The organism is Mucilaginibacter sp. (genome assembly GCF_039921305.1).
Classification (GTDB): domain Bacteria; phylum Bacteroidota; class Bacteroidia; order Sphingobacteriales; family Sphingobacteriaceae; genus Mucilaginibacter.
This window is the reverse complement of record NZ_JBDSCA010000055.1, coordinates 1-57,671: the sequence shown is the minus strand read 5'-3', so window position 1 is coordinate 57,671 and position 57,671 is coordinate 1. Positions and strand designations below refer to the sequence as shown.

The following is a 57,671-nucleotide window of genomic DNA, read 5'->3' as shown; positions in this document are numbered from 1 at the left end:
CCTCGGTTTCATCCTTTTCGGGAAGTTTAACTGATACCTTACCTGTTACAACAGAAACCTCGGTCTGAATGTTTTGAGAAGATTTAATACGGAAACTTGTGCCCCAAACACGGGTAATAACACCGCCCCCATCAATAATAAAAGGATGGGCATGATCTTTCGTAACTTCAAAAAAGGCTTCGCCCGTCATTTTAACCTGACGATAAGCCCCTATAAATTTTTTAGGATATTGAAGTTTGCTCTTAGGACTCAACCAAACCACACTCCCATCAGATAGCGTTTGCTTGTAAATACTGCTGGTTTGGTTTTCAACCATCATTTGCTCCGAAGCGGTGGTGATGATACTATTTGCCGCACTTTGTGATTGCCTTTTACTGTTCAGGTTAATTCCCCAAACTATCAAAAGCAAGGCAGCTATCCCCGAAAGGGCATAAATTAATTTAACAGGGAAGCTTCTGCGGGGTTCAAATACAGCTTCTTCTGCTCCGATGGGTTTTACAGATGCCCTGAATTTTTCGAGCATCAGCATTTTCATTACTTCCTGCTCCTGCTCGGTTAAAGCATCAAAAGGATCTTCCTGATCTTCGAACGAATCATACCACTGGTGAAGCATAAATGTCTCCTCATCGGTACATTTTCCGTCAATATATTTATACAACAGTTGTGGTGTGATAAAAAATTTCATTCAATAAAACAGGTTTATATAAAGGCTTATATAAACAATGACAAGCGAAAGCGCTACAACCCTTACTCTGAATAAAATTTTTATTTTTTTTACGAGACTCTTTTCACTTAGATAAGACCATGAACGTAATACGCAATTTTGGTTACTGTACCTTTACCAGCGATACATCATCCACATAACAAAAAGCGTTTGCTGCACCTTCTGTCATAAAGCCGATCTCAACCTTTCCATCCTTAACAGGGATATTAGGTAGTGTAATGGTTTGCCATAATATGTTTTCTTGTTTGATACTGTACTTGAGCGTTTTGCCATTGCTCGCAGCGTACATTTCAAGCCTGCCAAAATCAGTGCTATTTTTCACCTTAGCGGTTAGGGTATAAAATCCATCTGTTATGGTTACATAAGACGATGAAGCAATTATCTGTGATACTTTGCGCTTAAAGCTGATCTTATCGCTGATATTGAGGCTCTTTTCGCCTATCACAACCTTCCTGTCGCTTTCGGTGTTAACATGGTTCAATACAATCGAATCGGCGCTGCCAATCTGGATTTGGTTACCCTCAATAACTGTAGTTAACCATCCTGTTAATTGTTTTTGAACCGGTTTAACAGGGCTGGGGATATTTTTACGATCAGCCTCAAAGCTGCCGTTCTTTACATAATTATTATCACCGGCTGCTTTCCACTTACCCGTTTGGGCATCCAGATCCCAGGAACTGAGCGAATTAAAATACGGCGTTTTACCATCAAACGAAAGCGGGCACCATTGGTTATATCCCAATCCGTTGCCGGCGAAATCGGCCCACCGGTCGCCACAGAAAACTACAGTTTCTTGTTCGCTGCCTTTCGCCGTAACAAAAAAGCCAGTTTGGGTTACATGTGCATAATCGTCAGAACAACCGTTAATAACCTGCATATTATCGGTTGGTTTGTAAGGCCCCCTGATGTTATCGGCTACCAGGTAATAGGCAAAAGAAGCATCCCACCCATAAATGTTTGACGCGCACATGTAATACCTGCCCTTGTACTTGAACATGCAATTCCCTTCTCGGCTTTCGCCATGAAAAACCTGCGTACAGTCTAACAGATCAACTTTACCATCCTTAATACCAATTTCGGATACATAGATCTTGTTCCGGCCTTTTCCGTAAGAGTAAATAAGATAAGATTTACCGGTATCTTCATCAGTAAATACAGTTTGATCGCCGGTATTGGTAGTGCCTATCATGCTCTGCATACTTATTTCCTGATGAAAAGTAAACTGCCCTGTGGGCGAATCGGAAATGTTGATGAGCACTCTACCGCCATGCTGAACAAACATGGCATACTTATTTAATTCTTTGATATAGGCTACCCCTAAGCGGCCCACCCAGGTTTTCCTCCCATTCTGATTGACACTATTTTTGGTTAAAACATCGGCCTCAAATTTCCAATTTACCAAATCGGCAGAACTGTAACAGGTTACAGATTCAAAGGTATCGCCGTGTTGAGTTATGTATGGTGCATTGCGATAATTTTCCGCCTCTTTATAATGAACGCCATACCAGTAATACTTTTTTACTTCGCTACCCGGATCGGTAAATTTAAATATACCACCTCCCTGACTGTAAATTGGCTGCCCGTCTGTCGTATTCCAAAATACATCGTTTTTAATATTGTGGGTTTGTGCCTTTACAATATTGGCACTGCATATCAAAAAGCATATTAATAAGCTAAAATAAACAGCTTTCTTAATTATCGTGGACTGCATCATTCTTTTGGATCAAGCTACTAAAGTAACACAGGTTAATTGGCTTATAAAAATGCGCTATTATTGGGATTAAGGCATCCTGTACTGTTCTGATGAATTGTACAGAAAATTCTTTCCGGGTAAGGTTTTAGAAGAATAACAGAGCGTTCAGGTTAACCCGCAAACGCCTGATGGCTTTGGTTAAATGACTCTCCACAGTTTTTTCGGATATGCCTAATTGGGCGGCAATCTCTTTGTTTGATTTATTTTCCTGGCGGCTCATTTCAAACACCGAGCGGCATTTTGTTGGCAGGTAACTTAGTTCTTTTTGCAGGTTAAAATAAACATCCCTAACGTTTAGGGTTTCTTCGGTAGTATTATCTACATCGGTTTTAAACAGGCGTATAAACTGGCTATAGGCCTGTTTACGGGTTTCTTTGGCCATGTAATTAAGCACCAGGTTACGTACCGATGTATAAATATAACCCTCGAAAGATGTTTTAATGTGCATTGTTTTACGCCCGGCCCACAGGTTAGTTAAAAAATCCTGCACAATTTCTTCGGCAACTTCTTTTGACCGGATGCGCTTGTAAGCAAACGCATAGAGCTTTTTCCAGTGACGGTAGTATAATTCTTCAAAGGCATCCATCCGGTCATCCCTCACCATAACCAGCAGATCGGAATCTGTAAGGTTTTTGAGCGTAGATTGGTCGGATCTTGAAGCCATTCTGTATAAATACTTAAATAAAATAGCCTACCAAAATGGTAGCATTTTCCACAACCCGTTAACGGTTAATAACCACAAACGGTATATATGTTTTCAAAAAAATGTAGCCTTAGGCTATAATCAATTGGTTTGTAACAAATATAATACCCAGTAAAGTTACAACTGTCCTGAACAATCCTGCTCTAAAACAGTGGTCCCCCCGCTTTTTAGAGCGGAGGCATATACTTTTGTTGTAGCGCTTTATATTATTTTTTAGTTATTTCAACAGCGTAAATCTGTTCTGTGCCTTCAAAATTGGCGCGAAAGATGATCCATTTTTCATCGGGCGAAAAATGCACGTTAGGCTCCAACTGATAATGGTGATGGCTCATGTTCACCATTTTATCCGATTTTAAACGATCGCCATTAGGCTTAAACAGATAAATCCATTCGCCATTAGGTGCTTTGGCTACCTGGCCGGGGTCGCCGCCATCGCCAATAAAAGTTTGCTCGTCGGCAGATACGTTGAAGTGGATTGACCACTCATTGCGGTCCATTTGGTAAATGCGGTCCTCTTTGCCGGTCTTCATATCAAAAGCGGCCAAAAAGAATGTATCGCCTTTAGGCTTTTGCAGATCAAACCACTCGCGGTTACCGCTCACACCAAAAAACTCGTGCCCGGCAATTTCGTTCTTCCTGGTGCGCACGTGCATTAGCGTATTCTTTCCGGTTTTGATGTTGATATTCCAGATGCGGTCATTCTTTTCCCATGGACCCTCGTGGCAATAAGAAAGTATATCCGGGTCTGTTGGCGAAAACAGCAGGTGATTGGTCCACTCCTTTTCACGGTGAATTTCTTTAATTTCTTTGGTTTTGATGTTAACGGTGTACAAAACACGCTCGATATGTGCTTCCCACATGCGGTTAAAATACTCGTGCTTAGTTGGATACTTTTTGTATATCTCGCGTTCCTCGTCGGTAGTCGCTTTAACACAGGCTAAGTAAGTACCATCGGCGTTTATGGTACCTGCCCGGCCTTTAAAGGCCGGGTCGAACACATAAATAACGCTGTTTACTTTAGTATCAACATTAACGGCAAAAACTGTATCGCCACTTTGGTAATAGGCCGAGCGTGTTTTGGGGCAAACCATTTCGCCGGCTATTTTACCTGCATAGTGAGTTAACTGCGCTATGGCTTTAGTTTTTAAGTTGATGGTAAATAGCTGTTTGCCTATCGCTGTACCTCCATAAAACACCATCAAATCGCCCTCATTCATTTTTTGCGGAACAAAGCAATTGTTATTGAAATAGAAACTGGCGTTAGTATCCGGGCGATTAACCAAACGGATAACTTTATGGCCGGTATCCTTATCTATCCACTCGCCGGGCATAGGCCTTACCGAGCCTGTTTCCATCACCTTTTGAGCCTTTACGGCGATTGATGAAAAAACGAGACAAATACAGGCGAGAATTATTTTTTTAGTATTTTCCATTGGGGTTAGTTTTAAAAAACCGGTTTTAATTGGAGCGCTTTATCAATGTTGATATAGGCTTTCAGATCGCGCATTGCAATTACTTCGTAATGGTTATCGTGCAGATATTTCAAATACTCCTCAAATAATTCGGGTGGGGTATTTACCCAGGCGTGGGCTATATCAGGTACGCCATGAATAGTGAGTATCACAACTTTACCATCTTTAGCCAAAGCAAAGGCATCATAAATAGCCTGCCTGTTGTTGGCCAGCATGGTAAAGCTCGGCATTAAATACGGATGATCAACGGCAGGATCATAAGTACGATCCAACCCTGCGCGGGCAAACTCATAACCTTTAGCCTTTAACACATTAATTGCTTTAGGGCTGGTATCATAACCCGGATAAGCAAAGTTTATAGGTTTGGGGATATGATATTCCTTGCATTTATCTTCGATGTATTGCAATTCGGCGGTAAAGCGCGTACTATCCATTTTAGTTACATGGGTATGGTTTTGGGTATGATTGCCAATTTCGAAGCCCATTTTATTCAACTCTTCAATTTGTTCCCAGCTTAGGTATTTGCTTTTATCGCTAAATGGTGGGTCTTTAAATTCGCAAACAAAAAATGTTGCGCCGAAGCCATACTTTTTAAGCAATGGAGCAACAACGGTAAACTGGGTTACAACGGCATCATCAAAGGATAGTACAACTAACTTATCAGGTATAGGTTTCTTCAACACTTGCGCAGTTGCCGTTTTAAACAGTAATGGCAGCAACAATATGATAATTAATCTTTTCACCTTAAGCTCTTGATTCCTGATTCTTATCTCCTGATTCTATCTTCTAATTGCCATCTGGCTTTACAAACGTGGCGCTTTTTAATACCGGGCTTGGCGGTGCCAGTGGTAAGCTAAACGTATTTACATCATCCGGGTGCGATGGATCAAAATGTGGCGAATCGATCAGGAATTTCTCAAGGTTTAAGTGGTTTAACTTAATGCCCTCTATAATGCATTTGGCAATTTCGTAAGCGCCGTATCCGTTAAAATGCGTATCGTCGGCCAGTGGTTTATCCTGACCAGGATAAGTGTTGGCCGGGTAGTGCACAAAGGCTTTTGTTGAATTGTCTTTCCCCAAGGCATTATAAAAATCGGCCGTCATCGCGTTTAAATCTATCATGGCTATACCCTCATCGGCAGCAACTTTACGTGCCGCGGCAGGGAAATCGCCCAGGGTGTTTTTCACCTTGCCGCTATCGCTAAATGCACGGCGACTGGTTGAAGTTACGACTACCGGGATCATTCCCTTCTCTTTGGCTTTGCCGATGAAGTATTTAAAACTTTCGGTGTACGATTTCCAGGCACCATCGTTAGGGCCTTTTTCTTTTTGATCGTTATGGCCAAATTCAACAAAAAGATAGTCGCCGGGTTTGGCAACGCTTAATATCTTATCCAAACGATGTGAGCCTTTAAAGCTTGATAAGGTTAAACCCGATTCGGCATGATCGGCGATGGCTATGCCGGGTTTAAAAAAGCGGGGAATCATTTGGCCCCATGATGCCCATGGTTCATCATCCTGATCAACCACGGTTGAATTTCCCGCAAGGAAAACCGTGATCTGGTCGTCTGCTTTAGCGATATCAATCTCTTCAACACATGGCTTTGCGTTGTTAAATTCAAGCGTTAGCTTATTATCCCAATCCAGTTTGTTTAATTCGCGGCCTTTTAAGCCAACCTTTCCACCTGTACTAATTTCCGGCTTGCGGATGTTAACAATGAATGTTTTAGTGATAGATTCGCCGGGTTTAGTTTCCACTTTCTCCAGCATCAACCTGCGCGATTCCGCACGAACCGTAGTTACCGTAGCATCTTTAGCACCACCCAGTTTTACAGTTACTTTATAATTCCCCTCAGGCACATCAACCGAAAAAAAGAACGGCTTATCCCCTCCTATCAAACTTGCATCTTTTTTAGTGGCCTCAACTATCTGCGGTTTGCTATCATTATCAAAGCCATACGCACCCGGGCTATAAATTGTATTTGGAGTTATGGTAACAAAGCCTTTATCGGCCTTGCCAAACTTAAATTTATAAGTGGTTTTTTGTGCTGATACGGTTAGAGCCGTTAAAGCAAAAAGAGCTGTAGTTAGTGTAGTTTTCATCATGGTTTTACTGGCTTATTTTCGCCATTTGAATTAGTTTTTAGCGGCTCAAGCATGGAGTAGGCCAGTGAGATAACGTTCACCGATCTGGCTTTTAAAACAACCGGAACCGTGGTTTTATGAAATGTATTAATGTCTTTAGTTACCGGATATATTTTTTTAGGCTCATCCAGGGTATTAATATCAAGGCTATTGGCAGATGTAAGTTCAGTCCAGCTACCGTTTGATGTGACTAAGACCAGATCGCCAAGGTTTAATTTAACAGGCATTTCCTTTGCCGATGTATTTACCAGCTTAACAAGCAACTGGCCCGATTTTTTATCGATTACTGCACTCGAATACAAGCTATCCTTTCCGGCTAATATTTTGCCGTCCATCAGCGCGGGCACAACATCGGTGCCTTTGTTATTGGCAAAAAGCTTTTGCACATAATAATTAGGCGTTGCTACCGATCTTAAGTTATCAAACCATATTAGGTCTGGTCGCCATTGCCAGGCTTCTACGTGGGCTAATAATGGGGCATAGCTTGCCATTTGTACAACATCGGCATTACGTTCTAAGCCTGTCATAAAAGCGGCTTCGGCTAAGGCGCTTACCCAGGCGTTCATCGCTTCCGATTCCTTAGCGCCTTTAGGTTCTTTAATATGAGCGGCATATTCACCAGCGAATATTTTGCTGCTTTTACGATCATAGTTATCATAGCGCGATGCGTTCTGCATAAACCAATCTGGCGATTGGTAATAATGTTCATCTAAAAAGTTAGCTTTTTGCTCGCGCAGCTCTTTTTGTAAATAGTCAAATTTATCCCCGGAAGGTGACGGACCAGAGCTGGTTACTAATTTTAATTCAGGATATTTAGCATTCAACGCCTTAGCGAATAGTTTGTAACGATCCAGATATTGCACATCCCACTGCTCGTTACCTACACCCATCATTTTTAGATTGAAAGGTTTTGGGTGGCCCATTGCCGCGCGCAGCTTACCCCACTTTGTGGTAACAGGTCCGTTGGCAAACTCAACCAGGTCAAGCGCGTCCTGAATAAAAGGGTTCAATTGATCTAAAGGCGCTACCTCGCTGGTATTGTATTGGCAGGCCATGCCGCAATTTAAAATTGGGAGCGGCTCGGCGCCAATATCTTCGGCTAACTGGAAGTACTCAAAAAAGCCTAATCCGTATGATTGAAAATAATCAGGCGCGGAGCGGTAAGCAAATTCGGTGTTCCAACGGTTGATAATGAGTTCCCTATCCTCTACCTTACCTACGGTTTTTTTCCATTGGTAACGGTTAGCCAGATCGCGGCCCTCAACTATACAACCACCGGGGAAACGTACAAAACCGGGTTTTAAATCGGCAAGTAATTGTGCCAGATCTGAGCGTAAACCGTTGGTCCGGCCTTTCCAGGTATCTTTAGGGAAGAGAGATAGCATATCAACATCCAACACTCCCGCGCCTTCAAACAACACAGCGAAGTGTGCTTTGGCTTCGGTAGCTGTGGCTGTTAGCGATACTGAGTATTTTGCCCATTGAGCAGTAAAGCCCTGTAGAGTGGCTTCATCAGAAATTACTTTGCCATCCGCGCTAAGCAAATGAATTTTGATTTTAGTGGCTCCCTCGCCTTTGCGGGCAAGTACCGAGAAATTATAAGTTTTACCTTTTTCAATCCCCATCCCACGGAAACCTTCGTTCTCTAATCCATAGTAACCAGAAGCCGATTTAACTTTAACCCGGCCAAAACGTGGGTTATTTTCATTTTCTTTTCCGCGATTGATGATGAGGATATTACCGCTGCCACCTTCGCCCTTAACCTCTTTCCACCCCATTAAAGGTTTTAAAAATTCGAACGAGCGGTTTTTAACCAGTTCGGCATAAAGGCCGCCATCGGCGCTAAAATTGATATCCTCAAAAAATATCCCCCACATATTAGGCGATACCTTTACGGTTGGTTTATCAACTAAAATGGAGATCTGCTTAACATCCTGTGCAAACACAGCATGCGATAAAAAAGCACAAAACACTACACTGAAAGTAATTTTTTTCACGAAAGGCATAATAATCGGTTTAACAATTTAACAATTGTTAAATATACATTTATTAATATAATATAGCTGGTTAGTCTATAATTGTTTAACAACAGCTGGCTGCTGCTAATAATAATTAAAAGTAGAGCAACCTTAGGGGATATGCATCCTGTGCTATCCTGAATAAGGGATTTGTAATGGGAATATTACTTGGGAGAATAGACTCAAGAGGCGAGACTCAAGAATCAAGACAAGGACCTTTTATTATTCAGAATTAGTAGAACTCAAGAACCAATAGGAAGCACCAATTTATCTTGATTCTTGCATCTTGATTCTTGAGTCTACTAACCTCTACTCTCCTCCGCCCAAAGGCCTTCCTAATTTTTCGAAAGAGATAACGCCGGCACGGGTGGCCCATTGGTTATATAGGGCTTCCAATTGCTTTACCTTATCGGGATTTTGCGCGCTTAAATCGTTTTGCTCGGCACGGTCGGTTGCTATATTATACAACTCCCATTTGTTTTCGTTTTTTTGCGAAACCAGTTTCCAATCGCCAACACGTACCGCGCGATTACCCTCGTGCTCAAAAAATAGTGGGATACTGTTCCATTTATGGCCCGTAAACAAAGGCTTTAAACTGATGCCTTCCGTTGGGGTAATGGTGTTACCGTGGTAAGTTTTAGGATAGGCAACACCAGCATAATCTAAACAAGTCGCCATCAGATCGGTAATGTGAGCGGGTTTGCTGTTTAACACTCCTGCTTTAATTTTGCCCGGATAATAAGCGATGAATGGCGTTGCCGTACCACCCTCGTACTCCCAATGTTTGTATAATTTGAAAGGCGTGTTACTCACGTTTGCTCCCCAGGTTTCGTAGGCGGTGAAGGATGTTGGATCGGACGCGGGTTTGTTATTGGCAGCCAATACTTCGGGCGTAAAACCAGGGCCTTTGATACTTTCGGAACTGGCGCCATTATCCGACAAGAACATGATGATGGTGTTTTTATCCTGATGCAATTGCTTTAGCCTGGCGCGGATCTTGCCAATGTTTTGATCCATCCTATCAACCATAGCAGCGTACACGGCCATTTTGGTATCAAAGCGTTCTTTCTCTTCGGGGGTTAGGCTATTCCACTCGGGGATGCTTTTATCGCGGGGTGATAGCTGGGTATTTTGCGGCAAAATGCCTAAGGCTTTTTGTCGGGCGAGGCGCTCTTCGCGCAGCTTATCCCAGCCTTTCATGTATTTGCCTTTGTACTTGGCAATATCCTGGGGCAAAGCCTGAACCGGCCAGTGCGGACTGGTAAAGGCCATATACAAAAAGAAGGGTTTGGTGGTTTTCTGGTTTTGCTCAATAAACTTAACGGCGTATTTGCCATACTCGTCGGTTGAGTACCAGTTTGGGCCGGGGGTAAATTCTTTATCATCTAAAGCGATAGTTAGTTTTTGCTTGGGGCGATAAGGCATAGTTGGTGTAAAATAACTACTGGCCCCATCAATCAAACCAAAGTAATGATCAAAACCACGCTTAACGGGCCAATGCTCCGGTGCCTGACCAACATGCCATTTACCGGCCATTAAGGTATTGTAACCACCCAATTTTAACGCTTCGGCAATGGTGACGCAGTTTTGATTGAGGTAGCCCTGGTAAGCGGCTTCAGCACGGGTGTTCATCATATCGCCTACGCCAACCTGGTGCTGATATAAGCCTGTTAACAATGAGGCGCGGGTTGGGCAACAGCGCGATGCATTGTAAAACTGCGTCATCCGTAAACCACCTTTGGCCATGGCATCAATGTTAGGTGTTTGGGTATCTGAGCCAAAACACCCAATATCGGAATAACCCATATCATCGGCAAGTATGATGATGATGTTAGGGCGTTTTGCTGTAATGCTCGTTTTTTTACTTTGCGCGGATGTAAGGCCCGTTATCCCCATGAGGGCAATGGCAATTGTTGTTGAAATGTTTTTCATAGCAGTTTGTTATTACATGGCGTAAAGGACACACCCCTCCACCCCTCTCAAGAGGGGAATCGCACTTAGCCAGCCCTCTTTAAACGTTTAATATTTACTCTCTTACCAAAGTTACGCCCATTAACCCGATCACCACATCGTTGGCAATGGTTTTTAATTGCAAGCTTTTTAGCTCTTTGGCAGGATTTAATGGCAGATCTAATATTGTACCTGCACCGCCGTCAATACCCCGGTTAGCGAAACCTTTTATCGCTTTAAATTGATTCCATTCCGTTGCAGCCACGCCGCTTTTTAGGTAAACCCTGATGGGCCTTGCCGCGTTCAACTGGAAAGCGTAACCATCATCCTCATAGTCCTGCTCAATGGGCCACCAGGTTTGCGGATTTTTTAGTTGGAGCACATGGGTTGTGTTATCTTTATACGTAATAGTTACCTCTCCATTTACTAAACGGCTTTGCATAGGGTTTGTTGAGCCAGCCATTAAAAAATACGCATGCGATGATCTTCCCGATAAGGGCACTTCAATCTGCTTAGGATAATTATCCCATTGCGAAGTGAACAGGATATTCTTCTCTCCCATTTTACCCGGCGTAGCGAATTTGAGGTTTTGTGGTGTGATAAACTCGTTTTTATCCCCAGCCGCTTTACGCAAGCCGCTATCATCAATATTAGCTTCAACCAACGGATAGCACCAGTTGCCTATCCCTTGCCACGGCAATTGTAATGTTGGCGCAGTTGGGCGTGGCGACAGGTATTTATTTTTGAATATATTGGTTACCTGATCGTTAAAGTATAGGGTTAGATTGATGGTTTCTTGGTTGGATGGGGCTTTTTGGATGTTCCAGTTGGTGAGGGTGGTTTGGAAAGCTTCGCCATTATTGTATTCTATACGGATAATGTTACTGCCTTCGATTAATGCAGACAGAGGTACACTAATCTCGTCTGAAGTGGAACCCGCCTTAATATCAACCAATGTTTGGTATTTATTTTTTCCGGGATTAACAGTTATGCGCCCTTTCACGTCCAAAATATTAGCTGTAACTTTAAAATTCAACCTATTATCTTCCTGTACATTCCCCGCAGTAATTTCTATCAAACGTTTATTTTCACAATTAAGTGGTTGCCACCAAGTAAAAACACCCTGCTTTTGTTTAATAAATGCGATATGGATACCGTAATTGTATGGTTCCTCACTTTTGCTCCTATTCAAGGCATACTGTGGATCGTAATATCCATTTTTTTTATCAAGGGCCATCGCTGGATAGACCGCGAGTGTTTGCGTTGGTAATAACTTTACATCGTTCCACACGATTTGAATTTCGTAGCCACTGGTGGTACCACAATCTAATTTAACTTCCGGTACTTCAATGGCACCATCAACATTACTCCATTTAGCAGGTTTGCCATTTACGGTTACTGATTTTATGGAAGCGGTTTTGGCTTTAAGCTGTAAAACCAGATCCATAGCTTTCGGAAAACTTGATACAATGGTATAAGTATCCGTATTACCCGTCCGCTTAAAATCAAACTGAATATCTGGTGTATGTATAGAAGCATGATCCCAAGCCATTGGGAAACCCGGTTTGATTAGCAACTTCCCATTCAATGCATCGGGATGAATCCCAAACAAACCCTCGACTAATGATCGGCCTGCCATGCCTACCGGGTCACCAAAATCGCGGTATAATTCGCCACGGGTGGAATCGTAGAAAGATAGCTGGTCAAAGTTGCCGGGGCTGCTTTCGAGGAACATGCTTTCAAGTAAGGAGCCTTTCCAAAGTTTAAAGGCATCTTCGGAGCGGCCAGCTTGCCAGTAAGCTAAGGAGGTGTGCAGCTCTTCGGCCAGAACCACGTTATTGAGTGACCAATCATAAGGCATCCAATTGGTGGTTGGCAGGGTATAAAAACCATCGGGAACACCTTTGGCTATGATGGGGATATGCGGTATCTGGGTATCTACATACCGTAAAGCCTGATACGCCTGAAATTTATCAGGCACATCCGAATCAATGGCGTGGTAAACTGTCCACAAAGCGGCGGCTGGGTGTAATAGTTTGTTGCCTAATAAATCCTGATACTCGGCGTATTGCCCTGTTTGCGGCATCCATAAGGTTTTGTTGATGGCTGCCAGAATATGGTCGGCTTCCTTTTGGTATGGTGTGCCGTTTTCGCCAGCTATTTTGGCTAACTGGGCGGCCATTTTATTGGCGCGGTAATTATAGGCTGATGAATGGGTTACGCCGCCGCCGCTGTATTGCAGGGCATCACTGGCCCAAATGGCACAATAGGCATCATAAAGTCCGTCGCCATCGGCATCAAAATTGCGTTTCTCCCATGCTAAGTGGCGTTTAATTACCGGCCACATTTGTTTAACAAATTCTTTATCGCCCGTCCAGTTAAAGTGGTTGAGCATGGCATCAATATAAACCAGGTTCATATCGTAATGATGCGGCTGGATCTTGCCTCCCGGGTTACGGCTCACATAACCGCTGCTGAACATGGCATTACCCAGTTTTTCTTGCTGGCGTGCAAAATGCATGGCGGTATCGGGCCTATTGGGGCCACTCTCCGGGCTAGTGATCTGCGAAAGCGCGTAACTGCTAAAATGCGAACGGGCTCTATCGTGCCAGCCTAAAACATCAGCTACGTATGGGCCTCGCCAGGCATTCAGCCTCATGCGCCAGGCCACCGCCCCATGCATGTACGATGGGGATTCCCAAATGGCATCGGCTGCTACGGCGAGCGCGCCGCCAAGGGTGTTGATGTATGGATCGGGCGTGTTAACTTTTATGCGATCCGCTATTTTTTTGCGGGCTACTTCGGCGGCGTTGAATAAGCCGGGAAGTTCTGCATAGTTGGTTACAACTTTTTCAGCCGGGCTTTGTATCAAAAAGTACAGCGGCTGAACTCCAGATTTAATTAAACCTGTAATGGCTGGAGCATCGGTAGGTTTTGAATCCCATAATTCGGTTGGTGAAGCTTGCTTGTTCGCATCCGCGATATGCAGTTCTGCTCCTACTGGGAATAAGCCCGTTAGCTGGCTTTTTTGCGAGATGATCTCGGCGGGTTTATAGCCGGGTTGTTTGATCTCGTAGCGGTCTGCCTCGCTGATAGTTTTGCTGGCAAAGTTTAGTGAGAAAGATGTATTGCTAATTTTATAAACATTGCCTTTGCAATACTCCGGCTTTAAATAGAATGAGGATTCGGGATCGGCACCCAGATCGCCATCGCGCGAGAATTTTTTGCCTGTTGCGCCGCCAAATGCCCAAAATAGTTTAGCGCCATTGTCAACGCCTTTAAATTCGGCTTTTAATATCAGGCTTTCTGTTGTTGCTCCGGCTAATAAAGTTAGGTTTAAGCTGCCTTTGCCTAAAGATGGATCGTGAATAGTATATAGCAATGATCCTGCCCTGTAGCGCATCTCAATGTTTTGCGCATCGATTATCCATTTGCTACCGGTTGTAGTTACAATGCCGAATTTAAGGTTGCCACCCATTCCCGGAAGGTACAAGGCAAATTCGGGCAAATCACCACCCTCTACACGAAAAGCGGTATTGGTACCATATAACGCGCGGTTAAAACGGTGCTTGCCGTTATTGCTTACAATATCTTCACCATCGGGATGGTAATTTATAACGCGCTCTTTATTGTGCCACAATTTGGTTGGCACAGTTTGAGCGGATACAAAATTATGAGCGCACAAAAAAAGGACTAATGATAAACATATAGTCCTTTTTGTTAGGGTTTTGAGCATTGTATTGCTTTAGTTTTATATTTGTTAGCCAAAACAGTTATCGGTGCGAACATCGACAACCGCACGGAAACCTTTTTCACCACTCACTATTCACCACTCACTAATTTATTCCACTTCCATTTTATGCGCCAGGGCATAATATTTTAGTTCGATCATATCGCCCGGAATGGTTTTAGTATTCCAGTGTTTATGGATGGATAAAGCCGCCCCTATAGCTGTAGCCTGCGCAACCGAAGCCGCGAACACTTCAAAATTAGGGAAAGCTGTTGCCAGCATATTCATATAAACCGGATTTTTACCAAAGCCGCCATCAACAAATATGCGTTTTACACCAGTGTTTTGAATAACCAGCGTGGTTGAAGCTTTTTGCTGAACCATAATATCCTGGATTAGGCAATGGTATGCTTCATCATAAGATGCGAATTGCGACAAGTCGCGCTCGCCAAATAATGATTGCTGCATTAATGAACGGTCGCTGTTATCCGCACTATCAGTCCGTACATACTCTGCGTGATATTTTATCTTTTTGTATTGATCTAAAGGCTTGTTAAAATGCTCGGCTATACGCTTGGTTTGCTGCTCATGCTCGTTACCTGCAAACAGGCGCGATGCTTTTACAGGTTTACCATGATATTCCATGTAGCATAAGCAATCTTTATTCAATTCATCGGCGGTAAGCGGGTTATCGTTAAACGGATTTAAGCTGATGCACCAGGTACCTGTAGAGATCAAAATGAACGGCTCCGAAAAGCTGGCCAGATAGGGTATTAGCGCCGAAGAGCTATCGTGCAAGCCTGCGCCTACATGATATTCTTGTCCGTTAATAACCGCGTCCATCGCCTTATCCGACGGGAATACGGGAGCTAATATCTTATCGATACCTTCTTTATAAACCCAATCGTGATAATCGTTTTTTACAAAATCCCAAAGCTGAGTATGGCAGCCAATGCTTGTAATATCAGAGTAATAGCCTCCCGTTACCAAAAAGTTTAAGTACTGCGGCAAATGCAGCGAGTACTTGATCTTTTTAAACAACTCAGGTTTTTTGCGTTTGATGCGATACAACTGCATACCCGAGTTTAAGTTACCCAAAACCGGAGATGCTGTTTCTCTCGATATGGCTTCTTCTCCCCCATGGGTAGCGTAAAACTCATTCTTCAACTCATCCGGAAAAGACTTTAAGTAGTTACACAAAGGCCCCGCAACTTTGCCATCATGATCGATGTGGACAAAGCTGGCACCATAGGTTGAAAAATTCAAACCTTTGATATCGAACTTTTTGAGCGATAAGATATCTGCAAGCGATTCTTTAACCCAATTGGTTAACAGGTCGATATCTTCGCATGGGTCGCCATCATCGTCAACCGTTTCTTTAAAATTAGCCGTACGTTCCAATACAATCTTGTAGTACTCGTCAATCAAAAAGAATTTTTTGTTCGTCTTCCCAATATCAAATATGGCTATTACCGGAACGCTCTTCATGCTCAATATTATAATCCTGTTGCTACTGTTTTCTGTCCACGTTCTTTGATCAGGTTCTCGCGCACTTTTAAGTTGCGGTAAGCACCAATCGGATCAATCGCACCACCTGCACGCAGGCTTGCTTCTGATACCAAAGCACGTACATCTGTGCGGTAAGCTTTCTGTAAGATCTCTTGCGCCAAAGCTACATCGCTTGCTTTTTGAGCCGCTTGTAATGCTGCTTTATCAACTATTAAAGCCTGCGCGTAAGCTATCTGGATAGCTTGTACAGATTGTAATAAGTCTTCGATAGGATCTTTCAGGTTGTGCGACGCGTCTATCATCCAGCCTAAATCTGTAGCATGGTTCATGCCTCGGGCATCCATACCTTCAACAAGTTCATTAAAAATCAGGAACAATTGGTATGGGTTGATAGAACCTACGGTTAAATCATCATCACCATATTTTGAATCGTTAAAATGGAAACCTGCTAAACGGCCTTCCATTAACAATAACGATACGATTTGTTCGATGTTGGCGTTTGGCAAGTGGTGACCTAAATCAACCAAAGTAAAGGCTTTAGGCCCTAATTTGGTTACGTATAATAACGATTGCCCCCAGTCTGCAACGGTAGTTGAATAAAAGTTTGGCTCGTAGCACTTGTACTCCAAATACAGTTTCCAATCATCCGGAAGGGCGGCGTAAATTTGTTTTAAGCTATCCAAAGTACGCTCGAAAGCTCCACGGAAGTTTAACTGACCCGGGAAGCTTGATCCATCGGCCAACCAAACGGTTAACGATTTTGAACCCAACAAAACACCTTGTTTAATTACTTCGATGTTGTGGGCTATAGCCTGATCGCGCACCGCTTTATCAACGTGTTGTAACGAACCGAATTTGTAGCTTTCCGGGGCATCAGCCTGATCCTGGAAGGTATTAGAGTTCATGGCATCAAATACCAAACCGTGTTGAGCGGCAAGGGTTTTAATGGCTTGGTGGTTTTGTGGCACATCCCAGGGAATGTGCAGAGAAATAGCGCCTGATGATTTGTTTAAGGCGTGCAATACACCAACATCTTCAATTTTTTCTTCGATACTGCGTGGCTCACCACCACCTGAGAAACGACCGAAACGTGTACCACCGGTACCTAATGCCCAGCTCGGGATAGCAATTTGAAATGCTTCCAGCTTAGCTAATACATCATCAACGTTGGCTACATCGGCAGCAACAAATTCAAACCTGCGTTTGTGATCGGCCAACGCTTCGTTGTTAAAACCGTCAATTTTATACTTCTCTACTTGCATATGTTTTAGATTTTGAAGGTAGAATCAAGAAGCCAGAATCAAGAGTCAAGACAGACCCACTTTTCTATTTCTCAAATCCTTTACTTCTGGTTTTTACTCTTGGTTTTATTTTTCTTCTTGGTTCTTGTATCTTGATTCCTGAGTCTCTCTTACGGCATATAAAACACTTCGGGCAATGCGCTGCTTACCGGGGAATTATCCGGGTTGCTTTCCATAATATCGCCCATGTAGGCCCACCATTTTTGCATGATGGCATGGCTTGGCAGGTTTTCGCGGGCAATGTCATCTGATGATTTCAGTACTCCGAAAAGCACATTGGTTTCTTCGTCTAAAAATATGGAATAATCGCTTATGCCAACTTCTTTTAACAACGCTACCAACTCTGGCCATATTTCATCGTGGCGCTTTTTATATTCCGCGGTTTTGCCGGGGAACAGTTTCATTTTGAATGCTATGCGGTTCATTGGTTCATTAGCCATTAGTCAATTGGTCTTTTATAGTTTGATATTATTCAATGTTCATTGGTTGATGAGCCTTGTAAGACTAATTAACCAATGAACAAGTGAACCAATGAACTATCTTACAAATCCCATCGCAACACCACCGTCAACGTTTAATACGTTACCGGTTGATTTGCCTAGCAGGCCACCTGTGAAGGCGAAACATGCGTTGGCGATATCGTCTGGTAAAATGATCTCGTTTAGTAATGTACGTTTGGCGTAGTAAGCAGGCAATTCGGCAACGGTGATTCCGTATGCTTTTGCGCGGCCTTCGGCCCAGCCACCGGCCCAGATATTGCTATCGCTGATAACGGCATCAGGGTTTACTACGTTTACACGGATCTTATCAGCACCAAGCTCGGCAGCGTTCAAACGGCTCAGGTGTAACTGTGCAGCTTTAGCCGAACCGTAACCCGCGTTGTTTGGACCACTTACTAAAGCGTTTTTGCTTACTATGTTAATAATATCGCCACCTGTTGCTTGTTTTTTCATTACGGCAACCGCAGCTTGTGTTACAAAGAACTGGCCTTTAACTAATACGTCATATAACAAGTCCCAATCTTTTTCGGTATGATCAGCAATTGATTTAGAGATCGATAAACCAGCGTTGTTGATGATGATATCCACACCACCAAAAGCTAAAGCGGCAACATCCATAGCGGCGTCAATTTGCGCCTGGTTAGTTACATCCATCACCGCGGTAGCGTATGAATCTTTACCAAATTGTGCTTTGAATTCCTCACCTGCTGCTTGTAAACGCTCGGCGTTCATATCATTCAGGATAACTACGGCACCTTCTGAAACGAATTTTTTAGCGATGGCTTTACCGATACCACCTGCAGAACCTGTAATTAAAGCGATACGGCCAGATAAGGCTTTAGGCTTTGGCATACGTTGCAGTTTGGCTTCTTCTAACAACCAATACTCGATGTTGAAAGCTTCCTGACGGGGTAATGATGTGTATTCAGAAACCGCTTCGGCGCCTTTCATTACGTTTATGGCGTTGGTGTAAAATTCGGCAGCTACACGGGCGGTTTGTTTGTCTTTAGAGAAAGAGAATAACCCAACACCAGGGTAAAGGATGATAACCGGGTTAGCATCGCGGATAGCCGGGCTATTCGGGTGCTTGCAGGTATCATAGTATTCCTGATACATTTTGCGGTAAGCTTCGAAAGCCGGAGCTAAACGCTCTTTAATTGCGGCAACATCGCTCAAATCTTCATTTGGCGCTAATTCCAATACCAGCGGACTGATCTTGGTGCGCAAAAAGTGATCGGGGCAGCTGGTACCCAATGGAGCCAAACGATCCAGATCGTTAGAGTTGATGAATTCCAATACGCGGGCATCATCAGTAAAATGACCTAACATTAAGGTTTTGCTTGAGCAGAAACCACGCAATATTGGTGCTAATTTTGCAGCCTGAGTTTTACGGGCAGTTTCTTCAAGGCTTTGTATTTTTTGACCACCGAATACAGGGCCTTTTTTACCAAAGTTTTGCTCAAGGTACTCAGCACATTTTTCAATAACTTCTAATGTGTTGATGTAGCTTTCGTAAGCGGTATCGCCCCAGGTAAACAAACCGTGTGAGCCTAACATGATACCACGGATACCCGGGTTCTCGTCTAAACAAGCTTTTAACTGTAAACCTAATTCAAAGCCCGGTTTTTTCCATTCAACCCAACCTATCTGGCCGTCGAATAATTCCTGGGTAATTTTTTTACCGTCTTTTGCTGCCGCGATAGCGATAGCCGCATCAGGGTGCAAGTGATCAATATGCGCGAATGGTAAGAAACCATGCAGCGGGGTATCAATTGATGGCGCTTTTGACGATAGATCGAAAATACAGTGGTTGAACAGTTCAACCATTTCATCTTCGTGCTCAACTCCACGGTAAATATTTTTCAGGCTGCGCAGGCGGTCAACGTACAGGGCGGCAAGGCCACTCTTTTTGATCGAACCTAAATCGCCACCCGAGCCTTTAACCCACATTACTTCCGTGTCTTGTCCGGTTAGTGGGTCTTTAGCCTGTACTTTGCATGATGTATTTCCACCACCATAATTGGTCAACCTTAAATCGGCACCTAACAGATTAGAGCGGTATATTAAAAGGGCAACTTCGTCACCCGCCAATTCAGCGGCTTTCGCTTCGTCCCATAAATAGCTCACGTGCTTAAATTGTGTTGTGTTGATAGACATTGTTATGTTTTTTTGTATTTATTTTTATTATTTGATTGCTTGTACTTGTGCTGTTTTTGCTACTTCTTTATCTTTTACATTATTTCCATATCCAACAATGATCACCGAAAGGATGATAGTAGCGATACCGATAACTACTGTTGTAAATGATTTTTTGCTTACACCTTTCCACTCGCCTAATACCAAACCCCACATGTTGGCTACCAAAATAATGAAGGCCATGTGCAGGATCCATGAGCTGGCGCCGTTACCCAATTTGCTCTCGCCCATTCCGTAGAAGAAGAACTGTAAGAACCAGGTTGTACCGGCTAAGGCCGAGAAGATGTAATTTTTTAATAATGGTGTTTTAGCATCGGTATAGTTACCGAATGTTTTGTTGCGGGCATTCAATATCATACACCAGATAAAGTTGGTGGTTAAACCGCCCCAAAGGATCACGATATAAGTAACGTTGTTTTTATAAAGGAAATTACGGGTATCGGTAATGTGCTCGGTTGCTCTCCATGCAGCGTTAGCGGCATCGGCCATGTGAGCGCCGGCATCAATCCCGAAAGCGAAACAGGCGCTTAACACACCCGATACAATGGCTACGGTGATACCTAAACCAAAGCGGTAATCTTTATTTTCGTTAGCAACAGCGCCTTCTTTATTCAAATCGCGCTCTTTTAATGTACCTGCCCTACCGCAAATGATGATACCGATAACGCATACCAGGATACCTAATAATACCAGCTGCCCCCAATGTGAAGTAGCTAAGGTACCGATGCTATCTTTACCCGCGGTTGGCGAAAACTGGTAGAACACAGCAGGAACCAAAGCACCGAATACTGAACATAAACCTAATATAATGGTGCTACCTAATGATACACCCAAATAACGAACACCTAAACCATAAGTTAAACCGCCTATTCCCCATAATAAGCCAAAAAAGTAGGTTAGCATTAAAATTTTACCATCTGTTGCGCGGATGATATCCATAAAGTGTGGCACTGTTAACCATGCCGCTACCGGCGGAACAATGAGCCATGAGAATATACCGCCTACTATCCAAAAACTTTCCCAGGCCCAGCCTTTTACTTTTTTGTACGGGATGTAGAAACTACCGGAAGCGAAACCGCCGATAAAGTGAAAAATTACACCGAAAATTACTTCCATTATTTATTTAGCGTTTATTATGAATTGGTTTCATATTAGAGGAAATAAAAGTAGAAAAGGTGGTTTACATGGCCGTCATGCACTGTCATGGTATGTTAAGCTTTATAGGTTAACAACTGGTTAATTTTATGCCCCTTAATCCCGAAATTTACTTTTTAGTTAAAAAAAAAGTTTAGGGAAGTCAAAAAGTGCATAAAAAATGACAAAATTTGATACTTTTTATCTAAACACAAGTAATTATGTTTGCAACATTATACCAATTAATATAAAATCTACGTACTCTTGTTGCAGAAAAAGCCTGTTATTTATAACCAACGTTTTACTGTATCCTAATTGTAAACCGGACAAATGAAACAACCGCCCATATTTGAATGCATTTTTATTGATTACTATTCGTCTACCCCGAAGTATTTACAATTGGCAAACTCCATTATTAAATGCATTGGCGATGGTAAGATCAGTAAGAACGATATTTTGCCTTCTATAAACGAGTTGAGCTATAACTTTGAAATATCAAGGGATACGGCCGAAAAGGCATACAAGTATTTAAAAAAAATAGGATTATTAGGGTCCGTCCCCGGTAAGGGTTATTATGTTAAAAGCACCGAACTAAGCAATAACCTAAAGGTATTTTTACTGTTCAACAAGCTTAGTTACCACAAAAAAGTTATTTACGATGCTATTGTTGCCGCACTTGGCGATATGGCCGCGGTAGACCTATATATATACAACAACGATTTTTCGTTATTTAAAAAGCTGCTCCAAAACAAAAATGATGATTATACGCATTATGTCATCATCCCCCATTTTGTTGAAGGTGGCGAAAAGGCATCCGAAATTATCAACACCATCCCAAAAGAGAAATTAATTTTACTGGATAAGATCATTCCGGGTGTTGAGGGAAATTACGCGGCCGTGTATGAAAACTTTGAGCAGGATCTATATCACGCGCTTGAACAGGCCCTGCCACAGTTAAGTAAATACAATACCATTAAGATCATTTTCCCGGAGCATAGTTATTTCCCGCACGAAATATTAACCGGGTTTACCAACTTTTGTCATCAATATGCTTTTAACTACAAGGTTATTCATGATATTGAAACCGAACAGATTGGTAAAGGCGAGGCGTATATTAACCTGATGGAAAGCGACCTGGTTACTTTGATAGAACGCATCATATCAACCGACCTGATTGTAGGTACCGATGTTGGTGTGATATCGTACAACGAAACACCGCTGAAAAAGATAATTTTGAATGGTTTGACCACTATCTCGACAGATTTCCAGGCGATGGGCGAAAAGACGGCTTATTTGATACTAAACGGCCTGACGGAACACATAGAAACGCCATTTAATTTGACTCTCCGGGCGTCGTTATAGTCTATAAAATCTGTGTGGTATGTTATAATTATGTGCTAATTGCCCGGTAGTACAACGGTACTGTTTATTTTAGCATCAATAATCCGGGTATTATTTTAACAAAATCACCCGTTTAAAGCAACTAAAGCGATATTTTTGCCGTATACAGGGAATAAGTTACACAATTTTGCAATAACCAATAATTTACCGTTCTTTATATCCAATATTATTCGTTTTCCGATATATGCTTTCTAAAAAAACTAAATATGCAATAAAAGCTTTGGTGAGCCTGGGCAAAAACATGGGAAACCCGCCCGTGCAGATCTCAAAAATTGCAGAAGAAGAAAAAATACCTAAGAAATTTCTTGAACAGATATTGCTGGACCTGAGAAATGCCGGATTTTTATACAGCAAAAAAGGCGCGGGCGGCGGGTACAGTTTAAACAAAGACCCCAAAGATATTTACCTGGTACAGGTGATGCGCGTTACCGACGGCCCTATTGCCATGGTGCCCTGCGCCAGTTTAAACTTTTATCACAAATGCGAAGAGTGCAAATCTGAACTAACCTGTGGTATACGCAGCATATTTATTGATGTGCGCGATGTGACGCTGAAAATTTTAACCGAAACCAGCATCGCCGACATTATTGACCGCGAAATTAATTTAGTTTCCCTAATCTAATTTTAATGTAACAATTTGGAGGTAGCAAATTTATTATCCTACTAAGACTACCATTTCCATATACTTTATATATATTTGTCGTGATGAAACTAACGGCACTCTTTAACAATCAAATTATGTGTATGCAACATTGTATCACAAAGTGATTTATGAGAGGTGTGGATTGATCGATACGAGATAACAAATACCTCTTCAGCACGGCCGAAGGGGAATTTTTTTTAAATGATAGCGCTAAACTAAGTATATGCAAAGCTTTAGAACCGAGTTAGAAAATCCGGTTATTGAAAAGGACATCATTGATCTGGAACAAAAGATCCGTGCATTCCGTGAGGGCAAAATCCACGACGAAAAGTTCAGGAGTTTGCGTTTAGCCCGTGGTATTTACGGCCAACGGCAACCGGGCGTACAAATGGTACGTATTAAATTACCTTTCGGCAAGGTTACTTTTAAGCAATTACTAAAAATTGCCGATATAAGTGACGAATACGCCAGCAGCAACCTGCACTTAACTACCCGCCAGGATATCCAGATACACTATGTGAGTTTGGACCGCACACCTGAGTTATGGGCCAGGCTGGAGCAGGATGATGTTACCTTGCGCGAAGCTTGTGGTAATACCGTTCGTAATGTTACCTCCTCTCCTACTTCGGGTATTGACCCGGATGAGGTTTTTGATGTATCGCCTTACGCGCATGGTATGTTCAGCTATCTTTTGCGCAATCCTATTTGCCAGGAGATGGGCCGTAAGTTTAAGATCTCGTTTTCGGCTACGGATGCTGATACCGCTTTCTCTTTTATTCACGATCTGGGCTTTATCCCAAAAGTAAAAATTGAGGACGGTGTTGAAGTGCGTGGTTTTAAAGTAGCCTTAGGTGGCGGTTTAGGCGCTCAACCCGCGTTAGCGCATATCGTACACGACTTTTTGCACGAAGATCTGATCATTCCTTATACAGAATCGGTTATCCGTGTGTTTGACCGTTATGGCGAACGCAACAACCGTAACAAAGCCCGTTTAAAATTCCTGATCCAAAAAATTGGATTAGAAGAATTTTTGAAACTGGTTAACGAAGAAACTATTGCCAATAAGGTAAAAACATATAAAATAGATCGCGATACGGTTCCACAACCTCAAACTCCTGCGAAAGCGGTATTGCCAGAGGCTGTAATTGCTAACCCTTTGCGTTACAAACACTGGAGAGCTACCAACGTTTTTGAACAAAAGCAAAAGGGCTATTTTGGTGTATATATTAAGGTAGAGGTTGGTGATATCCCTACTGCGCAAGCGCGTAAGCTGGTTGAAGCCATTCGCCCTTATGTTGCCGATGAGATACGTGTTACCCAAAACCAGGGCTTATTGTTAAAATTTGCTACTGAAGAAAGCTTACCGCATTTATTTAACGGGTTAACCGAATTGGGTTTAGCTGCTCCGGGTTTTGACAGCGTTGCCGATGTAACCACCTGCCCCGGTACAGATACCTGTAACCTGGGTATTTCAAACAGCATGACCTTATCTAAGGTGTTAGAGGATGTTGTTTACAGCGAATACGAAGACTTGATCTATAACCGTGATATTAAGATCAAGATAAGTGGTTGTATGAATAGCTGCGGTCAGCATGGTTTGGCTCATATTGGTTTTCATGGTAGTTCACTAAAATCGCAAGGGAAAGTATTACCATCTGTACAGGTATTGTTAGGTGGCGGTATTGTTGGCGATGGTATTGGCCGCGCGGCTGATAAGATAACCAAAGTACCTGCCAAACGTGCTACTACTGTTTTACGTGCGGTTTTGAACGATTACCAAAGCAACACCAACGATAACGAGTTATTTAACGATTACTACGACCGTAAGGGTAAAGATTATTTTTACCAATTGCTAAAACCAATTGCCGACTTAACTACCCTGCAAGACGATGAGTTTATTGACTGGGGCCACGAAGAAACTTATGCCACCGCTATTGGTGTTGGCGAATGCGCGGGTGTGGTGATAGACTTAGTTGCGACATTGATATTTGAAGCGGAAGAAAAACTTGGCTGGGCACAAGCTGCCTTTAACGAAAGCCGTTTTGCCGATTCTATTTACCACTCTTACAGTGTATTTATTAGCGCGGCTAAAGCTTTGTTGTTAGATAAAGGTGTAAATAGCAGCACGCACGCGGGCATCATCCGTGAGTTTGATAACCAGTATGTGGCTACAGGCGAAATTGATTTGGGCGGTTCTACTTTTGATAGCTTGATATTACAGATAAACAAACAAGAACCATCAGAAGCCTTTGCTACTACTTACTTGCAGCAAGCCAACAGCTTTACTCAAAACGTTAAAACAAAACGCGAAGCTTTAATACAAGCATAATAATTACCCATGAGTGCGTCGCCGAAGGATATTATAAATACAGTTACGCCTGATACCAGCGAAGGTAATCAGTTGTTCCCTGTATTTTTAAAGCTGAACGAATTGCATACCGTGTTAATAGGCGCGGGTAATGTTGGCTTAGAGAAGCTTAACGCGATATTGAATAATAGTCCGCTGGCTAAAGTAACTGTTGTTGCCGAAGTGGTATCGCACGAGGTTTACGCCTTGGCGGCAAAGTACAAGCAAGTAAATATTCACGAGCGGTTATTTACCGAGAGCGACCTTGAAGGTGCCAATTTAGTTGTGGTAGCTACCGGAAACGAATCGTTAAATAACTACATCCGCGAGGTAGCTCACCAACATAATTTATTGTTGAACGTAGCCGATAAGCCATCATTGTGTGATTTTTATTTGGGTTCCATCGTACAAAAAGGAGATTTAAAAGTGGCTATATCAACCAATGGCAAATCGCCAACGGTAGCTAAAAGATTGAAAGAAGTGCTGAACGATAACTTACCAGACGAGCTGGACACTACATTACAGCAAATGAGCCAGTTGCGCAACACATTAACCGGCGATTTTGCCGATAAAGTTAAAAAACTGAACGAGGTTACATCTATACTGGTTGAACCAAAGGCTGATATTTCTATCAGGAAAAACTTTAACTGGTTGATATGGTGCTCTATTATAGCAGCCATTGGCATCACCATAACAGCTTTTTGGTTAAAGAATCCCGATTTTCAGTCTTTTGTAGAAACCGTTAGCCCTACCTTCTATTATTTTTTAGTGGCAGGTTTCATCTTCGCGATGATTGATGGCGCCATCGGGATGAGTTATGGGGTTACCTCAACAACCTTCTCGTTAACTATGGGCATTCCTCCTGCTGCGGCAAGTATGGGTGTGCATTTATCCGAAATTATGAGCAACGGCATTGCCGGCTGGATGCATTACCGCATGGGAAACATTAACTGGCGCTTGTTTAAGCTGTTGCTGATACCGGGTATCATTGGCGCTGTTTTAGGTGCTTATCTGGTATCGTCATTAGAGCATTATAGCATGTATACCAAACCTGCGGTATCGTTATATACGCTTATATTAGGAATTGTTATTTTCAAAAAGGCATTTAAGGGAAAGCATAAAAAAGCTGATAAAAAGATCAAACGCATTTCGTTACTCGGTTTTGGGGGCGGTTTTATTGATGCGGTTGGTGGTGGCGGTTGGGGCTCTATCGTGTTATCTTCATTGATAGCCGGTGGCCGTAATGCACGCTTCTCGTTAGGTACAGTCAAACTTTCTCGGTTCTTCATCGCTATGGTGAGCTCGGTAACGTTTATCCTGATGCTGAGCCATGGTAACCATTGGGAAGCGATTGTTGGATTGGTAATTGGCAGCGCGTTAGCATCGCCTATCGCCGCTAAGGTATCAAACCAAATATCTACAAAAGCCATTATGGTATCTGTGGCAGTTATTGTAATTTTGATCAGTTTATACAGCATTCAAAAATTTATTGTAAAAGTGTTGTAAAGCCATGAGTAAAGTAGTACACGATATAAAACAATTGACAGCCGGGTTAACCCCTGTTGAAGCCTTGACTAAGTTAGCCAACCTGTTTCCGGGTAAAGTTATATTTTCTACCAGTTTTGGTTGGGAAGATCAGGTGATCAGTCACATGATATTTGCCAATAAACTGCCTATTAAGGTTTTCACTTTAGAAACAGGCCGCTTATTCCCCGAGACTTATTACGTTTGGAACCGTACCTTAGAAATGTACGATGCCAATATACACGCCTACTATCCGCAGGCCGCTGCTGTTGAGCAAATGGTGAGCACTAAGGGCCCAAGCAGCTTTTATGAATCGGTTGAAAACCGGAAGGAATGCTGCGGTATACGCAAATTGGAGCCGTTGAAACGCGCTTTGGCTGGTAATGATGTTTGGATAACCGGCATCAGAGCAGATCAATCTGCCAACCGCGAGGACATGCACAATGTAGAATGGGATGAGGGAAACCAATTGGTGAAGTTTCATCCTATTTTTGAATGGAATTTAGACGAGGTTAAAGAATATATTAAAGTAAATAACGTACCATACAATCCGCTGCACGATAAGGGTTTCCCAAGTATTGGTTGCGCACCTTGTACAAGGGCCGTACAACCGGGCGAGGATTTCCGAGCGGGAAGATGGTGGTGGGAAGATCAATCAAAAAAAGAATGCGGCTTGCACAGCACCGAAGCACACGAGGAAACTTTTTTTGAGGAGAATAAAAGTAATTAGGATATAAGATGAGTAGACACAAACTGGATTATTTAGACGATCTGGAAGCTGAGGCGATATATATTTTACGCGAGGTAGCAGGGCAATTTGAAAAACCTGCCCTGCTGTTTTCGGGTGGTAAGGATAGTATTACACTGGTGCGTTTGGCCGAGAAGGCTTTTAGGCCGGGTAAATTTCCTTTTCCGCTGGTGCATATTGATACGGGGCATAATTTTCCGGAAACGATAAGCTACCGCGATGAAATGGTAGAACGAATTGGCGAAAAGCTGATTGTTGGCTACGTTCAGGATGCTATTGACCAGGGTAAAGTTATTGAGCAAAAAGGTAAAAACGCGAGCCGTAACAGTTTACAAACCGTTACTTTGCTGGATACCATTGCCGAACATAAATTTGACGCCTGCATTGGCGGCGCACGCCGTGATGAGGAAAAAGCAAGGGCAAAAGAACGCATCTTTTCGGTACGTGATGAGTTTGGCCAATGGGACCCAAAACGCCAGCGCCCCGAACTTTGGAATATTTATAACGGTAAGATACACAAGGGCGAGAACGTACGTGTATTCCCGATAAGTAACTGGACCGAGCTTGATGTTTGGAACTATATCCGCAGGGAAAACATCGCTTTGCCATCAATTTACTTTGCGCATGAGCGTGAGGTGATCACCCGTAACGGCCAGTTAATGGCTGCTGCCGAGGCTTTAAACATGGATGCTGATGATATTATATCGCGCAAAAATGTACGTTTCCGCACGGTTGGGGATATGACTTGTACGGCCGCTGTAGAATCGTATGCGTTTGAGATAGATGATATCATTAACGAAATAAGCGAATCGAAAATTAGTGAACGTGGCGCCCGTATGGATGATAAAGTGAGCGAGGCGGCTATGGAAGACAGGAAAAAAGGCGGATATTTTTAAGAGAGACTCAAGAAGCGAGAATCAAGAATCAAGACAAAAAAAACGTCATTGCGAGGTACGAAGCAATCTCTTTAGGACAAGCGAATATCCAAGTTCGCCCTGTACAGTCGGGGATTGCTTCGTACCTCGCAATGACGAGTGAAGAAGCAATAACACATACGTGTAAATATAACAATGGACATTCTAAAATTTTTAACGGCTGGTAGTGTTGATGATGGTAAAAGTACCCTGATAGGGCGTTTACTGTATGATAGTGAGTCTATTTTGGCCGATCAGCTGGAGGCTTTGCAGCAATCAAATCGTAAAAACGATGATGGTACGATTGACCTTGCCATTTTAACCGATGGTTTAAAGGCCGAGCGCGAACAAGGCATTACCATTGATGTGGCTTACAAGTACTTCCAGACAGAAAAACGCAAGTTTATTATTGCTGATACCCCAGGGCACATTCAATATACCCGTAACATGGTTACCGGTGCATCAAATGCCGACCTGGCTATTATATTGATTGATGCCCGTAAAGGTGTTATTGAGCAAACTATACGCCACTCCTACTTAGTATCGTTACTTGCCTTGCCGCACGTGGTGGTTGCTGTGAACAAGATGGATATGGTTAATTATGACGAGACTGTTTTTAACAAGATAGTTGCCGATTACCGCGCCATGGCTACCAAATTGAATTTAGGCGAAGTAACTTACATACCCGTTAGCGCTTTAAAAGGTGATAATATTGTTTATAAAAGCGACAAGATCACCTGGTATACCGGCAAAAGCTTGTTAGACCATTTAGAAACCGTTGAGATAGCGATTGACGACAGTACCGACCATGCCCGCATGCCGGTGCAATGGGTTGTACGCCCGCAAACCGAAGAACTGCACGATTACCGTGGCTACGCCGGTAGGGTTTTAAGCGGATCTTTCCGCGTGAACGATCAAATCACTGTTTTACCTTCGGGCTTTAGTTCTACGATAAGTAAGATCGAGATATTTGATAAGCAACCAGCGGAGGTTACCGCCGGGCAATCTGTTACCCTGCATTTGAAAGATGAGATAGATATTAGTCGTGGCGATATTTTAGTAAATTCTTTACATCAGCCAAAAGTATCACAATTAATACAAAGCGATATTTGCTGGATGGATACCAAACCGATGGACCAAAGCCTGACGTATTTGATACAGCACAACAGCAAAACCACCCGTTGCAAAATTAGCGAAGTGTTGTACAAGGTAAACATAAACACTTTAGAGCAAGTAAATGCCGACACCTTTAATCTGAACGATATTGGTTCAATTATTATTAAAACTGCCGAACCTTTGGCCTTTGATGCCTATCAGGATAACAAAGCAAATGGAGGGGCAATTATAATTGATAGCCGTACCAATTTAACTGTAGGTGCATTGATGTTCAGGGCCATAGCCGACTAAAAAATTGCTTTTTTATTGTGAATACGGGTTTAAACGCGTATTTTAGGCCACATGGAAGATACCAGAAGTTACTTGTGGAGAATATACATGGCGATCATTTTAACATCGCTTGGTGTATTCTATTATCTTGTATTTTTGTTTTACCTGTGCGGTGGGATCCCTATCGAAAAGATCCATTATTTTATGACTGATGGCTGGCCCAATTTTTGTGCCGATAATGTTCCTTTGGTTGCCCCGGTTTTTTTGTTTTTGGGTTTATATTTCTGGTATTCGTACACAGTTAAAATGCGCCCCAAGCCCATACCCGAACCTGAATATGATTTTCACTTTACTAAAGTTGAAAAACATCCAGAGGTAAACCAGGAGCCGGATTATATTTTTGAGAGCCGGGCTCACAAAGCAACTAAAATTTCTCCTACCTCAGAGGAGCAGGACAATAAAACGGAAGATTAGTTTTCAAAAATTAATCTATCCTAAAACATTTCATTATCTTATTTCTTTGATTAATAACACTTTGTAAGTTTTTTATCGTCTACAATTTGATAACTTTTTGTTTACAATAAAATTACATGTTTAAACAGCTATTTATTTACCTTTGAGGTATTAAATCAAATTAATCAATAAAAAACACAATATTATGGCAACTACAAAATGGGTTTTAGACCCAATGCACTCAGAAGTTCAGTTTAAAGTTAAACACCTGGTTATATCAACTGTAACGGGTTCATTTAAAACATTTGAAGGTACAGTTGAAACCGAAGGAGATACCTTTGAAGGAGCTACCGCTGAATTTAGTTTAGATGTTAACAGCATTGACACTAACCAGGAAATGCGCGATGGTCATTTAAAAGGCGCTGAGTTTTTTGATGCTGAAAAGTATCCAAAGATCACTTTCAAATCGACAGCTATTACTGCTGATAGCCTGACTGGCGATTTAACCATTAAAGATGTAACCAAACCGGTTACGCTTGACCTTGAACATGGTGGTACCGCTACCGATTTTTATGGTAACCTTAAAGCTGGTTTTGAAATTACCGGTAAAATTAACCGTAAAGATTTCGGTTTGGTTTGGGATGGTGTTACCGAAGCCGGCGCTATTGTTTTAGGCTCGGATATTAAACTGATCATCAACGTGCAGTTTGCTAAACAAGCTTAAATTTTAAGCCATGTTATATATTTGAAAGCCAGCCGGTAACGGATGGCTTTTTTTATTTTTTGCTAAATTAGCAACCATTTACACGCTCAACTGTCTAATATCTATCATGCTAATTAAAATATACCCCGAAAACCCTAACGAGAAAACCATTGAGCAGGTTGTTCAGGTTTTGAAAAAGGGCGGGCTCATTATCTATCCTACCGATACCGTTTATGGTTTAGGCTGCGATATTACCAACCACCGGGCCATTGAGGCTATTTGTAAGATACGGAACATTAAACCGGAGAAGGCTAACTTCTCTTTTGTATGTTATGATCTGCGGCATATATCCGATTATATTAAGCCGATTGATAACGAAACCTTTAGGGTATTGAAAAAGGCTTTACCCGGTCCGTTTACCTTTATTTTTAATGCGAACAGCAATGTACCCAAGCTGTTAAGTTCCAACAAAAAAACGGTTGGTATCCGTGTGCCCGATAACAACATAGCCCGCGAAATTGTGAAAGCGCTGGGTAACCCAATCCTATCCACATCCATTAAAGATGAGGACGAGATTGTGGAATATACTACCGACCCGGAATTGATTCACGAAAAATATGAAGAACTGGTTGACCTGGTGATAGATGGCGGCTATGGTGATAATGTACCGTCGACAGTGGTGGATTGCACTACGGGTGAGTTTGAGGTGATAAGGGAAGGTAAGGGTGATCTGGAGATGTATTTGTGATAAGAGACAAGAATTAAGGCTCAGGAATCACGATATGATTTTGTATCTTTGTATTGCTTATAACCCGGTTAAACAGGGTTATAAAAGTTCTTAAAATATTCTTACTATTTCCCCCTCTTATCCGATTTTGTGACTACATTAAACAAACGGCAGAATAAATTACCGGAATAACCTGCTCAAATAAATCACCGTAAATCTCCCCTTGACGAAATGAAGCCGGAGGCCTTAGAATAATAGACACGATCGGGACGCTCGCGTCAGCGTTGGATTTCTTACTATTTCCCCCCTATATACATTTCTGTCATTGCGAGGTACGAAGCAATCGCGGACTATGCAGAGCGAGCCTACCTCCTTTCGATTGCTTCGTACCTCGCAATGACATGGGTTAGATTAAAGTGATTGTGATTTGCTGATAAACAAGGATGTTACTACAATAGCCAGGATAACGCCTGATATTGTTGTTACGATGAGATTCCAATATTGATGAAAATCTAATCCAAACAGTAATCTTAATAAGATCACCGCTAAGGTAATGCCAGCTACCGTAAACCAGTATTTCGCGATTGACTTGTTTTTGATCGCAGTGTGCATAGGCATCTGATAAATCGCTATCAGGATAACTATACCGCCAATTATTGTACTTGTATGCTGAATGAGTTTGTAAAGGGGTATTTGGAAATATGATAACTTTACAGGAACTGTCATATTCCAAAGTTCTACAAAATAGCCTGTCGCGTGTGTAAAACTATCCCAAAACAGATGCGATGCTATGCCAATAATAATGGACATTAATACAATGAGCAGGTTTTGTATAAAGTGCCTGTTCCAATTAAAAGCCTGGTATGTTTTAAAACGCCTGTTTAATATTGAAGGCAGGTTAGAGATTAACTGCACCTTTACTGCGTCGTGATAAACAAAACAGATTAGAATTGCCACGGGCAGATCAAACCAGAGCATGCCCAGCCAAGTATGGCTGTAAATGCTCGATACCTTCATCCTGAAGAAGTATTCAAAATCGGGAGCTACACTGCCAGCAATTAATCCGGTTAACGATACCCATTTTTTAGGCAGGTAGTTTAGTGGTAAAACTATTGCGGGATGGGAAAAGGTTAAAGGCATTTTTTGATTTGAGATTGCGGATGTTCGATTGCGGATTTAGTAAGAAAGCATGGCCGATTGTCCTAAGTAGAGTTTGCCACGCTATCGCTCGCAATGACGCGTGGGAAGGTTGGTTATTTCAACAACGCGTCTTTTTCTTTAGTAAAAACATTGTATACCATGCCATCAAGCAGGCCAGGTAAAAACTTGCTTAGCAAAACGGTTAGCTTGCCCTGTACCGTCATGATCAGGGTACGTTTGCGGGCTTCGATGCCGTTGGATATACGCTTGGCTACTTCTTCGGAACTCATCATTTTGCCTTCGTCCATGCTGCTTTCGCCTTGCTGGCTGCCGTCTTTGGCTAAGGCGGTATTGCGGATGTTTGATGCGGTGAAACCCGGGCAAGCGGTCATTACGTGGACTCCGGTTTTCAGGTTTTCAACTCTTAATGCATCTAAAAAGCCATTCATGGCAAATTTGGATGCGGAGTAACCTGTACGGCCCGGTAAACCTTTGTAACCCGCTATGGATGATACACCAACTATGCTGCCCTGGGTTTTGGTAATGTAGGGTAATGCGTATTTGATGCAATACACGGTGCCCCAAAAGTTAACGTCCATTAGTTTTTTGAGCACATCAAGGTCAACATCCTTTAATAAGGCACGCATTGATATACCGGCATTGTTCACCAATACATCAATGGTTTTAAAAGTGCTTATGGCTTGTTTGATGAGGTGGTGGCAATCTTCTTCCACTGCTACATCGCATTGTACGGCTATGGCACGGATGCCAAAACGCTCTTGCAGATCCTGCGCTATTTCGCACAGAGTAACGTATTGCCTTGCGGCAAGTACCAGGTTCGCACCGCGGCTTGCCAATTCGATAGCCATGGCTTTGCCTATTCCGGATGATGCGCCGGTTATGATGATCACTTTGTTTTTTAAGCTCATAAATTGTAATGGGTTATCTTGCGCTTACGCTATCGTAAGGTACGCGGGTGGTGATGGAGCGGCCGAGGGTGATCTCGTCCACATATTCCAGTTCGCCGCCAAAGGCTATGCCGCGTGCTATGGTTGATATATTGATGTTAAAGTCTTTTAATCGTTTGTGCAGGTAGAATATGGTGGTATCGCCTTCCATGGTCGCGCTTAGAGCGAAGATCACTTCTTTAACTTCATCGGTACGGAGGCGCTCTATCAGCGAATCTACTTCGAGGTCCGACGGACCAATGCCGTCCATTGGCGATATCAATGCGCCGAGTACGTGGTACAATCCGTTGTATTGGCTGGTATTTTCAACGGCCATTACATCGCGGGTATCTTCAACAACGCAAACTAAAGTACGGTCGCGCTTGGGTGCCGAGCAGATCTCGCAAATGGGCAGATCTGATATGTTGTGGCACACACCGCAAAACTGGATCTCGTTACGGAGCTTGCTTATTGCCTTACTGAAGGCTTCTACTTCATCCTTATCCTGGTTCAATAAATGGAGTACTAAGCGTAACGCGGTCTTCTGTCCTACCCCCGGCAGTTTGCTAAATTCGCTCACCGCGTTCTCCAATAACTTCGACGAAAAGTTCATGTTGCTAAATTACTATTTTTGGTTCATAGTTGATGGTTCATAGTTCATAGTGAAAAAGCTATGAGGTTTATGGTATTTTTACTAATATTGACTTTACATGTAACAAATTATTATGCCTTTTAGGTTTGAAGATTTACACGTTTGGCAAAAGGCTTTGGACCTTGATGATAGCATAAATAAGCTAACCAAAAGTTTTCCTAAAGATGAGATCTTAGTTTTAACGTCACAAATTAAACGAGCTGCTGATTCTGTTGTACTGAACATAGCCGAAGGCTCAACAGGCCAAACCAAACCTGTATTCAAGCAATTTCTTGGTTATGCATTACGATCAGCTATAGAAGTAGTAAGTTGTTTATTTATTGCCAAAAAGAGAAATTATATAAAAGATGAAACGTTTAAGCAATTGTATGAAGATTACGAACAACTTGTTAAAATGATAACCAATTTAAGAAATTCACTTAATTAAATTAGGTTCAAAATTATAGTTACAGGTCATGATCGGCCATGAACTATGATCCACGAACCATGAACCCCAAAACTTATGTCACCAGCGGTACTCTTATCCTTCATTATTGGCTATTTTCTTGTTCTGATCATCATTTCTTTTTTGACTTCGAGGAAATCATCCGATAACGATACCTTCTTTGTGGCCAACCGTAACTCCAAGTGGTATTTGGTAGCTTTCGGTATGATAGGTACAGCTTTAAGCGGAGTTACCTTTATATCCGTTCCCGGTAAGGTAGGTGCGCCCAGTGGCGATGAGTTTGCTTATTTCCAGTTTGTACTGGGTAACGCGGCGGGGTTTATCATTATTGCTACGGTGCTGTTGCCTTTGTATTATCGCCTAAAGCTGACCTCCATTTACAGTTACATTGAGGGTGCTTTAGGTACCTGGAGCTATAAAACGGCGGCAGCTATATTTTTATTGAGCCGTACTATTGGCTCGGCGTTCCGCTTGTATTTGGTAGTTATTGTATTGCAGAAGTTCATTTTTGATAGCTATGGCGTTCCCTTCGCGGTAACAGTGATGATTTGTTTGATATTGATATGGCTATATACATATAAGGGCGGATTAAAAACCATCATTATTACCGATAGCTTGCAGACGCTTTTCTTAGTATCATCGGTGTTCCTGTCTATCTACTTTATTTGCCGTAGCTTAGATATGAATATTTTCCAGGCGGCAGATGCTATCAAAAACAGCAGCTACTCTAAGATATTCTTCTTTAACGATCTGCTGGCTAATAAGCTCCATTTTGGCAAACAGTTTTTGGGTGGTTTGTTCATTACCATAGCTATGGTGGGTTTAGATCAGGATTTGATGCAGAAAAACCTGAGCTGTAAAAACATCGGCGAAGCACAAAAAAACATGTTCAGCTTTACGGGCGTATTTGTGGTGATCAACATCTTCTTTTTAAGCGTGGGAGCCTTGCTATACATATATGCCGCTAAAAATGGTATTACCGTTGCTAAAACTGATTACCTATACCCTACCATAGCCTTAAACTATTTAGGTTTGGTACCGGCCATTGTATTTATGCTGGGATTGACCGCGGCTACCTTCGCTACTACCGATTCGGCGCTTACGGCTTTAACAACCTCGTTCTGTGTCGATTTTTTAAACTTTAACAAACGCGCCGATGTGAACAGCAAAAAGAATATAAGCGCCAGGCATTATGTGCATATCGGCTTTTCATTTTTGATGTTTTTAACCATTATCGTATTCAACTCTATCAATAATGATGCGGTGGTGAGCGCTATTTTCAAGGTGGCATCGTACACTTACGGTCCGCTTTTAGGTTTGTATTCTTTTGGCTTATTGGTGAGCAGCCGCCAGGTTAAAGATAAGCTGGTACCGTTTATTTGTTTGGTATCGCCCGCGGTATGTTTTTATCTGAGCACCAACTCAAAAACCTTATTGGGCGGTTATACCTTTGATAATGAACTCATCATTGTAAATGGCTTGATCACTTTTGTGGGATTATGGATCACATCATCTAAGAAAGTTCATATATCATAGTTGATAGTAAGAATTTGTATGAGGCTTTCTCCATGATCTATAGGTCATCAACTATGAACTAAAAATACTTACTTTTGCAGATTACATTTTAAAACAAAAAGAACCTCCGCAAACGGCGGAGTTGACGCGTATTATGACAAGTGAAGACAAAATTAGACAAGCCTTTGAGAACAAAAACTGGCAGGAAATTAAAGTAACCGACAGCTGGCAGATATTTAAAATAATGGCCGAGTTTGTTGACGGCTTTGAAAAAATGGCCAAAATTGGCCCCTGCGTATCCATCTTCGGATCGGCCAGGACAAAGAACGACAACCCTTACTATACCTTATCAGAAACCTGTGCCCGCTTGCTAACCGAGCGTGGTTACGGTGTAATATCGGGCGGTGGGCCGGGTATTATGGAGGCTGCCAACAAAGGCGCATACGAAGCAGGTGGTAAATCGGTAGGTTTAAATATTGAGTTACCTTTTGAGCAGTTCCACAATAAATATATCGACAGGGATAAAGTGATGCAGTTTGATTACTTTTTTGTGCGTAAGGTAATGTTCATGAAGTATTCACAGGGCTTTATCATCCTTCCGGGCGGTTTTGGCACAATGGATGAATCATTCGAGGCAATCACCCTGATCCAGACGGGTAAAATTGCCCGCTTTCCTATCGTATTTGTTGGTACAGATTATTGGGGCGGCCTGTTCAAATGGATTGAGGATAAGATGCTGAACACCGAGAATAACATTAAAGCGGACGACCTGAACCTTTACCGTGTGGTTGATACGGCAGAAGAAGCTGTTGAACACATCTTCCGTTTCTACGATAAGTATGTATTGAAACCAAATTTTTAATAGAACTTCTGTTTTATTTGAAAGCGATGATAGCAAATATCATCGCTTTTTTTATTTAAGTTTACATGTAAAACAACCCTTTATGAAACCGAATATTAACGCACTAATTATTGGCATTTCGCTAATTTTGATATCCCTCATATTTTCGGGAACTTATAAGTACAAGTTTAAAGATGCGGAAAATATAACAGTTACGGGTTTGGCCGAGAAGAATTTCACCAGCAACCTTATTGTTTGGAAAGGTGATTATTCGCGTAAAAGTCCGGATTTAAAAAGCGCTTACTCACTGTTAAAGGAAGACGAAGCGGCGGTATCCGCTTATTTAAAAGGTAAGGGCATTAGTGATAGCGAGGTATTGTTTTCATCAGTTGATATTACAAAAGATTATGCCAAAACCTATGATGCACATGGCATTATCACCGGTTCAAAATTAGAGGGTTACAGTTTAAAGCAAAGCATCAGTGTAAAATCAACAGACATTGATAAGATCGAAAAGGTGTCACGAGAAATAACCGAGCTGATACAGAAGGGAATTGAAATGAATTCAATGCCACCATCTTACTATTATACCAATTTATCTGCATTAAAGATCGACCTGTTAGCCAAGGCAAGTGCGGATGCTAAATCACGTGCAGAAACTATCGCTAAAAACTCTGGTAGTCAATTAGGTAAAATTAAGCAGGCTACTATGGGCGTTTTTCAAATCACAGGCGAGAATGACAATGAAAGCTATGCCGGTGGTGGAACATTGAATACAACATCGCGTAATAAAACAGCATCCATTACCATCAGGATTGATTACGCCGTAGAATAGCTATAAAAAATATGGAAAAAACCGTTCAAGCAATTACTTAAGCTTTAACCGGTTGTTCTTTGCTTGCCTTTTTTATCATGCGCTCTACCTCATCGGCCAGTTCTTCAGGGGTAGTGTTAGGGTTGAAGCCCACATGCCTGGCGCGGATGGTGCCCGCTTTATCTATCACCACTTTGGTTGGGATGCCGGTTATGCCATAATCTTTCATTATCCGGTTTTGATTACCAAACTGATCTCTTCCATGCGCAAGAACTGTAAAGCGGTATGAGTTTTGGTTTAAAAAACTCTTGATCATACCTAAATAATTAATACTCCTTTCGGATACATCAATAAAAAGGAATACCACATTGGGATCGGCCTTAAACCTATCCTTAGCCACTAACATCCCCGGAAACGATGCTTTACAGGGGCCGCACCATGTTGCCCAAAAATCCAGAACAATAATTTTGCCTTTATAATCGGCCATGGTTACCGCATCGCCATCCATATTTTTCAAGGTAAAATCGGGAGCAATATCGCCAATCACTGCACTTTTTATGGCGGTTGTTTCCTGAGCTTTCGCTGGTACGCCTAAGCTTAAAATGCACATCAACCAGCAGGTAATATTTATGTAAAACGCTTTCATAGACGAAAATTTTTAATAAAAATATTTAATAATTTAATCAAACACAAGCCTTTAATAATAAATTTAAATGATGTTATTTTGCAAAATGGAACAAACTGCAAAACCTAAACGCCCGGCTGCGTTAGGCTTTATATTTATCACTTTACTTATTGATGTTATCGGCTTCGGTATTATCATACCTGTATTTCCTAAGTTGATAGAAAAATTGATACACGGTGATATACGCACGGCGTCGCTCTACGGCCTTTTGCTAACCATAGCTTATGCTACAATGCAATTCATTTTTTCGCCGGTTATTGGCAACCTTAGCGATAAATTTGGCCGCAGGCCTGTGCTGTTAGCATCATTATTAGGTTTTAGTATCGATTATTTGTTCCTCGCTTTTGCCCCCACTATATGGTGGTTGTTTGTTGGCCGTATTATTGCCGGCATAACCGGAGCGAGCTTTACTACAGCTACAGCTTATATTGCCGATATAAGCACCAATGAAAACCGTGCGCAAAATTTCGGTATCGTGGGCGCCGCGTTTGGACTGGGGTTTATAATTGGGCCTGTGTTAGGAGGCTTTTTAGGCCACTATGGCACGCAAGTTCCATTTTTAACAGCCTCAGGTCTGGCTTTGCTGAACGCTTTGTACGGCTTTTTTGTATTGCCTGAGTCGTTGGCTAAAGACAAAAGAAGGCCATTTGAATGGAAACGGGCTAATCCTGTAGGCTCACTCATCCAACTTTCAAAATACCCTGCTGTATTAGGCTTAACGGCATCTTATGTATTAATTTATCTTGGCGCACAATCGGTACAAAACGTTTGGACCTATTATACAATTGAGAAATTTCAATGGACCGAGCGTACGATCGGCTTATCGTTAGGCACAGTGGGCTTGTTAGTTGGCTTGGTGCAGGGATTGCTTATTCGTGTTGCTATACCTAAATTAGGTAAAGAACGCAGTATAGTAATCGGTTTAATACTTTATGGCACCGGGCTGTTATTGTATTCAATAGCGGGCGAAGGATGGATGATGTTTGCTTTTTCCATTCCGTATTGCCTGGGTGGTATAGCAGGGCCTTCATTGCAAGGTATCATTACATCGCAGGTTCCTGCTAACGAACAGGGTGAATTGCAAGGAGGGCTAACCGGCTTAGTTAGCCTTACGCAAATTGCAGGCCCGCTGATCATGAACGGCCTGTTCTTTTACTTTTCGGGAAAAACCGCGCCAATATACTTTCCGGGTGCACCATTTTTGCTTGGCGCTTTGTTTATGTTATTCAGTGCCATATTTGCCATACGAAACTTTAAAAAAGAAGCAAAAAGGACTTAACGCAGGATACAATTCGCAGGTTTATTTTATTATTGAAGTAGGGATTTCGTAATTTTGCAGGCCGTTTCAACCACGGCACCATGAAACGCATTTATAACAAATACAAGCCTCACTATCGCGAAAACCTAAAACTGGCCATCCCTGTAATGATATCACAGGCCGGGCATATGATGGTTCAGCTATCTGATAGTGTTATTGTTGGGCATTGGGCCGGTACTATCGCTTTGGCGGCCGTTTCGTTCGCGGTAAGTGCTTTCTTTATCATTTTGGTTTCGGGGATGGGTATGTCATACGCCATAACACCACTGGTTGCGCAAGAAAGCGGGCGCGAAAACTTTGCCGAGTGCGGGCGTTTACTGATCAATAGTCTGCTTATTAATTTGGTTACCGGTCTGTTACTGTTTGGTGTAGTTTATTATTGCTCGCAAACGGTTATTTACCATTTGGATCAATCGCCGTTAGTAGTAGCGCAGGCCAAACCCTTTTTAATATTGCTGGCCTCGTCCATCGTACCGTTAATGGTATTCAACACCTTTAAGCAGTTTGCCGAAGGGCTTGGTTTTACCAAACAAGCCATGAAGATTTCTATCTGGGGAAACGTGTTAAATATTTGCCTGGGGATAATTTTTGTAAAAGGCTTATTTGGTATTGAGCCGATGGGGATACGTGGTGTTGGTTATAGCACTTTGATAGACCGTTGTTTAATGGCAGTGGTAATGTCGCTATATGTTTTAAGATCGGCACGCTTTAAAATGTACCTGCATGATTTTGCCATCCGCAATATCGATCGTGCCCGGAGCTGGACTTTGATAAAAATGGGCGCACCCGTGGCCATGCAATATACTTTTGAGGTGAGTGCCTTTGCGGGTGCTAATTTTTTGATCGGCTCCATAAGCCCGGTACAACAGGCAGCGCACCAGGTGGCTATTACTTTGGCCGCCCTGGCTTACATGATGGCTACTGGTGTATCATCGGCGGCAGCTATAAAATCGGGCAATAACTTTGGGAGTAAAAACTTTGCAGAGCTACGCGCGTCGGCAGTGTCAAGCTATCATATAGTTTTGGCCGTTATGAGCATTACCGCGATCATATTCACCTTTGGCAACCACCTTTTGCCCTGGGTGTTTACTACAGACGAACTGGTAATAAACTACGCTGCCCAATTATTAATACTGGCGGCCATATTCCAACTGTTTGATGGTACGCAGGTAGTTGGTTTAGGTATTTTACGTGGCATGGGCGATTCAAACTACCCCACCATCATCACATTTTTAGCTTACTGGATAGTGGGCCTGCCTGTTGGTTACTGGTTAGGCATACACCTGCATTTAGAGGCCATTGGCATTTGGTGCGGGTTAGTATTGGGATTGGTGGTGGCATCAACACTGTTATTTTTGAGGTTCCAATATATTAGTAGGAAAGCCCCCTCCGCCCCCTAAAGGGGGAACTTGACTTGCATATATTAAGTTTACAAGCCAACATGCTAATCAAAAGATCCCCCTTTAGGGGGCTTGGGGGCTCTAAAAATAAAGATCTACAACTACCCTATACGTATTGCAATGCGCCTCCACAATATCGCGTATATCGGCCGAGTAGCCGCCGCCCATACTTACCTGTACAGGGATGTTATTCTTGATGCATTGCTCAAACACAAAGCGGTCGCGGGCTTTGCAGCCTTCTCTGGTCATGGCAAATTTGCCTAACTTATCGGTTCCCAATACGTCTACCCCCGAAAGATAAAATATAAAATCAGGCTTTTGTTGGGCTATGAGTTTGGGTAAAATATTGTACAAAATGGTTAAGTACTGTCCATCAGTTACCCCATCTAACAAGGGAATATCAAGGTCTGATTTTTCCTTTCTGAAAGGGAAATTATTAGCGCCATGTATCGAAAAGGTAAACACCCGGCTGTCGTTCTCAAATATTTGCGCCGTGCCGTTACCCTGGTGAACATCCAGATCAATAATTAAAATGGATTTAGCTAAACCATTATGCAACAAATAATTAGCAGCTATTGCCTGATCGTTCAGCATACAAAAACCTTCGCCCCAATTGGTACCGGCATGGTGTGTGCCGCCCGCAGCGTTAAAGGCTATTCTATTTTGGAGCGCGTAATGGCAGGCTTCAATGGTTCCCTGCGAGATTCTTGCCGAACGTTCAATTAAGCGAGGCGACATGGGGAAACCTATCCGGCGGGTATCTTTGGACGATATGGTTTGATCGCGCAATTGTTCCCAATACTCTTTCTCGTGCGTGAGCAGGATAATATCTTCATCAACCCGTTTGCTTGGCGCGAATAAGTTTTCTTGCGTGATCAAACCCTCGTGTAGTAATTGCTCCGGTATCAGCTCATATTTGAGCATCGGGAAGCGGTGGCCTTCCGGGAGTTCTAAAGCGTATATGGGATCGTAGGATATTTTTAGCATGGCAACCTCCCCGCCGTGTCATTGCGAGCGATAGCGCGGCAACCGCATCGAGGTAAAGCGGCTACACAGGGCGAATATGCCTCCGTGCGGTTGCATCGTTCCTCGCAATGACACAGTTTTTTATTCATTATCGTAATTACTTTACCGCTTCGCTCAAAAACTTCGCCGCAAAATACACATCGGTGAACGAGTTATACAGCGGTACCGGGCTTAAACGGATCACATCCGGCTCGCGCCAATCGCCCAATACTCCGTTTTGAACCAACTGATCAAATATGGCCTTGCCGTTATCACAAATAATAGATAATTGGCAGCCACGATCATCCTCATTTTTGGGTGTGATAATTTTGAATCTTTGCTTTTGGTGCGATGTGTTGATCCCTTCAATTAAAAATTCCAGATAGCCGGTAAGTAGTTTGCTTTTTTTACGCAAAGGCCCTATCCCACCCGAATAATCAAACACATTTAAAGCCGCCTTATGCGCCGCCATTAACAAAACCGGACTGCAACTTACCTGCCAACCCTCGGCACCGCTCTGGGGCTTAAAACCGGGCTTCATTTCAAAACGTTTATCCTCACGGTATCCCCACCATCCGGCAAACCGGTTCAATTCTACATTCTCAAAATGTTTTTCGTGAACAAAAGCCCCGCTAATACCCCCGGGGCTCGAGTTTATGTATTTGTACGAACACCAGCAGGCAAAATCAACACCCCAGTTATGTAACTGCAACGGAACGTTACCCGCGGCATGCGCCAGATCAAAGCCAACATAAGCACCGGCTGCATGGCCTGCTTTGGTTATAGCTTCCAGATCAAAAAACTGGCCGGTGTAATAATTAATGCCACCGAATAGCACCAGGGCCAGTTCACCGGCATTATCGTTTATCTTTTGCAGGATATCTTCGGTACGCAAGGTATCTTCCCCAGCGCGTGGGAAAACTTCTATAATGGCATCCGCCGGTTTATATCCGTGAAAACGTACCTGGCTCTCTATCGCATATTGATCTGACGGGAAAGCGCCACCTTCCATAATGATCTTAAACTTTTTAGCCGCAGGCTTATAAAAGCTCACCATCAAAAGGTGCAGGTTTACGGTGAGGGTATTCATGGCTACTACTTCGGTATCTAATGCGCCAACTATTCCCGCTAAGGGCTTTGTAAGTTGTTTGTGGTATTGCAGCCAGGGGCTATCGCCATCAAACCAGCCTTCAACAGCCAGGTTGCCCCAGTTGCTCAATTGCTCTGCAATTACTGCCTGTGTTTGTTTAGGCTGCAAGCCAAGCGAATTACCGCACAGGTAAATCATATCCTTACCATTGTGCCGCGGGATGATGAATTTATCCCGCAAAGGGGCAAGCTCATCCTGCTGATCTAATTGCTGCGCGAATTGGTGGGTGTTTTGGTAGTTCATTATTCAATATTACGAAATTCTTGCTCTTTTAAACTACGCGTCATTGCGAAGCATGAAGCAATCTCTTTAAGCCGATCCGATATGTATGTCCAACCTTGTAAAGTTCGCTTGTCTAAAGAGATTGCCACGCAAGAGCTCACAATGACGTGGTGGTGAGAGCATCTACTTATTCGGTTTACTCACGTACTTGCAATCCTTCACAAAAAAGCGGTAAGGCAGCAAGGCATCTTCGGCGGCATAGGCTACACCTACACGGGGTACCGCCTTGATCTCATCATCAGTAAAGCTTAAGCCACGGTCTTCTATCCAGATCACATCTCCGGTAAGGTCGACAGCGTTTACCTTGCGGGATATACCCAAGGCCTGTGCTACCGAACCCGGCCCCATGGTAATGTTATTTTTTAAAACGGGCATATTACGGCGCAGCAACATTTCTTCAATTCCATCGGTTGGCACAATAGCACGGATAAGAATGGCATGTGGCTGGCCCTCGGTTGATGTTACGATGTTAAACATCTCGTGAATTCCGTAGCACAGGTACACATAACTTACACCGCCCTGCATGTACATGGTTTGGGTACGAGGTGTGTTACGGTTGCCGTACGCGTGTGAGGCTTTATCAATAATCCCATTGTAGGCTTCGGCTTCAACAATGTACCCACCGGTTATGATGCCATCGATTTTGGTGAACAGGTATTTTCCTAACAGACTACGGGTGATGCTCAATACATCGTTATGGGTATAAAATTCTAAGGGCAGTTTCATCCATTCAGTATATTTCTAATTATCGGGCTTATCTCTTTGGCACGACTGTAAACCATTACGTGATCACCTTTCGGGATAACAATGGCGTTGCTAATTAGTTTATGATTAAAAATGAGATCCGTATCGCCAACAATATGATTTATTTTATACGGTGCCGGCTCACCATTCCAATGTAAGGCGGCCCCCATTGCCCACTTTAAAAATATTGGATTACTATTTTTCAGCATCGAAAAAAACATGGGGGTTTCTTTGCTACCCGTAAACTTGCCAAATAACGGTCGCACTATCGGCCCCATCTTCTGCACAAACCCACCCGATAGCAATTTATAAACCGGCACGTTACGAAAGAACGCGAAGTACCAGGGCGCTTCGGTTTTTGATTTGATGCTGGATATGATGATGGCATGCTGTAACTGAACTTGCTTTGCAATCTCTACGGTAAGCATCCCTCCTAACGAAACGCCAATTATACTTGCACCTGCTTCAATACCAAATTGGTAAATCAGTTTGGTGGCGTAGGTGGTAAGGGTATCTTGCTTTTCGGGTTCTATCCAGGTAACGGGTACAACCTCAAATCCCGATAGGTCGAGATTTTTGAATAGCCGCTCATCGGCTCCGAGGCCGGATATGAGAAAGAGCTTAGACATTAAAATTTACGAGTTCAATAATTTGCTTTAGATATTTGGCATCGATCTCGTCAAATTGATCCAGCTCTTCGCTGTCCACATCCAAAACGCCAACTACCTCGTTGTTCTGGAACAAGGGTAATACAATCTCCGACCGTGACAAAGAGCTGCAAGCGATGTGACCCGGAAAAGCATCCACATCCGGGACGATCAAAGTTTCGGCACGCTGCCATGATGCGCCGCAAACGCCTTTGCCTTTGCCAATACGAGTACAGGCTACCGGTCCCTGGAAAGGGCCCAATACCAATTGTTCACCCTTCACCAGGTAAAAGCCTACCCAAAACCATTTGAACTGTTCTTTCAAAGCCGCGCTAATATTGGCAAGGTTAGCCACCAAATCGGGTTCGCCCTCAAGTAGGGCGGCAATTTGCGGGATGAGTGAGCGGTACTGCTCCTCTTTGTTTACGGATGTGATGATGCTCAGATCTTCTGCCATGATAACAAAGCTACAAAATGAAACGGGGCAAATATTCAGGGCAGGGTAAAATGTTGGCATCTGGGTTATCAACACTCTGCGCCAACCTTGATAACTAATTATAATGCGTTCAGCTTATCGTAGTAATTTTGTTGTTCAAAACATGATCGTTAGCCTCACCATAGTTCGTTACCGGAAAGCCTTTGTGCCCCTTGCCCTGCTGGCTATGGCGATGCACCGTTTGCCCATGATGCTGAGCAAGGGCTGTTCATTTTGGAAGCTGTTAGGCTGCGGACATAACGGGAGTTTTGACCTTAAACCCGACTGGCAGCAATGGGGCCTTTTAGCCGTTTGGGAAGAGCGAAAAAACTTCGACGATTTTTACAGATCGGGTTTTGTATCCCGATGGTGGAAGCTGTTTACTTACGAAAGCTGGACCATACTTTGCGAACCTTTACAGAGCCACGGCAAATGGGATGGAAGCGAGCCCTTCGGCAAACCGGATGTTCAAAATCACGACGGACCGATTGCCATACTTACCCGAGCAACCATCAACCTCAACAGGCTCAAAAACTTTTGGAGCCATGTGGACGAAGCCGCCGAAATGTTGACTACCTCGCCCGGATATATTGCCTCGGTTGGTATTGGCGAAGCGCCGGTTTACAGGCAGGCAACCTTCTCTATCTGGGAGAATTTGGAGGCTGTAAAAAGCTATGCATACCGCTCGCCAAAACATGCCGAAGTGATAAAAAAAACACGCCAGGAAAACTGGTACAGCGAGGAGCTTTTTGCCCGCTTTAAACCCATTGAAACATGGGGTACAATTAACGGGAAAAACCCGTTAAAAAACTTACTAAACTAACACCCAAAATACGATGAGAATTATAGCAGAATTACCACATCCTGAGTTCAAGATTTCGATCCTGATGATGAACCAAAAATTCATCATCAAAATAGAGCAAGGTTCGCTCGAGCAAATTTACAAGATGAACGAGATGGATTTGACCGACGGCGTAAACAGTGTTTTTGAACTGCTTGATGAACCCTTTTTAAAAACCGTTGGCGAAAGGTTTTTAGGCATGCGCACAGATTTTAAAGACAGCTTTTACCGTTATAACTTCTAGTTTCGATATTCCACATATATAACTTAATACCAATAAGTTATATTACTTAGGATAACCATACAGAATTTTATTTGGCGTTATATTGTCAAATATCTCAATGCAAGTCACCTATCTAATCAAATCCTTTAAATATGGTTATTTAATAATTTGAAAATAAACAAGTTAAATAAATATACAAAATTTTATTTTGTGCTATAAAATCATGAAAAATGGGTGGGTTTTGGCTTTTTTGATTAGGTGAGTACCCGGTAGCCTGTGTTAAAGTTAAACATAAATTTTTCATAAAACAGCATAAATTCCAGAAGAAAATTTCACTTTGGTAAGGCCAAAATCATACGGGATTTCCTTGGGATTTTCCCCCATACTTTTCAATTCCGTATACAGAATTTCAAAACGCGTCCCTCCTCCCCGCTTCCTTAAATTTTAGATCGCGATAAAATTTGAATAATTTACAGGTAAAAAACGGCTTGATTATTCATCGAATTTACACTCCTAAAAGGTGCAAAAAAGCTGAGTACATGCCTCCCATATTTCGGAGTAAAAAGCGATAGAAATTAGTGAATTCCAGGAGGTCTTTTGAGGCCAAAAAACAATTGATTTCAAGCCCTAAAAAAGACAAAAATCAGAACCGGTAAAGCACCTAAAAGTGGTTGATCAGTATGCAGAATAACGCACTAATTCGCCCCTCTCAAGTGGTGAACCGCACATCACTAAAGCTCACTTATGGGCCATTGAAAAGATGTGATTAGGGCTCAGTCACTAGGCAGCAGATCGCAATACCAGAAGCCCGATATGGCTTGCGCCGTGGTTGATGAGTTGCAGGTATCATCGTTATTTTTGGGAGCGGCATACTCCTTAAAAACCTTCTCGCCAGTTTGGTAATTGATGGAGGTTTTGAATATCGGCCCCTTAAAAGCGAAGGTATGAAATTCCCCATTTTCGCCGCAAACGTCGGCCCCATCCGGAAGGGAATTGATCAGATCACGACTAATTTCTTTACCCACAAACTCACCCAGCCAGGCTTGGGTACAGGCTATCACCGTGCCAAAACCGAGGTTCAAAAACTCGTTGATCAGCTCGTGTGTATCGCGCTTCCAAAGGGGGTAGATCCCGGTAAGGCCAGCTTCGGCAAGGCGCTCATCACGGTACATTTTAAGGTCTTCTAAAAAGATATCACCAAAAATACTATGGGTTACACCTTCGGTTTTTAGCTTGTTTAAATGGGTTCGCATAGTATCATCATACTCCTGCATACCGGGCATTTCGGGCAGCCTGATCTGGTATAAAGGAATACCAATGCTTTCGGCTTGCTCAATCAATAGCGCCTCTCTAACACCATGCATCGAGATGCGGTTCATGGCATCGTTAACCGTTGTTACTAAGTATTTGATATGAATATCCGGGTCTTGCAGGCAGTAGTATAGCGCCAGTGCACTGTCTTTGCCCCCACTCCAGTTAAATATGCAGGTTTTCAATGATCGAAGGATTGAGTTATTGAAGGATTAAATATTTTATTCAAAATCCCGGCCACAGTTAAAGCAATGAAATTCGTTTTGCTCAACAAACTTATCTAACCTGATTGCCGAGAACAACCTGGCAAACCAGCCTGTATTTTCGCCGCTTGCAAAGCCGTAACGCACGTTATTTGAGCCGCAATATGGACAAACAACCTGTGTTTCTGATTCAGCTTCGGGTATTTCATCAACGTTTAGAGTACTATCTTCGGCCAAAATAGCTTTGCATTTATCCAGATCGCGAGCAAATATTTTAAGTTTGATGCCGCCTATGGCCGCGTTATAGGCCGGATATAGCGTCCCCATATTCTCATCTACTACAAAGCATGCTATACCGTTATCCTCAAGTCTTGTGCGCACAATATGTGCCAGCATAGGGTCGTAATAGGTTTGAAAGGTGATAATTTGCTCTTCGGCTTCCATAATCGTAATAAAAATGCCTCAATGTTTTATGGCATTGAGGCACAAATATAAGGCTTAATAGCTTAGTCTATCTTTTTTAAAGTTAATGCTCCCGATTTATCTTCGTGAATTTTAGCCGGATTGCCCCGGTACTCAACATCAGATACGCCTGAGCTGCTTACGTTTAGCTCATTGAGTACGTTTATTTTACAATGAGTGGCTCCGCTGCTTTCTATCGTGTATTTAGCCACAACAAAATCAAGAGCATTTAATGTACCCGAGCCCGAAAAATTTACCAAATGCGAGCTGGCCTGCCCGGTTAAGTTTAATTCTGTTGAGCCGCTACCGTTTGTAAATAAATTATCCGCGCTTAAATCAAGTGTTATTTTTGCTGCTCCTGATGTACCAATAACAAGTTTTTTGGTGGTGATCTTGCCGTTCGATGTTACATTCACAGCGCCCGATGTTTCAATTTTAGACAGGTCGCGCAAGCTGATATTTAATACAAGCTTACCCGAATTGCATATACTGCCTTTAGTTTTAACCTTCAAATTACCATCGCTAACCTCGCTTTTAATGGCTTCCATCAGGTTATCATCAGCCGTGATAGAGAGCGATTCGGCAGTATCCTGTTTAATTACTACGTCAAAACCACCACTAATATCTATTTTATCAAAACCGGTAACCTTTCGTGTTTCGGTTACCATTTTGCCCGAACCATTTGTGCAGGCTACATTACAGGCTGATAAACCAATTAGAGCATACGACGACACTGCAACTGCCAGGAACATGTATATTTTTTTCATACAGAGTATTTATTGGGTTTGACTACGCTTTATTTGATGAAGTTACACTTATACTATAACAAATAAAAGGCCACCCTTTATTAAGATGGCCTTTGCTATATATATGATGGGGTTAAGTGCTTATTAGTTAAAAGCCAGTTCGTCTAACACGTTTGCAAGTACCTTAGCCTTAGGCTGTACACGTTGTGTACTGATGTTATCGGCAATTAATTGTGTGGCATTTACCGTAGCCGATTGGTTAATTACCAATGATGTTTGGCTTGCGTTACCGCTGATATTAGCCTTAGCGCTATCGCTAACAGCTATTTTGGCTTCAATACAATCCATATTAAAGTTGGCTGTTGCGCTGTTGTTTAAGTTCAGGCTAAAATCAAGGGCCGAAAATTTACCAAAAGATTCAACCGAAGCGTTATCATAAGCTGATAATAATTTCAAATCGGCAACGGTTACCCAAACTACTAATTTTTCATTTTTGTATGATGAGATACGTAATACACCGTCTTGCTCTTGCACTAAAGCGTTTTGGTTGTAGTAGTTATCGTATACCTTAATTTTGTCGTTAAGGCCGTTGGTTACGTAAAGCTGCACGTTACCGTGAACTTCAATTTTGTTAATGTTGCTAACGTTCTCAAGCAAAGTTGTTGCAGTGGCTTCGGCTGTTTTGCTGATATTTTTACCGGCTGCAAATGTTTTACTACTTATTGATGCTACTATTAAAAGTATGGTTGCGATAGATAATATTTTTATTTTCATGATTTGTAACTATTTTATAATCAGTTGATTAATGTTATTGTTTTAATTAATATATCCATAAGACGCACCCGTTTAAGAAAGGTTACAGATTATTTTTAATTATTTTGTATGTTATATGTTACACAGTTTAAACCCGTAACGGCTATCACCAAAAAACTTATTATTTTAGGGCTGTAATGGAGAAACCAGACTTATATATAGAGGCATTAATTTTCGCATCCGAAAACAGCATCCGGTTTGAAGAGATCATGTATTGCCTTCAATTGAGCTTTGAGCGCGATTTTTTGGAGCAGGATGTTAAACAGGCTATCCAAAATATCCAGCAAAAATACCTCGATCCAAATTTTGCTATCGAATTAGTTCATATTAATAACGGCTACCAGTTTTTAACTAAAAAAGATTATCACATTATTATTAAACAACTGCAAATACAGCGCTCAAAAAAGAAACTGAGCCAGGCGGCTTTAGAAACACTGGCCATTATTGCCTATAATCAGCCGGTAACCAAGCTTGATATTGAGCAAATACGTGGCGTAAATTGCGATTATTCGATACAAAAACTCCTCGAAAAAGAATTAATTGCTATCGCCGGTAAGGCTCAAAGTGTTGGCCACCCCATAATTTATGCTACAAGCGAGTTTTTTATGGACTATTTTGGCATTAATAATTTGAACGAATTACCTCAATTAAAAGAACTTACAAGTGATGATTCGGCGGTTGGGGAGCAATCAGAATAAATCTTCAATCTTTTTTTCATTAAAAATCATTTTCGTTATTTTTGGTAATCAGATGGGCAGAACCTCATCAAATAAAAATTTTCAAAAAAAACCTAACGTATTCTAATTTCTTAGTAAATTTAAATTAAGATAAACTATTTACAACGCTAATCTATTTTTCAATGGAAACCCCCAAAAAACCGGCAAAAAAGACAAGTGCAAGTACAAGCCCAGCCAAAAAAGGAAGTGAAAAAGAGGCATCACCCAAACCTAAAAGCAGGTTTATTGATGACGACGATGAGGATGAGTTTGACAACTCGATAGACGAATTGGGGGCGTATGACCAATTTGACGGTCTGGAAGAGGATGACGATTATTGATAGATGATTATTGATAGATAATAACAAAATGATATTTATACAGAAGCATGCGGCTTAAAGCCGGATGCTTTTTTTATTTTTAACGCATGACGATAACCGAAGTTATTAGCAAAGCAGATAAAAAAGCCTTTTTAGATGTCGCGCGTAGTATTTACAAGAACGATGATGTGTGGATATGCCCGCTTGATATGGATATTGAGGCAGTTTTTGACCCTAAGAAGAACAATTTCCATACCCATGGTAAAATTACCCGCTGGATATTACATGATGATAATGGCAAACTGATAGGCCGTATAGCCGCTTTTATTAACGAACAGAAAGCCTATAACTATGAGCAACCAACCGGAGGTTGTGGATTTTTTGAATGTATTGAAAACAAGCAAGCCGCTTTTAAACTGTTTGATACCGCCAAAGCCTGGCTACAGCAAAAAGGTATGAAGGCCATGGATGGCCCAATAAACTTTGGCGAAAACGACAAATTTTGGGGCCTACTGGTTGAAGGTTTCACAGTAGCATCGTACGGAATGAACTATAACCACGCCTATTACAGAGCTTTTTTTGAAGATTATGGCTTTAAAACCCAATACGAACAGATTACCAACCATTTAACGGTATACAAACCCTTCCCCGAGCGCTTTACTAAGATAGCGGAGTGGGTGGCCAAAAAGCCCGGCTATGAATTTAAGCACCTTGAAGCTGATAAAATAGATCAGTATGCCGATGATTTTATGGAGATCTATAACGATGCCTGGAAGAATTTTGAAAACTTTGTCCCTATTAATAAGGCTACCATTATGGAGAATTTTAGCCAGATGAAAGCTATTATGGACGAAAGTTTGATCTGGTTTGCTTACGTTAACGGCGAACCCGCATCGTTCACACTCATATTACCTGATGCTAACCAGATGATTAAAGGCTTAAATGGCAAACTTGATTTAATAGGTAAGCTTAAGTTTTTATACAATAAATGGAAAGGCGTATCGCGTATGCGGGCCATTGTGATGGGAACAAAAGAGAAATTTCAGAAACACGGGTTGGAATCGGCCATGTTTATTAAACTGAAGGAATATGTTTACCCGCTAAACCAGTATTTTGAGTTAGAGCTATCATGGGTGGGTGATTTTAATGAGAAAATGATTGCCTTACACGAAGCAACAGGCGCCACGTTTGGCAAAAGGCACCTTACTATGCGATGTATATTTTAAACCGCCGAGATAAATAAAAAGACCCGATGAATAACCGGGTCTTTTTATTATGCTGTTACTTTATTTAATCGAAGTTCTTCGTAAAGCTCAATCACCTTCTTTTGAAGATCGATCACCTCAATATCGCGGTCACTTAATTTTTTGCTTACGGTATCTAATTCGGTATTGTATTTTGCTTCTTGCTCGGTATCGTTAAAAGTCAACAACTGAACTACTGTCATCTCAAACAAAATCGATATCTGCTCTAATCTGGACAGGTTAATATCGGTAATGCCGGTTTCAATTTTCGAGAAAGCAGGAATGGAAATATCAAGGCGTTTGGCAACGTCCTCCTGGCTCCAACCCCTTTGGTGACGTAGTAGTCTGATTTTTTTTCCAAGTGTCTTCATGTAATAACTAATTAAAGGATAAGGTTTGTAATTTATAAAGTTACGATAATTTTTTAATTAAAATTTCAAATGTGTTCAGCTTTTTTTGTTAACTTGTCTGTCAGCTCGTTCAAGTTTATACCCCCAAAGTTGCCAGAACTCATTAAAAGCAAGTTTGTATTGTTTAAATCAATATTTTCCAGATACGCTAACAATGCTCCCGGCTGATTAAAAACCTGCATATTATTATTGGCGAAAGCTGATTTTAATATCCCCACAGGGTAAGGTTCAATATTTTTTTGCTGAAAAGTGTGTTCGTCAATAAATACGGTAGCCTCGTCGGCAATATCCAGTGTGCCGGCATACTCATTTAAAAAGCTTTTGTTCAGGCTGCTAAAAGTGTGCAATTCTATAACCGCTATCAGTTTCCTATCTGGGAATTGGGTTTTAACCGCGTTAATAGTAGCCGTTAATTTGGATGGCGAGTGGGCAAAATCTTTATAAATATTACCTGTTTCCGTATCGGCTAATACTTCCAAACGGCGCGCAGCACCTTTAAAGGTGGTAATATATTGGTAAAAGTCCGCGGCAGCGATACCTAACTCCTGGCACATTAAGCGCGCTGCTTCAATGTTAAGCAGGTTATGCTCTCCAAAAACCAGCAAAGGGTATTTATTACCGTTATATAGAATATTGGTTACCCCTCTATCAATTTCAAAAGCGGGCAGGTGGTACGGCACTTTTTTAATATCAGCTTTATTATTTATAACCGTGGTTTTTAAAACCTCATCGGTTTCGCTATAAACTACGGCTCCTCCAGGTATTATGGTATCTAAAAACAGACTGAACTGCTCGGTGTAGTTTTCAAATGTTGGAAAAACGTTAATATGATCCCAGGCGATGCCACTTAATACTGCAATACTTGCTTTGTACAAGTGAAACTTAGGCCGCCTGTCTATCGGCGAAGACAGGTACTCATCACCTTCAATAACAATAATTGGCGCTTCGTTGGTTATCTTCACCATGGTATCAAAACCGGCCAGTTGAGCGCCTACTAAGTAATCAAAATCCCTGCCGACTGCTTTTAGCACATGCAGTATCATACTGGTAATAGTGGTTTTACCATGGCTGCCACCTATTACAACACGGGTTTTGTTTTTCGATTGCTCATAAATGTATTCGGGGTATGAGTAAATTTTGAGGCCAAGTTGTTGCGCTTTTAACAACTCCGGATTATCAACGCGGGCATGCATGCCTAATATAATGGCATCAATATCAGCGGTTATCTTTTCGGGATACCAGCCATTTGCTTCGGGTAAAATACCATGTTTGGCCAGGCGCGATACCGATGGCTCAAAAAGCACATCATCAGAGCCCGTAACCGTGAATCCCTTTTTGTGCAAAGCAATAGCTAAATTATGCATGGCGCTGCCGCCAATGGCTATAAAATGTACCCTCATGTAAATTTATTACGTATTAAGCAAATACACCTACAAAGAAACAAAATTACCAGTATTCGAGGTAATTAATTTATTACAATAAGGGCCTATAATTAAGATTGTTAGTATTTTATGGTATTGTTGAAAACTCAGCTGCCCATTCTTACGGACACCCAATTTTTGTTTTCTTTGTGCGAGATGTATTTGAGGCCGTATTTAGCAGCTTCGGTGGTAATGATCTCCATATCCGGACTTTCGTAAAAACCGCTGAAATAGATCTCGCCATTAGGCTTTAGTACCTGCGCGTAGCGGTCCATTTGCTCCATCAGTATGTTGCGGTTAATGTTAGCGAGGATGATATCGTACTCATAATCGGGAATGGCATCTTTTGAACCGCATATGGCTATGATGTTACCTATGTGATTTAAAGGCGCGTTTTCGAGCGTGCTATCATAACACACTTCATCATAATCTATCGCGGTCACGCTGGTTGCTCCCATTTTTGAGGCCAGGATAGCCAGGATACCTGTTCCGCAGCCCATATCTAACACGGTTTTGTCCTTCATATCAGCCTCCAGCATAAAATCCATCATCATGGATGTGGTTTGATGGTGCCCTGTGCCAAACGCCATTTTCGGGTCGATCACTATCTCGTACTTAAACTCAGGCTTAGGTTGGTGAAAGGTTGCCCTTACGTAGATCTGATCTTTAATTTGTATCGGCTCAAAATTACTTTCCCATACCTCGTTCCAGTTTTTTTGCGGGATCAGGTTTACCTCATAACTAAAAGTGAACATTTCGTGATAGGGCTGCAGCAGTTCGTCCAGCGTTTTCTTGTTGAAATTATCAACCGGGATGTAAGCCTTAAAGCCGAAATCAACTTCCTCAAAGGTGTCAAAACCGTATTCGGCCAGTTCGTTTATTAGTAGGTCCTGCTGGTAATCGTCGGTTATGATGGTGGTGAAAAGAAGTTCGTAGTAATTCATTATTCTAAATTTTGAGTATTGTTGGGTAAACTTTGATGGTTGCTTTTGATGGTAGATGTCAGAATTTTCAACAAAACTAAGTTAAGCAGCCAGTAAGCTAACTGCATGCCGGTTACAGCTATGGTTACCTTAATTAACCATGATGTGCCATCTTTAGTATCCCAAATGATGTAACTTAATAATGCAGACAAACCTATACAAACCACGATAATCAATACCATCCACATCACTTTGGTTAGCCATGGTTTTGAAGCGTTATTGTGCCATATAGGTAAAACAATCAAATATTGTACAAGCACAGCTACCACAAACAGTATAGGCACTGTGCTGCGATAAAAAGATATTAAACTGTAAATCACGTCAATTAAAAGGCTTTGGTTACCTGAATCGCCCTCGGTATAGTGTTTCGCAACAAAAGAAAACAACACCAGCGGAATTGAAGTTGGCAATAGAATGTAAAGGAGTTTTGGTAAACGTTTCATGAGTTTGGTTTACAATCTATTCTCTATCAAAACTGGCATCATCACCGTTAACAATGATGTATTTAGGTACGCCATTATTGAAATTAATTGAATCAGATACACCATTAACATCTTTAAAGATCAATTGGTTTCGAGCTATTTTTACAGGTAGAACATCGGTAGTTGACATATAATAGTTACCGATATATTTATTCTGAGCTGTGTAAACTAAAATTCGGGAAGTTGTTCTTTGGGATAGGCCCCATATCCAACAGGATGACATAATTTTATAGGTTACGCCAGGCTTAGTTGTAAGCTTCCCCAAATATTTGAGTGTTGTTTTGTCGTGATCTTTACCTTTTGATTTATCGAAAATAAAGGGTTTGCCGATAATGCCTTTGTTTAAAACAGTTATTCGTTCATCCTGAGCCGAAGCTTTGAATACATTAAAACTTAGAAAAACACAGATTAACATCGTTTTTAAATAGGTAAGCATTTTTATATTCAATGTCACGCTTAGATAAGAAGCAATCCTTATACTATACAGAGCGACTCTGTAAGTTGGGGATTGCTTCGTTCCTCGCAATAACGCGTGGGTTGTCTTGATACTAATTACTTGATATTATTATCAATTAAACACCTTCAATATATCCACAAAATCTCTTGCTTTTAATGATGCTCCGCCTATCAAACCACCATCAATATCCGCTTTGGCGAATAGTTCGGGGGCGTTTTTAGGATTGCAGCTTCCACCGTAAAGCATGGTGATTTCATCGGCTACGGCCTGAGTGTATTTGGCGGAGATCTCTTTACGAATGAACTCGTGGATCTCTTGCGCTTGCTCCGCGCTGGCGGTTACTCCTGTGCCTATGGCCCAAACTGGTTCATAAGCGATCACTATTTTGGCGAAGGCTTCGGCATCTAAATGGAAAACACCTTCTACCAGTTGTGATTTGATCACATCAAAATGCGTGTTGGCTTCGCGCTCCTGCAAAGTTTCGCCAATACAGAATATTGGGGTTAAGCTGTTTTTTAAAGCGGTATCAGTTTTTTTAGCTAATAATTCGTTGGTTTCACCAAAGTACTGGCGACGCTCCGAGTGACCTAATATCACATAATCAACACCGATAGAGTTAATCATTTTGGCTGATATTTCGCCGGTGTAAGCACCAGATTCGGCCTGGTGGGCATTTTGCGCGCCAATAAATACTTTATCGCTGGTTTTTGATTTTTCGACCAGGCTTTGCAGGTGGATGAACGGACTACATACTACGGCCGTTTGTGAGCCGGTTATTTCGGCATTTACCAGGGTAACTACTTCGCTAAACAGGGTTAAACCTTCGTTATAATCCGTGTTCATTTTCCAGTTACCGGCTACTATTTTTTTTCTCATGATGTTAAAAATCTCTATGTGTTTTGGTTAAGTCAAATACTGTTTGTAAAATATCTTGTTCAATTTGGTTAAATTCACGGTGTTCGCGGCGTTCAAATACTTTGGAATTGGTTTCAAAAGCT

The 57,671-nt window shown here is 42.1% G+C and carries 54 protein-coding genes (1 of these 54 running past the window's edge); 21 read left to right on the top strand and 33 right to left on the bottom strand.

The window, feature by feature from the left end; genetic code table 11:
* The 14 genes from ABIN91_RS16990 to rhaT form a co-directional block, all read right to left on the bottom strand.
* Positions 1 to 685, bottom strand: partial view of a FecR domain-containing protein gene (locus ABIN91_RS16990; RefSeq protein ID WP_348052482.1) — the 5' portion only. It extends 329 nt beyond the left edge of the window; 685 of the gene's 1,014 nt are visible here — the first part of the coding sequence; the start codon lies at positions 683 to 685; the stop codon falls past the left edge of the window.
* A gap of 142 nt (positions 686 to 827) precedes the next feature.
* Positions 828 to 2,438, bottom strand: coding sequence for a family 43 glycosylhydrolase (locus ABIN91_RS16985; protein WP_348052480.1), 1,611 nt, complete (start codon positions 2,436 to 2,438; stop codon positions 828 to 830).
* Between the two features lie 124 nt (positions 2,439 to 2,562).
* Positions 2,563 to 3,141: an RNA polymerase sigma-70 factor gene (locus ABIN91_RS16980; RefSeq protein WP_348052478.1), complete on the bottom strand. Its 579-nt coding sequence runs from the start codon at positions 3,139 to 3,141 to the stop codon at positions 2,563 to 2,565.
* 245 nt (positions 3,142 to 3,386) lie between these two features.
* The gene (locus ABIN91_RS16975) at positions 3,387 to 4,613 is read right to left on the bottom strand and encodes an oligogalacturonate lyase family protein (RefSeq protein ID WP_348052477.1); all 1,227 of its coding nucleotides are present in this window, start codon (positions 4,611 to 4,613) and stop codon (positions 3,387 to 3,389) included.
* An 11-nt stretch (positions 4,614 to 4,624) separates the two neighbouring features.
* A complete protein-coding gene (locus ABIN91_RS16970; RefSeq protein ID WP_348052475.1) occupies positions 4,625 to 5,395 on the bottom strand; it encodes a polysaccharide deacetylase family protein in 771 nt (256 codons plus the stop codon).
* Between the two features lie 43 nt (positions 5,396 to 5,438).
* A complete protein-coding gene (locus ABIN91_RS16965) occupies positions 5,439 to 6,758 on the bottom strand; it encodes a rhamnogalacturonan acetylesterase (RefSeq protein ID WP_348052474.1) in 1,320 nt (439 codons plus the stop codon).
* Positions 6,755 to 8,803, bottom strand: a complete 2,049-nt coding sequence (locus tag ABIN91_RS16960; protein WP_348052472.1) for an alpha-L-arabinofuranosidase C-terminal domain-containing protein — start codon at positions 8,801 to 8,803, stop codon at positions 6,755 to 6,757. The genes ABIN91_RS16965 and ABIN91_RS16960 overlap by 4 nt, the downstream gene beginning before the upstream one ends.
* Positions 8,804 to 9,124: 321 nt before the next feature.
* Positions 9,125 to 10,747 (bottom strand): arylsulfatase, encoded by a 1,623-nt coding sequence (locus tag ABIN91_RS16955; RefSeq protein WP_348052470.1) that lies wholly within the window; start codon positions 10,745 to 10,747, stop codon positions 9,125 to 9,127.
* Positions 10,748 to 10,841: 94 nt separating this feature from the next.
* Positions 10,842 to 14,417: a DUF4450 domain-containing protein gene (locus ABIN91_RS16950; protein WP_348052468.1), complete on the bottom strand. Its 3,576-nt coding sequence runs from the start codon at positions 14,415 to 14,417 to the stop codon at positions 10,842 to 10,844.
* A gap of 189 nt (positions 14,418 to 14,606) precedes the next feature.
* A complete protein-coding gene (locus ABIN91_RS16945; protein ID WP_348052467.1) occupies positions 14,607 to 15,983 on the bottom strand; it encodes an FGGY family carbohydrate kinase in 1,377 nt (458 codons plus the stop codon).
* 8 nt (positions 15,984 to 15,991) lie between these two features.
* A complete protein-coding gene (locus tag ABIN91_RS16940) occupies positions 15,992 to 17,266 on the bottom strand; it encodes a sugar isomerase (protein WP_348052465.1) in 1,275 nt (424 codons plus the stop codon).
* Positions 17,267 to 17,415: 149 nt separating this feature from the next.
* A complete protein-coding gene (gene rhaM / locus ABIN91_RS16935; RefSeq protein WP_348052463.1) occupies positions 17,416 to 17,745 on the bottom strand; it encodes an L-rhamnose mutarotase in 330 nt (109 codons plus the stop codon).
* Between the two features lie 96 nt (positions 17,746 to 17,841).
* A complete protein-coding gene (locus ABIN91_RS16930; RefSeq protein ID WP_348052461.1) occupies positions 17,842 to 19,962 on the bottom strand; it encodes a bifunctional aldolase/short-chain dehydrogenase in 2,121 nt (706 codons plus the stop codon).
* A 27-nt stretch (positions 19,963 to 19,989) separates the two neighbouring features.
* Positions 19,990 to 21,117, bottom strand: coding sequence for an L-rhamnose/proton symporter RhaT (rhaT, locus tag ABIN91_RS16925; RefSeq protein ID WP_348052459.1), 1,128 nt, complete (start codon positions 21,115 to 21,117; stop codon positions 19,990 to 19,992).
* Positions 21,118 to 21,465: 348 nt separating this feature from the next.
* Between rhaT and ABIN91_RS16920 the strand changes: the two genes are divergently transcribed.
* From ABIN91_RS16920 to ABIN91_RS16875, 10 genes are all read left to right on the top strand, one after another.
* Positions 21,466 to 22,497 (top strand): GntR family transcriptional regulator, encoded by a 1,032-nt coding sequence (locus ABIN91_RS16920; RefSeq protein ID WP_348052458.1) that lies wholly within the window; start codon positions 21,466 to 21,468, stop codon positions 22,495 to 22,497.
* A 223-nt stretch (positions 22,498 to 22,720) separates the two neighbouring features.
* The gene (locus tag ABIN91_RS16915) at positions 22,721 to 23,158 is read left to right on the top strand and encodes an Rrf2 family transcriptional regulator (protein ID WP_348052456.1); all 438 of its coding nucleotides are present in this window, start codon (positions 22,721 to 22,723) and stop codon (positions 23,156 to 23,158) included.
* A 244-nt stretch (positions 23,159 to 23,402) separates the two neighbouring features.
* Positions 23,403 to 25,508, top strand: a complete 2,106-nt coding sequence (locus tag ABIN91_RS16910; RefSeq protein ID WP_348052454.1) for a HEPN domain-containing protein — start codon at positions 23,403 to 23,405, stop codon at positions 25,506 to 25,508.
* Between the two features lie 9 nt (positions 25,509 to 25,517).
* Positions 25,518 to 27,032 (top strand): TSUP family transporter, encoded by a 1,515-nt coding sequence (locus ABIN91_RS16905; protein WP_348052453.1) that lies wholly within the window; start codon positions 25,518 to 25,520, stop codon positions 27,030 to 27,032.
* Positions 27,033 to 27,036: 4 nt separating this feature from the next.
* Positions 27,037 to 27,780: a phosphoadenylyl-sulfate reductase gene (locus tag ABIN91_RS16900; protein WP_348052451.1), complete on the top strand. Its 744-nt coding sequence runs from the start codon at positions 27,037 to 27,039 to the stop codon at positions 27,778 to 27,780.
* 8 nt (positions 27,781 to 27,788) lie between these two features.
* Complete coding sequence (cysD, locus tag ABIN91_RS16895; RefSeq protein WP_348052449.1) at positions 27,789 to 28,694, top strand: sulfate adenylyltransferase subunit CysD; 906 nt, start codon at positions 27,789 to 27,791, stop codon at positions 28,692 to 28,694.
* A 174-nt stretch (positions 28,695 to 28,868) separates the two neighbouring features.
* Positions 28,869 to 30,119 carry a GTP-binding protein gene (locus tag ABIN91_RS16890; protein WP_348052447.1) on the top strand — a complete coding sequence of 417 codons (1,251 nt, stop codon included), beginning with the start codon at positions 28,869 to 28,871 and terminating at the stop codon, positions 30,117 to 30,119.
* Positions 30,120 to 30,170: 51 nt separating this feature from the next.
* A complete protein-coding gene (locus ABIN91_RS16885; RefSeq protein ID WP_348052445.1) occupies positions 30,171 to 30,572 on the top strand; it encodes a hypothetical protein in 402 nt (133 codons plus the stop codon).
* Between the two features lie 184 nt (positions 30,573 to 30,756).
* Complete coding sequence (locus ABIN91_RS16880; RefSeq protein WP_348052443.1) at positions 30,757 to 31,275, top strand: YceI family protein; 519 nt, start codon at positions 30,757 to 30,759, stop codon at positions 31,273 to 31,275.
* Between the two features lie 106 nt (positions 31,276 to 31,381).
* Positions 31,382 to 32,002 carry an L-threonylcarbamoyladenylate synthase gene (locus tag ABIN91_RS16875; protein WP_348052441.1) on the top strand — a complete coding sequence of 207 codons (621 nt, stop codon included), beginning with the start codon at positions 31,382 to 31,384 and terminating at the stop codon, positions 32,000 to 32,002.
* A gap of 390 nt (positions 32,003 to 32,392) precedes the next feature.
* Here ABIN91_RS16875 and ABIN91_RS16870 read toward each other — a convergent pair whose 3' ends face one another.
* The 3 genes from ABIN91_RS16870 to recR all read right to left on the bottom strand — a co-directional run bounded on the left by ABIN91_RS16870 (position 32,393) and on the right by recR (position 34,681).
* Complete coding sequence (locus tag ABIN91_RS16870; protein ID WP_348052440.1) at positions 32,393 to 33,121, bottom strand: DUF4184 family protein; 729 nt, start codon at positions 33,119 to 33,121, stop codon at positions 32,393 to 32,395.
* 113 nt (positions 33,122 to 33,234) lie between these two features.
* The gene (locus ABIN91_RS16865; protein WP_348052438.1) at positions 33,235 to 34,050 is read right to left on the bottom strand and encodes an SDR family oxidoreductase; all 816 of its coding nucleotides are present in this window, start codon (positions 34,048 to 34,050) and stop codon (positions 33,235 to 33,237) included.
* A 13-nt stretch (positions 34,051 to 34,063) separates the two neighbouring features.
* Positions 34,064 to 34,681 (bottom strand): recombination mediator RecR, encoded by a 618-nt coding sequence (gene recR, locus ABIN91_RS16860; RefSeq protein ID WP_348052436.1) that lies wholly within the window; start codon positions 34,679 to 34,681, stop codon positions 34,064 to 34,066.
* A 112-nt stretch (positions 34,682 to 34,793) separates the two neighbouring features.
* Here recR and ABIN91_RS16855 point away from each other — a divergent pair, with 112 nt between their 5' ends.
* The 4 genes from ABIN91_RS16855 (at position 34,794) to ABIN91_RS16840 (ending at position 38,356) form a co-directional block, all read left to right on the top strand.
* Positions 34,794 to 35,147, top strand: a complete 354-nt coding sequence (locus ABIN91_RS16855) for a four helix bundle protein (protein ID WP_348052434.1) — start codon at positions 34,794 to 34,796, stop codon at positions 35,145 to 35,147.
* A gap of 75 nt (positions 35,148 to 35,222) precedes the next feature.
* On the top strand, positions 35,223 to 36,701 hold the full coding sequence (locus tag ABIN91_RS16850; RefSeq protein WP_348052432.1) for a sodium:solute symporter: 1,479 nt from the start codon (positions 35,223 to 35,225) through the stop codon (positions 36,699 to 36,701).
* A 133-nt stretch (positions 36,702 to 36,834) separates the two neighbouring features.
* Complete coding sequence (locus ABIN91_RS16845) at positions 36,835 to 37,542, top strand: TIGR00730 family Rossman fold protein (RefSeq protein WP_348052430.1); 708 nt, start codon at positions 36,835 to 36,837, stop codon at positions 37,540 to 37,542.
* A gap of 82 nt (positions 37,543 to 37,624) precedes the next feature.
* Positions 37,625 to 38,356: an SIMPL domain-containing protein gene (locus ABIN91_RS16840; protein WP_348052428.1), complete on the top strand. Its 732-nt coding sequence runs from the start codon at positions 37,625 to 37,627 to the stop codon at positions 38,354 to 38,356.
* A 37-nt stretch (positions 38,357 to 38,393) separates the two neighbouring features.
* Here the strand turns inward: ABIN91_RS16840 and ABIN91_RS16835 are convergent, their stop codons facing one another.
* Positions 38,394 to 38,981, bottom strand: a complete 588-nt coding sequence (locus ABIN91_RS16835) for a TlpA disulfide reductase family protein (protein ID WP_348052426.1) — start codon at positions 38,979 to 38,981, stop codon at positions 38,394 to 38,396.
* Between the two features lie 85 nt (positions 38,982 to 39,066).
* Between ABIN91_RS16835 and ABIN91_RS16830 the strand changes: the two genes are divergently transcribed.
* Positions 39,067 to 40,299: a TCR/Tet family MFS transporter gene (locus tag ABIN91_RS16830; protein ID WP_348052424.1), complete on the top strand. Its 1,233-nt coding sequence runs from the start codon at positions 39,067 to 39,069 to the stop codon at positions 40,297 to 40,299.
* A gap of 80 nt (positions 40,300 to 40,379) precedes the next feature.
* Complete coding sequence (locus tag ABIN91_RS16825; protein ID WP_348052422.1) at positions 40,380 to 41,738, top strand: MATE family efflux transporter; 1,359 nt, start codon at positions 40,380 to 40,382, stop codon at positions 41,736 to 41,738.
* Between the two features lie 81 nt (positions 41,739 to 41,819).
* On the opposite strand, the gene ABIN91_RS16820 is transcribed toward ABIN91_RS16825, so the two are convergent.
* From ABIN91_RS16820 to ABIN91_RS16800, 5 genes are all read right to left on the bottom strand, one after another.
* Positions 41,820 to 42,725, bottom strand: a complete 906-nt coding sequence (locus ABIN91_RS16820) for a histone deacetylase (protein ID WP_348052420.1) — start codon at positions 42,723 to 42,725, stop codon at positions 41,820 to 41,822.
* Between the two features lie 136 nt (positions 42,726 to 42,861).
* Positions 42,862 to 44,136, bottom strand: a complete 1,275-nt coding sequence (gene kynU / locus ABIN91_RS16815; RefSeq protein WP_348052419.1) for a kynureninase — start codon at positions 44,134 to 44,136, stop codon at positions 42,862 to 42,864.
* A 162-nt stretch (positions 44,137 to 44,298) separates the two neighbouring features.
* Positions 44,299 to 44,901: a DNA-3-methyladenine glycosylase gene (locus ABIN91_RS16810; RefSeq protein WP_348052417.1), complete on the bottom strand. Its 603-nt coding sequence runs from the start codon at positions 44,899 to 44,901 to the stop codon at positions 44,299 to 44,301.
* Positions 44,898 to 45,548: an alpha/beta hydrolase gene (locus tag ABIN91_RS16805; RefSeq protein ID WP_348052415.1), complete on the bottom strand. Its 651-nt coding sequence runs from the start codon at positions 45,546 to 45,548 to the stop codon at positions 44,898 to 44,900. Before ABIN91_RS16805 ends, ABIN91_RS16810 begins: the two co-directional genes overlap by 4 nt.
* Positions 45,541 to 46,023 (bottom strand): GAF domain-containing protein, encoded by a 483-nt coding sequence (locus ABIN91_RS16800; protein WP_348052414.1) that lies wholly within the window; start codon positions 46,021 to 46,023, stop codon positions 45,541 to 45,543. Before ABIN91_RS16800 ends, ABIN91_RS16805 begins: the two co-directional genes overlap by 8 nt.
* Before the next feature lie 103 nt (positions 46,024 to 46,126).
* Between ABIN91_RS16800 and ABIN91_RS16795 the strand changes: the two genes are divergently transcribed.
* Together ABIN91_RS16795 and ABIN91_RS16790 are read left to right on the top strand one after the other, a co-directional pair.
* Positions 46,127 to 46,864 (top strand): DUF3291 domain-containing protein, encoded by a 738-nt coding sequence (locus tag ABIN91_RS16795; RefSeq protein WP_348052413.1) that lies wholly within the window; start codon positions 46,127 to 46,129, stop codon positions 46,862 to 46,864.
* Between the two features lie 13 nt (positions 46,865 to 46,877).
* On the top strand, positions 46,878 to 47,126 hold the full coding sequence (locus tag ABIN91_RS16790) for a hypothetical protein (RefSeq protein ID WP_348052412.1): 249 nt from the start codon (positions 46,878 to 46,880) through the stop codon (positions 47,124 to 47,126).
* Between the two features lie 752 nt (positions 47,127 to 47,878).
* Here ABIN91_RS16790 and ABIN91_RS16785 read toward each other — a convergent pair.
* The 4 genes from ABIN91_RS16785 to ABIN91_RS16770 form a co-directional block, all read right to left on the bottom strand.
* Positions 47,879 to 48,601 (bottom strand): diphthine--ammonia ligase, encoded by a 723-nt coding sequence (locus tag ABIN91_RS16785; RefSeq protein ID WP_348052410.1) that lies wholly within the window; start codon positions 48,599 to 48,601, stop codon positions 47,879 to 47,881.
* Positions 48,602 to 48,637: 36 nt separating this feature from the next.
* Positions 48,638 to 49,063: a DUF2007 domain-containing protein gene (locus ABIN91_RS16780; protein WP_348052408.1), complete on the bottom strand. Its 426-nt coding sequence runs from the start codon at positions 49,061 to 49,063 to the stop codon at positions 48,638 to 48,640.
* Between the two features lie 62 nt (positions 49,064 to 49,125).
* Positions 49,126 to 49,848 carry a head GIN domain-containing protein gene (locus ABIN91_RS16775; RefSeq protein ID WP_348052407.1) on the bottom strand — a complete coding sequence of 241 codons (723 nt, stop codon included), beginning with the start codon at positions 49,846 to 49,848 and terminating at the stop codon, positions 49,126 to 49,128.
* A 123-nt stretch (positions 49,849 to 49,971) separates the two neighbouring features.
* The gene (locus tag ABIN91_RS16770) at positions 49,972 to 50,601 is read right to left on the bottom strand and encodes a DUF2807 domain-containing protein (RefSeq protein WP_348052405.1); all 630 of its coding nucleotides are present in this window, start codon (positions 50,599 to 50,601) and stop codon (positions 49,972 to 49,974) included.
* Between the two features lie 176 nt (positions 50,602 to 50,777).
* Between ABIN91_RS16770 and scpB the strand changes: the two genes are divergently transcribed.
* From scpB to ABIN91_RS16755, 3 genes are all read left to right on the top strand, one after another.
* Positions 50,778 to 51,338, top strand: a complete 561-nt coding sequence (scpB, locus tag ABIN91_RS16765) for an SMC-Scp complex subunit ScpB (RefSeq protein ID WP_348052404.1) — start codon at positions 50,778 to 50,780, stop codon at positions 51,336 to 51,338.
* 161 nt (positions 51,339 to 51,499) lie between these two features.
* Positions 51,500 to 51,697, top strand: coding sequence for a hypothetical protein (locus ABIN91_RS16760; protein WP_348052403.1), 198 nt, complete (start codon positions 51,500 to 51,502; stop codon positions 51,695 to 51,697).
* An 86-nt stretch (positions 51,698 to 51,783) separates the two neighbouring features.
* The gene (locus ABIN91_RS16755; protein WP_348052402.1) at positions 51,784 to 52,902 is read left to right on the top strand and encodes a GNAT family N-acetyltransferase; all 1,119 of its coding nucleotides are present in this window, start codon (positions 51,784 to 51,786) and stop codon (positions 52,900 to 52,902) included.
* Positions 52,903 to 52,949: 47 nt separating this feature from the next.
* Here the strand turns inward: ABIN91_RS16755 and ABIN91_RS16750 are convergent, their stop codons facing one another.
* From ABIN91_RS16750 to tpiA, 6 genes are all read right to left on the bottom strand, one after another.
* Entirely contained in the window at positions 52,950 to 53,291 is a 342-nt protein-coding gene (locus tag ABIN91_RS16750) for a helix-turn-helix transcriptional regulator (RefSeq protein WP_348052400.1), read from the bottom strand.
* A 65-nt stretch (positions 53,292 to 53,356) separates the two neighbouring features.
* On the bottom strand, positions 53,357 to 54,730 hold the full coding sequence (locus tag ABIN91_RS16745; RefSeq protein ID WP_348052396.1) for a Mur ligase family protein: 1,374 nt from the start codon (positions 54,728 to 54,730) through the stop codon (positions 53,357 to 53,359).
* Positions 54,731 to 54,858: 128 nt separating this feature from the next.
* Complete coding sequence (gene prmA, locus ABIN91_RS16740) at positions 54,859 to 55,695, bottom strand: 50S ribosomal protein L11 methyltransferase (RefSeq protein WP_348052394.1); 837 nt, start codon at positions 55,693 to 55,695, stop codon at positions 54,859 to 54,861.
* Positions 55,695 to 56,177 (bottom strand): hypothetical protein, encoded by a 483-nt coding sequence (locus ABIN91_RS16735; protein ID WP_348052392.1) that lies wholly within the window; start codon positions 56,175 to 56,177, stop codon positions 55,695 to 55,697. The genes prmA and ABIN91_RS16735 overlap by 1 nt, the downstream gene beginning before the upstream one ends.
* A gap of 16 nt (positions 56,178 to 56,193) precedes the next feature.
* A complete protein-coding gene (locus tag ABIN91_RS16730) occupies positions 56,194 to 56,631 on the bottom strand; it encodes a hypothetical protein (RefSeq protein WP_348052390.1) in 438 nt (145 codons plus the stop codon).
* A 153-nt stretch (positions 56,632 to 56,784) separates the two neighbouring features.
* Positions 56,785 to 57,549: a triose-phosphate isomerase gene (gene tpiA, locus ABIN91_RS16725; RefSeq protein ID WP_348052388.1), complete on the bottom strand. Its 765-nt coding sequence runs from the start codon at positions 57,547 to 57,549 to the stop codon at positions 56,785 to 56,787.
* Between the last annotated feature and the right edge of the window lie 122 nt (positions 57,550 to 57,671).

Bases quoted from the DNA above. Each gene is read 5' to 3' on its own strand.
- ABIN91_RS16985 (WP_348052480.1), bottom strand. From the start codon at position 2,438: ATGATGCAGTCCACGATAATTAAGAAAGCTGTTTATTTTAGCTTATTA.
- ABIN91_RS16980 (WP_348052478.1), bottom strand. From the start codon at position 3,141: ATGGCTTCAAGATCCGACCAATCTACGCTCAAAAACCTTACAGATTCC.
- ABIN91_RS16975 (WP_348052477.1), bottom strand. From the start codon at position 4,613: ATGGAAAATACTAAAAAAATAATTCTCGCCTGTATTTGTCTCGTTTTT.
- ABIN91_RS16965 (WP_348052474.1), bottom strand. From the start codon at position 6,758: ATGATGAAAACTACACTAACTACAGCTCTTTTTGCTTTAACGGCTCTA.
- ABIN91_RS16960 (WP_348052472.1), bottom strand. From the start codon at position 8,803: ATGCCTTTCGTGAAAAAAATTACTTTCAGTGTAGTGTTTTGTGCTTTT.
- ABIN91_RS16955 (WP_348052470.1), bottom strand. From the start codon at position 10,747: ATGAAAAACATTTCAACAACAATTGCCATTGCCCTCATGGGGATAACG.
- ABIN91_RS16945 (WP_348052467.1), bottom strand. From the start codon at position 15,983: ATGAAGAGCGTTCCGGTAATAGCCATATTTGATATTGGGAAGACGAAC.
- ABIN91_RS16940 (WP_348052465.1), bottom strand. From the start codon at position 17,266: ATGCAAGTAGAGAAGTATAAAATTGACGGTTTTAACAACGAAGCGTTG.
- rhaM (WP_348052463.1), bottom strand. From the start codon at position 17,745: ATGGCTAATGAACCAATGAACCGCATAGCATTCAAAATGAAACTGTTC.
- ABIN91_RS16930 (WP_348052461.1), bottom strand. From the start codon at position 19,962: ATGTCTATCAACACAACACAATTTAAGCACGTGAGCTATTTATGGGAC.
- rhaT (WP_348052459.1), bottom strand. From the start codon at position 21,117: ATGGAAGTAATTTTCGGTGTAATTTTTCACTTTATCGGCGGTTTCGCT.
- ABIN91_RS16920 (WP_348052458.1), top strand. From the start codon at position 21,466: ATGAAACAACCGCCCATATTTGAATGCATTTTTATTGATTACTATTCG.
- ABIN91_RS16915 (WP_348052456.1), top strand. From the start codon at position 22,721: ATGCTTTCTAAAAAAACTAAATATGCAATAAAAGCTTTGGTGAGCCTG.
- ABIN91_RS16910 (WP_348052454.1), top strand. From the start codon at position 23,403: ATGCAAAGCTTTAGAACCGAGTTAGAAAATCCGGTTATTGAAAAGGAC.
- ABIN91_RS16905 (WP_348052453.1), top strand. From the start codon at position 25,518: ATGAGTGCGTCGCCGAAGGATATTATAAATACAGTTACGCCTGATACC.
- ABIN91_RS16900 (WP_348052451.1), top strand. From the start codon at position 27,037: ATGAGTAAAGTAGTACACGATATAAAACAATTGACAGCCGGGTTAACC.
- cysD (WP_348052449.1), top strand. From the start codon at position 27,789: ATGAGTAGACACAAACTGGATTATTTAGACGATCTGGAAGCTGAGGCG.
- ABIN91_RS16890 (WP_348052447.1), top strand. From the start codon at position 28,869: ATGGACATTCTAAAATTTTTAACGGCTGGTAGTGTTGATGATGGTAAA.
- ABIN91_RS16885 (WP_348052445.1), top strand. From the start codon at position 30,171: ATGGAAGATACCAGAAGTTACTTGTGGAGAATATACATGGCGATCATT.
- ABIN91_RS16880 (WP_348052443.1), top strand. From the start codon at position 30,757: ATGGCAACTACAAAATGGGTTTTAGACCCAATGCACTCAGAAGTTCAG.
- ABIN91_RS16875 (WP_348052441.1), top strand. From the start codon at position 31,382: ATGCTAATTAAAATATACCCCGAAAACCCTAACGAGAAAACCATTGAG.
- ABIN91_RS16870 (WP_348052440.1), bottom strand. From the start codon at position 33,121: ATGCCTTTAACCTTTTCCCATCCCGCAATAGTTTTACCACTAAACTAC.
- ABIN91_RS16865 (WP_348052438.1), bottom strand. From the start codon at position 34,050: ATGAGCTTAAAAAACAAAGTGATCATCATAACCGGCGCATCATCCGGA.
- recR (WP_348052436.1), bottom strand. From the start codon at position 34,681: ATGAACTTTTCGTCGAAGTTATTGGAGAACGCGGTGAGCGAATTTAGC.
- ABIN91_RS16855 (WP_348052434.1), top strand. From the start codon at position 34,794: ATGCCTTTTAGGTTTGAAGATTTACACGTTTGGCAAAAGGCTTTGGAC.
- ABIN91_RS16850 (WP_348052432.1), top strand. From the start codon at position 35,223: ATGTCACCAGCGGTACTCTTATCCTTCATTATTGGCTATTTTCTTGTT.
- ABIN91_RS16845 (WP_348052430.1), top strand. From the start codon at position 36,835: ATGACAAGTGAAGACAAAATTAGACAAGCCTTTGAGAACAAAAACTGG.
- ABIN91_RS16840 (WP_348052428.1), top strand. From the start codon at position 37,625: ATGAAACCGAATATTAACGCACTAATTATTGGCATTTCGCTAATTTTG.
- ABIN91_RS16835 (WP_348052426.1), bottom strand. From the start codon at position 38,981: ATGAAAGCGTTTTACATAAATATTACCTGCTGGTTGATGTGCATTTTA.
- ABIN91_RS16830 (WP_348052424.1), top strand. From the start codon at position 39,067: ATGGAACAAACTGCAAAACCTAAACGCCCGGCTGCGTTAGGCTTTATA.
- ABIN91_RS16825 (WP_348052422.1), top strand. From the start codon at position 40,380: ATGAAACGCATTTATAACAAATACAAGCCTCACTATCGCGAAAACCTA.
- ABIN91_RS16820 (WP_348052420.1), bottom strand. From the start codon at position 42,725: ATGCTAAAAATATCCTACGATCCCATATACGCTTTAGAACTCCCGGAA.
- kynU (WP_348052419.1), bottom strand. From the start codon at position 44,136: ATGAACTACCAAAACACCCACCAATTCGCGCAGCAATTAGATCAGCAG.
- ABIN91_RS16810 (WP_348052417.1), bottom strand. From the start codon at position 44,901: ATGAAACTGCCCTTAGAATTTTATACCCATAACGATGTATTGAGCATC.
- ABIN91_RS16805 (WP_348052415.1), bottom strand. From the start codon at position 45,548: ATGTCTAAGCTCTTTCTCATATCCGGCCTCGGAGCCGATGAGCGGCTA.
- ABIN91_RS16800 (WP_348052414.1), bottom strand. From the start codon at position 46,023: ATGGCAGAAGATCTGAGCATCATCACATCCGTAAACAAAGAGGAGCAG.
- ABIN91_RS16795 (WP_348052413.1), top strand. From the start codon at position 46,127: ATGCGTTCAGCTTATCGTAGTAATTTTGTTGTTCAAAACATGATCGTT.
- ABIN91_RS16790 (WP_348052412.1), top strand. From the start codon at position 46,878: ATGAGAATTATAGCAGAATTACCACATCCTGAGTTCAAGATTTCGATC.
- ABIN91_RS16780 (WP_348052408.1), bottom strand. From the start codon at position 49,063: ATGGAAGCCGAAGAGCAAATTATCACCTTTCAAACCTATTACGACCCT.
- ABIN91_RS16775 (WP_348052407.1), bottom strand. From the start codon at position 49,848: ATGAAAAAAATATACATGTTCCTGGCAGTTGCAGTGTCGTCGTATGCT.
- ABIN91_RS16770 (WP_348052405.1), bottom strand. From the start codon at position 50,601: ATGAAAATAAAAATATTATCTATCGCAACCATACTTTTAATAGTAGCA.
- scpB (WP_348052404.1), top strand. From the start codon at position 50,778: ATGGAGAAACCAGACTTATATATAGAGGCATTAATTTTCGCATCCGAA.
- ABIN91_RS16760 (WP_348052403.1), top strand. From the start codon at position 51,500: ATGGAAACCCCCAAAAAACCGGCAAAAAAGACAAGTGCAAGTACAAGC.
- ABIN91_RS16755 (WP_348052402.1), top strand. From the start codon at position 51,784: ATGACGATAACCGAAGTTATTAGCAAAGCAGATAAAAAAGCCTTTTTA.
- ABIN91_RS16750 (WP_348052400.1), bottom strand. From the start codon at position 53,291: ATGAAGACACTTGGAAAAAAAATCAGACTACTACGTCACCAAAGGGGT.
- ABIN91_RS16745 (WP_348052396.1), bottom strand. From the start codon at position 54,730: ATGAGGGTACATTTTATAGCCATTGGCGGCAGCGCCATGCATAATTTA.
- prmA (WP_348052394.1), bottom strand. From the start codon at position 55,695: ATGAATTACTACGAACTTCTTTTCACCACCATCATAACCGACGATTAC.
- ABIN91_RS16735 (WP_348052392.1), bottom strand. From the start codon at position 56,177: ATGAAACGTTTACCAAAACTCCTTTACATTCTATTGCCAACTTCAATT.
- ABIN91_RS16730 (WP_348052390.1), bottom strand. From the start codon at position 56,631: ATGTTAATCTGTGTTTTTCTAAGTTTTAATGTATTCAAAGCTTCGGCT.
- tpiA (WP_348052388.1), bottom strand. From the start codon at position 57,549: ATGAGAAAAAAAATAGTAGCCGGTAACTGGAAAATGAACACGGATTAT.